Source organism: Thermoanaerobacter thermocopriae JCM 7501, from assembly GCF_001310975.1.
Lineage (GTDB): Bacteria > Bacillota > Thermoanaerobacteria > Thermoanaerobacterales > Thermoanaerobacteraceae > Thermoanaerobacter > Thermoanaerobacter thermocopriae.
Map to the genome: position 1 here is coordinate 1 of NZ_BAZY01000020.1, position 42,469 is coordinate 42,469.

The window sequence follows — 42,469 nt, forward strand, 5'->3', positions numbered from 1 at the left end:
CCGTTTATCCAAGTCAGCTTTTGTACATCGTAAACAGCTGGATTTTTTGATACCCTTTCTAAAGTAAATTCTTTTATGCTTTTTGAAACATCAAAATTTCCTCCCCGTCCTTTGGCATCCATCCTAGTAAGGTTATATAATTTACAATCGCTTCAGGGAGATATCCTTGCTCTTCAAACTCTTGCACGGAAGTAGCTCCATGTCTCTTACTAAGTTTACTCCTATCAGGAGCTAAAACCATAGATACATGGGCAAATTGAGGAGTTTCTAAACCTAAAGCCTCATAAATTAGTATTTGCTTTGGAGTATTTGATAAATGTTCTTCTGCCCGTATAACATGAGTTATCCCCATTTGGTAATCATCTACCACAGTGGCAAAGTTATAAGTAGGCATATTGTCTGATTTCATAATTATAAAGTCATCAATAGTAGAATTATCAAATTCTACGTCTCCTCTTATTATATCGTGCACAATTGTTTTTCCTTCACTAGGCACCTTTAATCTTATAACGGGCCTTTTGCCTTTTTTTAAATACTCTTCAATTTGTTCTCTGGTCAAATTCCTACATTTTCCTGTATACATAAAGGGCCTACCTTCATTTTCTGCCCGTCTTCTCATTTCCTCTAGCTCTTCTTTTGTACAAAAACAGTAGTAAGCCTTGCCCTCATCTAATAATTTATTTGCGAATTTTCTATATTCATCTAACCTTTGGGATTGGTAAATAGGTCCTTCATCCCAATCAATACCTAACCACTTAAGTCCATCAAGTATTCCTTTCATAGATTCTTTTGTAGACCTTTGTAGGTCAGTATCATCCACCCTTAAAATAAATTTTCCTCCATAGTGCCTTGCAAAAAGCCAATTAAAAAGGGCTGTCCTGGCACCGCCTATATGTAAACTCCCTGTAGGACTTGGAGCAAATCTTACTCTTACTTCACCCATCTTTTTCACCTCTTATAAGTTTAAACTATTTTGATTATACTTTAATTGAATTGTTTTTTCAACAAAGAAGTATTTCAACAAAAATTTGTGGTATAATCATACTATAAACTTAAAAAAAGGAGCTGTTAGTGTGAAAGATATTGCTATAAACCTATTAGAAGAAAGAGGAGTTACTTTAGAAGATATGGCAGTATTAGTACTAGACTTGCAAAAAAGGTACTATGATGATTTAACAATAGAGGAATGCATAGAAAATTTACATCATGTGCTTGAGAAAAGAGAAGTTCAAAATGCAATTTTGACAGGTATTGCGTTAGACAAATTAGCAGAAAAAGACATGTTAGAAGAACCTCTTTTGTCTATTATAAAAAGAGATGAACCTTTATACGGCATCGACGAAATTTTAGCCTTAAGCATTACAAATATTTATGGTTCTATAGGTTTTACTAATTTTGGATATCTCGATAAAGTAAAACCTGGTATAATGGGAAACCTTAATAAAGATAAAGATAAAAAGTGTAATACCTTTATTGATGACTTAGTAGCTGCAATAATCGCCGCGGCTTGTGCTAGAATTGCCCATTCTAGAAAAGAAGTTTTATAAATATTACTTTTGTAAAGTAAACTTTACATAGCCCTCTTCGGTCTTAACCTTTTTTAATTTAAATCCTTCAACAGGAATTTTAATGTTTATGGTGGTATCATAGCCATAGAGAATCTTTTGAAGCAACTGGTCGTTAATTTTTATATCTCCTATATTCAGAGAAGTTATTAACAATTTAATCTTGTTATCTTCTATTCCAAAATTTCCTTTTAAAGTGTATGAATCATCATCTTTTATTTCAAAACCTTCTTTGCTAAAAGAAACTGTTATATTTTTTAACTTATTACTGTAAGAACGTATCATCTTTGTTACATCAGCATCAGAAAAAGAAGCAGATATGTCAAAAAAAGAAAACCTCAAATCTTTATACTCCAAAGTATCCCATGGAAGTTGGGAAAGATGGCTTAATAAATAATCTAAAGAAGGAAACATTTTGTCCAAATTATCAGCTAGTGTAAATATTTTTTGATAATTTGCAATTTTGATTTTTATCTCTTCTAACATTTGGCTTTTTGCTAACCTTAATTCATCTATTTTTTTTAACAATTCTATTTGTTCTTTTTGTTTTTCTATAAGCTGTAATCTTTGGGAGGTTAGTCTATTTTCCTCTTCTTTTTTATATTTTACAAGCTTATTTAAATTATCTAGTTTATTGTAGAAATAATTGGTAATAATGTCTATGTAAATAAGCCTATGCAACAACTCACTGGAATTTTGTGCCATAAGTAGAAGTGATAGTATAGCATTTGCCCCATCCATATACAAAAACCTAAACCAAGTCTTTAATACCTCTTTTTCCTTTTCTATCTCTTTACTTACTATTTGTATTTCTTTAGATTTTTCTTGAATGACTACAGCTAAATTTTCAATATCGGCCATTAAATTTTCCAAAAACTTTTGTGTTTTAAGCCTTTCTATCTCAAGATTCAATAGCTCTAGTACAAGTTTTTGTTCTTCCACTTTCGCCCTATTAAGCTCAGAAGAGGTATCAATCTGTGCTGGTACTAGCATAAAATTAAATAAAAAAATACTCACAGTTATAACAGCTATCAGCCTTTTCATAATACCCCTCATTTAATATAGAATTTTTTGTTCTATGTGGAACTATTTAACATACTAATCAACGGTAATTTTATCTTTTATCTGTTCAAACATTTTAGGACCTATTCTAGGGACATTCATTATGTCTTCAATCTTTTTAAAAAAACCTTTGTTTTCTCTAAATTCGATTATCCTCTCAGCCGTTACAGGTCCTATTCCTGGTAAAGTTTCCAATTCTTCTTTGGTTGCAGTATTTATGTTTATTTTTTCGCTTTTTTGTAGTGTCTTTGCAGAAGAAGTATTATATATCTCACCCTTTTTTGGGACTATTATCATTTGTTCGTCCTTGACTCTTTGTGCAAGATTTATATTGGAAAGGTCTGCTTCTTCCAAGGGTCCTCCTGCTTTATTTATAGCATCTATTACTCTTTCTCCTTCCTTCATAGTATAGACCCCCGGATTTTTTACTAATCCTGTAACATACACTTTTATTTCTAAAGGTTCTTCCTTGTTTTCCTCCTTCTCGGCAATTGTTTCTATCGCTATGCTTTCATTACTTTCATTGATGACAAATTCATTTTTTAATTTAAAATTTTGGTAAATTACATATCCTGAAACCGATAATATAAGGCATAATATAACAATAATAGCATATTGCTGTTTTTTTGAAAAACAAGGCATATTAACACCTCTTTTTACAGCGTCCTTTATTTATTTCTACATGAATTAAAAAATTCCTTTTTATTTTTTGCGTTTTTTTGTTATACTTTAAGTATCAGCATGAATTGGAGGCATAAAAATGAAAAAATGGTAGCTTCTTTGCTCATACTATTTATTTTGGTAGTACAAATAACTCCTGTATACGCTAATGTGCCATCACCACCTGAAATTGTAGGCCCAACTGCAGTTTTAATGGATTTTACAACAGGTCAAGTATTGTACGATAAAAACATGCACAAAAGAATGTACCCTGCAAGCACAACTAAGATTTTGACCGCAATTATCGCCATTGAAAAGGGAAACTTAAATGACATCGTAACAGCTAGTGATAATGTTACAAAAATAGATGGAAATTCAATATTTCTTTCTCCTGGTGAACAACTTACGTTAGAACAATTACTTTATGCAATTATGTTAGAATCAGCTAATGATGCTGCCATCGCTATCGCTGAACATATTGGTGGAAGCGTAGAAAATTTCGCTAAAATGATGAATGAAAAAGCCAAAGAAATTGGGGCTTACAATAGCCATTTTGTAAATCCAAATGGTCTTCCTGATGAAAACCATTATTCCACTCCTTATGATATGGCATTAATAGCAAGGTATGCAATGCAAAATCCTGAATTTAGAAAAATAGTAACTACAATACATTACCAAATTCCTCCTACTAATAAGTTTGATAAAGTAAGAGACCTATGGTTAAGCAATCGCTTAATTAAACCTTCAAGTTTTCGCTATGAAGGAGCTGACGGAGTAAAAACGGGATATACGGTTGCAGCTGGTCAAGTTTTAGCAGCTTCTGCAACGAGAGAAGGTCGCAGACTTATCTCCGTCATAATGGGTGACCAAGGAGCAAACATTTGGACAGATACTATAAAACTTTTGGATTACGGGTTCCAAAACTTTAGTTTAGTGAAAAAAACAGAAAAAGGTGAGGTAGTAACCTATATCGATTTAGGAAAGTCTCACTTTAAACTTCCTCTTATTGCAAAAGAAGACTTTTACTATGAAGTCCCTAAAGGGCAAGAAAATTCTATAGAAACTCAAATAATACTTAATAAAAACATAAAAGCGCCAATAAATAAAGGAGACATATTAGGTTACATTAAATACACTTTAAATGGAAAGGAGATAGGTACAAATCATCTAATTGCAGCGGAATCTGTTTATAAAAACTTTTTGGGATACTATTATACAGAAAACCAATCTTTTGAAATAAAAAACAATCCCGTAAAATTTATTGCTGGAGCAACGATTTTAGGAACAGCTTTTCTCCTTTGGAGAAGACGGAAAATTAGAAATAGAAAAAAATATATCTTCTCAAAATATTGATTTAAAAAGAGGGCAGAATGCCCTCTTTTTATGCATATATTTGGTTGTCATTGAGACTTCTACTTCTTCCCATGTCCTTTATAAAAGAATCAACATTAAAAAATCTTTTAAAATTTTAAAATAATACAGCTCTTCCTTTGACTTTATTTCAAAACCGTTAGAAAGGAATCTATTTTTTATATACTCTGCATCACTAATTTCTGATTCAGCTATCTTATTCAATATTTCAGATGTACCACTTCCTATTGCAAATTTTTCTTTTCTTCTCCATACAATTGACTCTGGTAAGTAATTTTCTGCAAGTTTTCTAAGTATCCACTTTTCGGTTTTTTCTCGGCCGTTAATTTTAAATGACGGCGTTATTCTAAACGCGTACCGTAACACTTCTACATCTAAAAACGGTACACGTCCTTCAATGGAATGTGCCATTGTCATTCTGTCAACTCTTTGAAGATTTGTATTATGCAAATTTCGAGTTATATATTTTAATTCGGATTGTAATTTCCAAGGACTGGTATAATTTTTAAGGTAATGGTATCCACTAAACAATTCATCAGCACCTTCTCCCGAAAGAATAACTTTTACGTAATTGCTTGCAAGTTTTGATACAAAATATGTTGCAACAGCACTTCTGACTAAGGCTGGATCACAGGATTCAAGATAATATATAACTTCGGGTAAAATTTTTTTTATGTCCTCCTCTGTATAAATAAATTCATGGTGAATCGTCCCCACATAATCAGCAACAACTCTTGCGTTCTTTAAGTCATTACTTCCTTCGACGCCTACTGCAAATGAATGAAGGGGCTTTTTGTATTTTGCTGCTATTGCTGCGATAAGGCTGCTATCCAATCCGCCACTTAAAAATACTCCAACAGGCACATCAGCAATCAACCTTTTTCTTACTGAATCCTCTAATCTAAGCCTTAATCCATTAATAATATTATTAACATCTGCAAAATGCATCGGATCCTGTGGAATTGTATAATATTTCTCAAATCCGTTTTCAGTTGTATAAATATATCCATTAGGAAATTCATTTATATCATCAGTTACTTCCTGAAGTGCTTTAATCTCCGAAGCAAAGGCAAAATACCCTTCTTTTGTTTTGCCATAATACAATGGCTTTATTCCTAAAGGATCACGAGCAATAAATATGGTCTTTTTTTTAGAGTCATAAATAGCTAAAGCAAACATTCCATCAATATAGTTAACACAATTTTTACCTAGTTCTTCATACAAATGAATTATTACTTCGCTATCAGTATCTGTGGAAAAAGTATGGTTTTTTAACTCTTTACGCAATAATTGGTAATTGTAAATTTCTCCATTATAAATAAGCCAATACCTACCATCTTCGTTTTTTATAGGTTGACGTCCATGATAAAGGTCAATTATCGTCAGCCTATTATGGCCTAATGTAATATTTTCATCTACAAAAATACCTGACTCATCCGGACCACGATGTCGTATTTTATCAAGCATCCTTTTTATTTTACTCTTATCACCAGTTCCTATAATTCCTGCTAATCCGCACATTTAGCTATCACTCCTCCTCTTCAGATATATTCAAAGAAATTCAATAAGGAACGTAAGAAAAGATCTTACGTTCCCAAGTTTTTATACTTCTATAGCTGATTTTTCATATTCACGTAAAATCCTTTCTACCCTTTCTTCTTCAGGTATTATTCTATGCTTCTCATAGTCATAAGCATAGCATGCACCATCTATTACTTTGGTTTGCAATTCTCCTTTTGCATACTTGTTACCCTTGAGATGTGGTGCATCTAATAGACCAATCTTTATCGCCAATGCCAACACATCTGGATCTGCCAGTGGATCAAGACTGTAAGGTGCCAAGCTTTTTATCGCTTCCAATAAAATCCTTGTCTCTTTCTTTAACTGTTCTTTTCTTTGAATTACTTCTTTATCCTGAGTCAAATCAGGCATTCCAAACATAGAATTTTTTATCACGGCTTTTACTATTTTAACGCTTTCAATTATATCTTCTGGCGTTGCAGCATGATGAGCTTCACAATATCCCACTACGTGATATATATGAGGTCTTATAGCCATAGAGAGATAAGCACTAGAAGCTAACTGACCCTTGGCTTCTAAAAGGTCGATTGGAAAACTTGCAAGTCCCGCTCTTGCTTGCCTTATAACTCTGAAATTTTCATCTTGCAATTCTTCTATCAGCTCTATCTTAGCTAACATCTTTGCCAAATCCATTTTTGGTGAAATAGAAGCAGGCACGTTAAACATAAATTGTGCTACATAGTCTTTAACACCCATTTTTTTTGCATTATATGCCGCAAGATATGCCGTTGTTACCCCAATTACATCATGAGCATCCCTCAAGCTCCAATGGTGTGGCTCATTTACCTCTACTGGTACTCCTCTTTCAGCATGCCATTTCATCAATTGTTGATTTTCTCTGATTGAAGTGTTAACATCTCTTGGACCTCTTCCATCGAGAACATTGTACCAGCTAAGTGGTATTGCTGCCCACGCATTGTGGATCGTTCGCAAAAGCATTTCCGCCATCTTAAATACGTCATTTGTACCACTGTAGCACCTTAAAAGAGGGAAATTACCCCTTCTTGAAGCTTCATATATCCGTATCAAGTCTTCTTCCTTTCTTATAGGAACACCGCCTGCTCCGTCCAAAGATTTGTCATATTTCTTATCAAAGAAGTGCTCTTGAGCATTTTGGTCTGGTGCTATAGAAATTACATCTAAAACTTCTGCTTCTGCTATCTTCTTAACTCCTTCTATAGTGTCCTCCAATGAAGGAAGCCCAAAGTGATGCCTTATTATAGGATAAGGATATTTATCTTCTATTCTTCCAATTAATGTATCAGCAAAAACTCTTTGTCTATGGTTTGAACTTCCTCCTCTTAAGAAATTAATTGTAGCTTCATCGCCATTTTTACCATCAAAAACTGCTACAAATATTCCTGATTTACGAGCTACTTCTGCAGTAGGCTCTGTCCCTCCAAATACCCATTTTATATGTTGCAAATTATTTACTTCTATTTCCCTCTTGAGTTCTTCTAAAAGTTTTTCAAGAGCAGAAGGAGTCAGTCTATAGCTTACTCCTACAATTGACGGCTTATGTTTTTTAACGGCTTCTATCAATTTCTTTATAGGAACAGCAGGACCCAAAAATATAGTTTCATAACCTTGCTGTTCCGCAAATTTTAAAAAGTTATATACACCGGCCACATGGACACAATTACCTATCGCTGCCGCTACAATTAACCTTTTCACGCTATAGTTACCTCCTTTCTTTTTCCTTCCACCAACTCTATAATTTCCTCTACTGTTTTCCCTTGGATCCCAAGTTTCTCAGCCGTCCTTCCAATATTCCAATAATCTTTTCCGTGCATAACCGAAGCAAGATGTATAACAGCATCAATAGTGGGAGTCTTAATGCCTATTTCTTTCCCTATAGAAGACATAGGCACCAAGCTCATAGGAACATCTTCAAATATATAACGGCAATCTAATGTTTGAGGAGCTAATAAGCCAACATAAGCTTTTGTATTTTGAATTGCCTCATATAGATTTTCTCCTTCCGCATTATAACTTTCTTTTAGCCATCTTTTAGCTGAAATAGTATTTACACCTAGAGCTTTTGCCACCATCATTCTTTCATTGTCTATTTTTTCCAATATTTTTGCAACAGAAGGAGAAATACCCTCCCGATAAAATTCAAAATTCCCTTTAGTAGTTTCTATTCTTGCTGCATTAAGTAAAGTTGGTGCAGGGTGAAAAACAGCTCCAAAATTGTTAAGGCTTGTTTCCAAAACATTTTGCGCCGGAATAAATTGAGGAAAGGCGGTATTAAGCGCTTCCACTACCATTTCTGTTTTATCGTTAGGTATCGCAGCAACAGCCACAACTTCCTTTACCATAAATATTTTGGATTTTCCCATGGAAGACCTGCATGCATATATTAAAGTATCCGTTTCTGCAATAATTACATCCAAATCTTCTCGTCTTCTTATAATATTATAAAATTCCAAAGCACCACCAGTTCTTCCTGGGGTTAATACAATTATTTGACCATCCTTAAGATATGGCAACATCTCTTCAGCAATTTTATAATGGGCAGAAGCAGGAACTGCCACTAAAATTATATCAACATCTTTAATAGCTTTTTCCATGTCATCAGTTATCACATTTAACTTGCCAAAACCTTTTACTTCTCCTTCTAATTCGATACCACCTTTTTCTATGATAGGAAGTAATTTTTGATAGGTTCTATTGTACAAATTAACTTTAAAACCTTTTAAAGCGAGATGCCCCGCTATCGCTTGACCCCCATTCCCAGCTCCAACTACTGCAAAAGAGAGTTGCTTCATTTTAGTTACCCCCTTTTAAAGAAATGAAAAAGCTATAGAGGAAAATCTATAGCTTCAGCCTTGGGTGTCTGAAAAGACATAAAAAGACACCATTGCTATCATCCTCCTCTTTCAACGCTTACGAGGTTAGCTGACGGGTTCGGGTCGAAAGATAACCCTACCATCTTATCAAAAGATGGATTCACCCCCAAAGTGGTTCCCCCGCTTCTTTACGAATTCAGCGTTTAGCATTTTATTTAATTTTCAAATTTATTTTTATTATATCATAAAGCAAAAAACTTGTAAAGGAAAACATGTTAATATTTACTAAAATCTCCTCCTACTCTTATTTCGTCTAAATAATTGTATATGGTATATCTGGATACACAAAGTATCTTAGCAACGTAATCAACAGCACCTCTTATCAAAAAAGTCCCTTTTTCATCTAACATTTTGACCACTTGTACCTTCTCTTCTTTTGTCATGAAATTTACAGGTTTTCCGTAGTTTTCCAATGTGGTGTTTACTATACTTTCAAGTACATCACTAACACTTCCTGCATAAGCCTCCCGAGCTTCTTCATTGGTATCCGCTACATCGCAAAACTCTGATAAAGTATTTTTTACCATTACAAATTCCGAAATATCGATGTTGATTGTAAGACACCCCACAGGTTTACCATTTTCATCTTTTATAAAAAGAGCAGATGACTTCAAAATCTTACCATCTTTACCTTTACTCTTATAGTTTATTAAATTTTCAACATTTTCAGATTTCAATATTTTCGCAATGTTCTCAGGCAAAGGGTTACCTACATCTCTTCCTGTGACATGTCCGTTTACAATTGCAATAATTGGATTTTGAGGAGAAGAAAAGTCATACAGTGCCACTTCACAATTTTTTCCAAATGTATGTGCTATTCCTTCTATCATAGGGATTATGCTCTTCAAGATAGGATGAGTCTTCATTTGCTCTAAATCCCCCTAATCATACCATATTAAATATATGCAATTAGGTAATGAAAAATTACTGACTAGGCTCAAATTTATTTTTAAAAAGACGGAATGCTAATAAAAAATTTATTAACGTTATTATACATACCTCAAACAAGGTTGTCAAGCACTATTTCCTTTGCATCCGCCCATAATCTCTCTAAATTATAAAATTCCCTTTCTATTTGCTGGAATATGTGAACTATCACATCACCATAATCCATTAAAACCCACTTCCCCCAATTGTAACCTTCGATATGATCCACCAGAATGCCCTCTTCCATGAGTTTCTTTTCAATTTCGTCTGTCAATGCTTTAACATGAGTGTCTGAATTGCCAGTAGCAATAATAAAATAATCTGCGACAACTGTTAAATCACCTATATATAAAATTTTTATATCAGAAGCTTTATTATCTTCTAAAACTTTATAAATTTTAAATACTTTATCTTTTACGTCTATCACTAAATCACCCTCCACCTTATATATTTGTCCCCAAAATTATAGTTACATCAACATTACTGTTTGCATTTGTATCTTCCACTACAATAGCATTTTTTTAAAATTTTTTTCAAATTTTCTACTATTTCTTTATTATCAGTCTATTAATTATCTGAGTCGTGTTATATGTGGTCCCTATCACATTACCTATCTTCACTACATCATACCCTTGTTGTTTTAACAAATCAGCAGTTTTTGCGGCTGCTCCTGGGATGCCGCCACCATTTAAAACCTCTATTTTTATATTTTTGTTAACCGCTACCTCATTGGTTTTATCATCTACATTGCTATCTAAATTTGCAATAAATTCTTGTATTTCTTGCGGATCTGTAATATAATAAGCAATCCCGTTAACGTACTGAGGAGTACCAGGCAAAGTAGCTGTTTTTATATTCTCCTTGTCAAGCTTTAAAATATAATCTGCATATTTTAACATAGTAACAGGTGGTATGTTTGTTTCAACGTATTGATTTATGGTTTTTAATATACGATTAATCTTTAATAAAGTACTGGGATTTTTAGCTTTTTCAAACATTGCTAACAAAAATTCCCTTTGTACTTTTACCCTCTCTAAATCTTGTTCTGCATACCCATGTCTAAATCTCACCAGCTGTAAGGCTTTTTCCCCATCTAAAAGCTGAACACCTTTTTTTAAATGAATGTGTAAATTTCCCGCATAATCATCATAATTCATATCCACCGGTACGTTCATTTCTACTCCGCCTAAATCGTCTACTAATTGTTTAAAGCCTTCATATCCAATCTTTACATAATAATCAACAGGCTCTCCAATAAGCTGTGACACCGTATCCATCGCCAACTGAGGTCCACCTATTGGGTAGGCAGCGTTTATCTTTTGTGTGCCATATTTGTCAAGTTTAATCATTGTATCTCTTGGAATAGACAAAATATAAGCTTTATTAGTTTTAGGATTGTAGGATAATAATATCATAGTATCAGAACGCTTTGGATCTGTTGGCGATGTTTCATCAACTCCTAAAACTAATATATTTATTTTCTGAATCGTTTCTGAATTTGTGTTTTCACTGCTTCTTTGCATCAAAAAGCTATCTGAAGGATTTAGAGACTTTAAAAAAATATACCCTCCTACCCCTGCCGATAACAAACTTAACAATAATATCGCAGATATAACTTTTAATACTTTTCTCATTTATCTCCACTCCCAAGCTTCAGAAGAATATAGTTTCGAGCTTTTACTGTTTTTTCATAAAGAAGTAGTCCCCTCTGTAAGACATAACAAATTGTACTATCAAAAGACTTTAACAAAGCAAGCTCCAAATTTTCTTCTGCTAATTCTCTTAATTGCGTTACCCCTTCAAAATCTCTATTAGGCTCTATATAATCCGCAAGAAATACTATTTCATCCAAAAGACTCATATTAACATCCCCAGTAGTGTGAAGAGAGATTGCCCTTTTTATTTCTTTATCTTTGATTCCAAAAATTTCTTCTACTAAATGCGCACCTATAGGACCGTGTAAAAGAAAGGGTGCATTTTTTAAAACATCGTCTACTTCAATTCCATATCTTTGAGCAAATTTTAAAAGTTCTTCATCAGAATAGCTCTTTGCACAATCGTGCAACAAACCTGCAACTTGGGCTTTTTCTACATCAGCACCATATTTTTTAGCAAGATGTATTGCAGTTTCCATAACACCTATAGAGTGTAAATACCTTTCCTTATCTAGCAAACTTCTTAGTTTGCTTTTTAAAAGTTCTATGTCATACTCCATTTTCATCATCCTTTTTGTACAAACCATATTTTTGAATATATCTTTCCACAGACTCTGGCAGCAAATACTTTATAGGTCGGCCCCCTGCTACTCTTTCCCTTATATCGGTGGAGGATATAGCCAAAGAAGGAACAGTCACTTTGTAAATGACATTCCCATAAAACTTTCTAATTTTGTTTAATTCTTCATCTATTCTATCGCCTTCAACTCCTGCCTAGTTGCGGCAACAAAATTACACATCTTTAAAAGCTCATCTGCACTTTTCCAAGTCAAAATCTCCAAAACAGCATCCGCTCCTGTTATAAAATAAAGTTGAGTTTTATCCCCATAAATTTTTTTAAACTCTTTGATAGTATCAATCGTATAAGTATACCCTTCCCTGTCAATTTCAATCGTCGATACCTCAAAAAAAGGATTAGTTATTGTGGCAAGTATAGTCATTAAATAACGATGTTTTTTATCTGTCACCTTTCGCTTTACTTTATGAGGTGGGTTGCCTGCTGGAACAAAAATCACCTTGTCCAATTTGAATTCAGCCCTTACCGCTTCAGCAGTAACTAAATGACCATAATGAATAGGGTCAAATGTACCACCCATTATCCCAAGTCTAAGCTCTCTTTCCAAAGTGCTATCCCCCAATTTATATTTCTTTTATATTATACATTATACATTAAAAGAGGTAAACTGCACAAGCTTACCCTGGAACCTCATTTAAAGAAAATAAAAAAGTGGAATCAAATTCCACTTTTATTCATAGTATTCAAATTCAAAATCTCTCACATTTATTGTATCACCACTTTTAAAGCCCTTTTCCTTAAGAGCATCTATTACCCCGCTCTTCCTAAGAAGTATTTCAAAGTACCTTAAAGAATGTTCATCTTGTAAATTTACTCTTTTTAAAAGTTTGTCAATTTTTGTACCGCTAAGATAATAGGTATTATCTTTTACTTCTACGTTGAGAGTTTCTTCCTCTTCAGGAGGTGTATAAACAATAACTTCTGGTACGTCTTTTATCTCTTCAACTGGAATAGAAGAAAGAATTTCTATAGCCTTGTCCAAAAGTTTGTCAATTCCCTCTTTTGTCAAAGCAGATATAGGATATACCTCGTAACCTCTTTTTTTTATTTCTTTTTCAAAAGCAGGATAATTTTCTTTACCACTTTGTATATCAATTTTATTTGCTGCAACAATTTGAGGCAAAGTAAGTAATCTTTCACTGTAAAGTTTCAGCTCCTCATTTATCTTCTCAAAATCTTCTATAGGGTCTCGTCCCTCACTGGCAGAAACATCCACTACGTGTATCAACATTTTTGTCCTTTCAATGTGCCGTAAAAAGTCATGACCTAATCCTTCGCCTCTGTGGCTCCTTCAATTAAACCTGGAATATCTGCCATTACAAAGGATTTCCCTTTATATTCTACAACTCCCAAATTAGGTGTCAGTGTTGTAAAAGGATAATTGGCAATTTTAGGTCTTGCTCTCGTGCAACTGGCTAAGAGGGTGGATTTACCTGCATTAGGAAATCCTATTAATCCTACATCAGCGAGAAGTTTTAGCTCTAACCGTACCCACATTTCTTTACCTTTTTCTCCGCTTTCAGCAAAACGAGGAGTCTTCAAAGTAGAAGTAGCAAATTTAGCATTTCCCCTTCCTCCCCTACCTCCCCGTAAAACAATAGCTTTTTGATTAGGTTTTACAAGGTCAGCTATAATTTCTCCCGTTTCATCATTAATTATCAAGGTTCCTACAGGAACTTTTATATACAAATCTTCTCCGTTTTTTCCATACTGATTTTTACCTCTACCGTTTTCTCCGTTTTGCGCAATGTATCTTTTTTTGTATTTAAAATCTAACAAAGTTGACAAATTTGGATCTGCTATAAATATAACATCTCCTCCTTTTCCTCCATCACCACCATCCGGCCCACCGTAAGCAACGTATTTTTCCCTTCTAAAAGATATAACTCCATTTCCACCGTCTCCAGCTTTTATGTATATCCTCGCTGTGTCTATAAACAAAATTCTCTCACCTGCCTTATTTTATAGTATGTATAGTATATACTTCTCGTATTTTTTTACTCTCTTAAGAGTTTCTTTATAATTTCCTGTACATTTTCAGAATTAAATATATCTCTTTCTCTATTAAGGTGGTCAATTGCAATGTGAAGAGATTCAATGACTCTATCTAATTTTCCCAGTTGAGCATAACCTAATACCACTTGTAAATCATTCAAAAACTCATGTCTGCTCCTTTTTATGTAATCTATCAATAACTCTACATCTGACACCATATTTTCACCACTTTCTTTTTTATTTATGAAAAATCCTGGTATAAACCAGGATTTAATTCTGTGCAACTTTCCTTTCTGGGTAAACACTTACTTGTTTTTTGTTACGTCCTTTTCTTTCAAAAGTAACATATCCATCAATTAACGCAAAAAGTGTATCGTCTTTTCCTTTTCCTACATTTACACCTGGATGTATTTTAGTTCCTCTTTGCCTTACAAGGATATTACCAGCTAATACAAATTGGCCATCCGCCCTTTTTACTCCCAAACGCTTAGATTCACTATCACGACCGTTTCTGGAACTTCCAACACCTTTTTTATGAGCAAAAAGCTGAAGTTTCATTTTTTGCACCTCCTATCCATAACCCTTACATATTCAGGATAATCTGTTTCAATATCTTTAAGTCCTAAAACCATAGTCTCCAGAATAGCTTTTAGTCGTAAATCATCTTCTGGCATGCCTTTGTCAACAATTTCAACCTGCAACTTGCCACTTTCTATCTCTTTCTTTATCTTAACAGTTTTTAACGCCTCTATTCCCAGAACCGCTGTCTGAGATATAGCAGAAACAGCTGCACATATGATGTCCTTTCCGTACTCATCAAAACCTGCATGTCCTTTTATATTAAATTTATAAATATCCCCTCTTGAATCTCTCAATATTTCCACTCTAATCATGGCTTACTGAATTATTTTTTCAATCTGTACTTTTGTGTAGGGTTGACGATGCCCTTGTCTTCTTCTATAATTTTTCTTTGGCTTATACTTAAAAACTCTTATTCTTGGTCCTTTGCCATGCTCTATGACCTTAGCACTTACCTTAACATTTTCTAAATAGGGTTTGCCAAACTCTACGTTACCGTCCTCTTTTGACACAGCCAAAACTTTGTCAAAAGAAATAACTTCCCCTTCTGGATAATTTAACTTTTCTACTACAAGAACATCTCCTTCACGAACCATATACTGCTTTCCACCAGTCTCGATTATTGCGTACATTTTTGCACCTCCTCTATCCAGTCTCGCCGGGAAACAAGGTAAAAATTTAGGAACCCGTCCCGAGCGGCCACAAGTGATATTTTAACATAATAAAATACCACTTGTCAATTAAAAATCGACTAAAGAGTTTGTGTTCCTTTTTCTTTCTCCACTTGCTTGCCATCGCTTTGTCCTTTTGTTTCTTCTTCCGCTAATTTATAGTTTTGTAATTCTATAATCTTTTGATTTAATTCTTCCTTTTCTTTTTCTAATTCTTTTATCCTAATGTTGAGCCCTCTTATCGTTACGCTATAGCGAATTTGTCCAAACAAGCCTATTATCCACACAATTATAGCTCCAATAGCTGCTGACAGTAAAATTACTAAAGCTTGAGAAATTGAGTAATGCCAATACAAAAAGCTTATATCTACGGGTCCAGCATTAGAAATAGCAAAAACCGCTACTATAATTGCAAATATCAAAGCTAATATTGTATAATACTGCCCTTCATAGAATACACCACCCCATCTTTAGTAACAAACTCTTTAACAACTTTCTAACTTTATGATAATTTATACAAATTACCATTGTCAATAAAAATTATAAATTTTTTGATAATATAAAAACATCATTCTTAACTTTTATCATTTGATTGGGAGAAAAACTTTTTATGTTGAAACTACTCCAGTAGTTGTGTTAAAATTGATTATAGTGAGCAAAATGCTCACCTGGGTCGCAGTAACCCCAGTTAACAAAACAAGGGAGGTAATTTTGTGTTCAAAAAAAGAATAAAAGATATTACAGAAATTGCCTTGATTGCGACAATTTATTTTGTACTCACAGTTATATTTTCTTCTATTTCATTTTTACCCCTTCAGTTTCGCGTAGGGGAAATTACAAAATCCATTGTAGTATTCAATAAAAAATATGCTATTTCCATGATGATAGGAAATTTTCTTGCAAATTTGTTTAGCCCATTTGCTGGCACAATGGAGCTAATTTTTATGCCTCTTTCAAATTTAATCGGTTGTACAATTGGATACTACATTGGAAGAGCCACTCACAAATTGGTAGGTGCTGTATTTGTAGCTCTTTGGATTGCCGCATCGGTGGGGATCACCCTAAATGTCTCTGCAAATATACCATTTATTCCAACTTTCTTAAGCGTAGGATTTGCTGAGACTGTACTTCTTGTAACAGGATATTTTTTACTTTTTATAATTGAAAAGAAAGGAGCTGTGAAATTTGACAGATAAATATAAAGAAAGAAGATTTGACGCTTACGGTTATGAAAAGATTGACAAAGAAGTTTTAGAATCCATTGAATATGAATACCCTGAAAAAAATACAATTGTAGAATATATAACTAATGAGTTTTCTTCCGTCTGTCCTTGGACAGGATTGCCTGACAATGCAAAACTCACAATAAGATATATACCTTCTAAAAAATTAGTAGAACTTAAATCTTTAAAGTATTATCTCACATCCTATAGAAATGTAGGTATACTGCAAGAACATGCTATAAATAGAATTTTAGACGATTTAGTTGAACTTCTACAGCCAAAATTTATGGAAATAATAGGTGAGTTTCAAGAAAGAGGTGGAATAGCCACCAGAATTGTGGCAAAGTATGAGAAAGAAAAATAGATACAAAGCTGCCCAAAAATTTCCTTGGGCAGCTTTTTTGCGTTGATTCTTTAGTGAAATTCTATCTCAAAATAGCCATATTCTTTATTATTGTCGACAACGAGTTCGAGGTCTACGTTAAATTTCTCTTTGTAAAATTTTATGATTCCTTTCTCTGCCGCGATTTTAACAACTTTATCATTACCTTTTATATAAATTTTTTGTACATTTACATGCCTTAACACTCTTTCTATATTATTTCTTAATCTTTTGTAGATGTACTCTGTAGAGTATACTACGCCTTCTCCTTTACATGTAGGACATTTCTCTTTAAGGTAAGAACCTACTTGCGACCTCACTCTTTTTCTTGTCATCTCAACAAGTCCCAATTGAGTATAGCCCAATACGGTGCATTTTGTTCTATCTTTTTGAAGTTCTTTTTTAAAAAATTCTAACAAATTTCTTTTAAAATTTTCATTTTTCATGTCTATAAAATCAATAATAATTATTCCACCGATATTTCTTAACTTAAGCTGTAAGGCAATTTCTTCAGCTGCTTCAAGATTGGTCTTGTATATTGTCTCCTCTAAAGAAGATTTTCCTACATATTTTCCTGTGTTTACATCAATTACAGTAAGAGCTTCTGTTTGGTCTATTATTACAAAACCTCCACTTTTTAACCACACCTTTTTTTCTAACAATTTCTCAACTTGAAAATCTACTCCATAAATCCCCATTAAGTCTCCTTCTTCATAAGTAACTGAAATATTTTCTTTTGCCACATTTTTTAAATATCTTTTTATGTTCTCATATTCATCTTTGTCATTTACTACAATTTCATCTATCTCTTCAGAAAGCAAATCCTTCAAATACTTAATTACGAAATCCTCTTCTTTGTATATCAAAGAAGGGAGGGAAGCATTTTGAAAATCTTTTTGTATTTTCTCATATAAGCGAATTAACTCTTCTAAATCCTCCCTCATTTGCTGCTCTGTCGCCTCTAATGCAGCTGTCCTGACAATTAGCCCCATACCTTCAGGTTTTAATTTTTTTGCAATATCCTGAAGCTTCTTCCTTTCCTCTTCTTTTTCAATCCTATGAGAAATTCCGAGGTAATCCACGTTAGGCATTAAAACCACATATTTTCCTGGTAAAGAAATATTAGCAGTAACTCTTGGATTTTTCATACCTACTGCTTCTTTTGATACTTGAACCATTATTGGTTGTCCCGGTTTTAAAACTTGTGTAATGCTTTTGGGCAAATTCTCATGTTGAAAAACATCGTCAAAAAATAAAAAAGCGTTCTTGCCAATTCCAATATCTACAAAGGCTGCCTGCATACCTTTTAAAACATTTTGGATTTTACCTTTATAAATATTCCCTAAGATATTTTTTCCATCACTTTTTTCAGGGTGGTACTCTTTTAGCTTCCCATTTTCTAATAAAGCAATTTGACTCAAATTTTCATCAATGTCCAATATAAGTCTTTTCAAAGTTTTCACCCCGTACTTATTCCAAAATCATATTTTTCCTATGGAGTTTATAAGAATCTATATCAAATAAATTCCCTACATATTCGTTTAAGGCCTTTAATAAATGTAGGGGATTGGGAGCTCCCTCTCCTAATTTTAATTTTATATAAAATTTCAAATAATCTTCTGCCTCTTCAATTACCTTTAATTCCAAAACATAAGGTCTTAAGTTTATCATTTTTTTGCCTCTTTTACTCTTTTTTCTATTTCAATTATATCTCTTCTCATAAATTCTTCTATTTTATTTTGAATATCTTTAATACTTTTTTTAACATTGACTTGCAAAATATACTCTGCCGCTTTTATTTTTGTAGAAAGCGCATCATTTAATTCTACTTCACAACTCTCCACAATTTCAATACCAGGTGGCAACACTTTGTTCATCTTTTTTTTAAATTCCTCAGGAGAAATATCTTCTTCTACATCTATATCCATGTAATCCCCCTCTGTCGTCGCACCTACTAATAGGGCGGGTCCAAAAGAAATTTTAGGGCGAGGATTAAATCCTTGTGAAAAAGCCACTTTTATATCGGCTCTCCTCAAAGCCCTTTGAAACACCCTCAAAAGGTCTAAATGGGAAATAAATTTGACTCTTTCATCTTTTGTATACTTGTTTCTGAGGCGCTTCAAAACACACTACCCCCTCATCAAAGCCCTTTATTCCACAACCTGTACAATAGAGTCTGCAGTCAGGTGTAATTCTTCCTTCTTGAGATTTTTTGTATTCTCTCATCAAATACCTCTTGTCTACTCCAACATCTATTACATCCCATGGAAATATTTCTTCTAAATTTCTTTCTCTATTAGCATAAAAGTGAGGATTTACACCTACCTCCTTAAAAGCCTCTTCCCATTTGTCATAATTAAAATATTCTTCCCATCCGTCAAACCTACATCCTTTTTCCCAAGCTTTTATTATAGCTTTTCCTACTTTTCTATCTCCTCTCGAAATAACAGCTTCTAAAAAGCTCATATAAGGATTGTGCCAGTTGTACTTCAGCACTTTACTCTTGAGTTTCTTTTTAAGCAAATCTTGCTTTTCCATTATTTCTTTAATGCTATCTTGAGCCGTCCACTGAAAAGGTGTAAAGGGTTTAGGTACAAAAGTAGAAGTACTTATGGTGACTCTTAAATTCTTTACATTCCCTTTTACTTCTTTGTAATTATCTACTATTTTATATGCCAAATCCACTATACCTTTTACATCTTCCATCGTCTCTGTAGGGAGACCAACCATAAAATAAAGTTTGACATTTGTCCATCCTGCAGAAAAAGCCTCTTTTGTCGCCTCTAGAATATCTTCTTCTGTAATCCCTTTGTTAATTACATCTCTAAGTCTTTGCGTACCAGCTTCTGGTGCTAAAGTAAGACCTGTTTTTCTAACTTTTTGTATTTCTTTTAACAAATTTATAGATACAGCATCTACTCGTGTAGATGGTATAGAAACTCCAACTCCTTTATCCTTATATTTCTCAATCAACCTTTTGACTAATTCTTCAATTTGAGAATAATCACATGTACTTAAGGAAGCTAAAGATATTTCCTCATACCCTGTAGATTTTACAAGCTTGTCCGCCAAATCTAAAATTTTTTCTATTGATTTTTCTCTTACGGGCCTATATATCATGCCAGCTTGACAAAATCTGCATCCCCGTGTACAACCTCTAAAGATTTCTAACATTATTCTATCGTGAACTACGTCCATAAAAGGAACAATTTGCTCTTCAGGATGATACACATTTTCAAAATCTTTAACTATTCTTTTCTTTACCTTTTCGGGCACTCCTTTTTTAATAGTTCTTATCTCTTTTATCGTTCCATCTTGATTGTATACTTCCATATAATACTTAGGAACATATACTCCTTTTATTTGAGAAGCAATTTGTAAAAATTCTTCTCTTCCTCCTTTCCTTTCCTTCCAATCTATATAAGCGTCAATAATTTCATTTATGACCTCTTCTCCTTCTCCCATTACAAAAAAGTCAATAACCTCAGATAAAGGAGCAGGATTATAAGCACAGGGTCCACCTGCAATCACAAAAGGAAACCCTTCCCTCTCTCTTGACAGGATAGGAATATCCGCTAAATTAAGCATATTTATTACATTTGTATAACTTAACTCATACTGAAGAGTAAAACCTATAAAGTCAAATTTATCTAATGGAGTTTTTGTCTCTAAGCTAAAAAGAGGAATGTCATTTTCCTTCATGAGTTTTTCCATATCCAACCATGGCGCAAAAACCCTTTCACAATACACGTCTTCTCTTCTGTTTAAAAGATGGTATAAAATTCTAAGTCCAAGATGAGACATTCCCACTTCATATACATCAGGAAAAGCAAAAGCAAACCTAACTTTGACTTTTTCTGGATTTTTTATAGAAGAGTTCAATTCCCCTCCTGTGTATCTTGTAGGCTTGCTTACTTTCATAAGCAAAGCATCTATTTTATCTTTTAGGTTATTCATTTTCCTTCCTCCATAGTTATTTTATAATTTTGCCAATTGGTAAATGCAGTCCATGCTCTGTCGCATATTCAAAAAGCTGAGTCTCGGTTATTCTATATTTTTCCCTAAATTTATCGTCTAATATTATTATAACATGGTATTTAGCGGGTATAAAACTTTTTATTACATTTCCAATCATCTCATTTTCTAATACGGCTATATGATGTACTCCCATTAAACCTTTTTTATAAAACTCTGCTTTTTTCATAAAAAGATCTCTCATTTGCAAAAAAACTGATGCCTTTTTCTCTTTATTTGCTGCGACTATTAATAATACTGATAAAAAAGCATAAACAACATCTAGCTTCCAATTAAATATGCCTTTTAGAACAAGATATAACATAACAAGAGAAATAGCATAGGAAGAAAAAACAGCAATCGCAATAGCGCTTCTTAGACTAATAAAATACGACAAAACACTTTTCAAAACCCGCCCCCCATCTAATGGAAGTCCTGGCAGCAGATTAAAAAAAGCCATTACAATATTAGTTTTTATAAAATAATCCATTTCTATTTGTAAAACTTGTGAAATAAATTCACCAAAAAACGCAAAAAAAATATTGGACATAGGTCCTGCCAGTGCGACTAACACTTCTAAGTCCGGCCTTATAAAGACTACGCTGTCCAAAAGAGCAATTCCTCCAAAAGGATAGATATTGACTTGTAACACCTCTACCTTTAATTTCTTGGCAATATAAATGTGTCCCCCTTCGTGGACAAAAACTGTAACAAAAATAGCAATTAATTCTTTTACAAACCCCGCCGCAATTAAAAGTAATGCAAATGCAAAAGTAGAGAAATGTATTCTTACTTGGATTCCTCTAAATTTCATTTTGCGTCTTCACTGGCAGCATCCCCTATCACAACTTTTGTCAAGGGTCTACTGGCTTGCCATTTTCCCAAACTTCAAAATGTAAATGAGGAGCAGTAGTTTTGCCAGTATCGCCCGTCTTCCCAATTATATCCCCTTGTTTTACTTGGTCTTCCACATTTACTAAAATTTCTGATAAATGAGCGTAGACGGTTCTTACATCGTTAGCATGCCTTATAACTATGACTTTCCCTAAATATTGGTTTTGCTCATCTACCAACATTACTACCCCATCCAATGCTGCTTTCACTTCTGTTCCAATAGGAGCATCTATATCAATACCAGTGTGATTTGTCAATTGGTTTGTAATAGGGTCTGCCCTCATTCCAAAGCCAGAGGTTATCTTTCCAGTAACAGGGGCAATCATTTTGATAGAAGCCTGGGAAACATCAGAAGAAGTTTCATTCTCTGAAGTTTTTCTTCAGTGGGAGAAAAACTTTTATCACACTTTCTTTAAGCCAAGGAATCTTGCTTTGAACTAATTTTAAACCTTTCTTTGTGTTTTCGTAATTCATATCATAACTTAGCACACTCTTAGTAACATTTATAAAAGAAGTGGCTATAGGAACGTCAACCGCTTTAAAAAGCAAAATCATTCCTAACAAAACTAATGAAATAATTAATTGATTTTCAAATAGCTCTGCATACTTTTTGTAAGTGCTAAATTTTTTGGGAAAATAATAAGGAATTCGTTGGTATTTCATGATATATGCCTCCTTCTATGTTACATTTTATTTTGAAGGAGGCATTATTATGATAAATTATTTTTATTCTACTATTTCTCTCCACTCTAAAAGTCCTTGCTCCATTCCCTTCAATAAAACTTCTGCAGTAGCAATATTAGTCGCCAATGGAATAGAATGCACATCACAAACTCTAAGCAAAGCTAAAATATCTGGTTCATGGGGCTGAGCCGTAAGTGGATCTCTTAAAAAAATCACCATATCAATTTTATTTTCAGCTATCATTGCACCAATTTGTTGATCTCCACCAAGAGGGCCAGGTAAAAGACAATTTACCTTTAGGCCTGTGGCTTCTTTGATAAGTTGTCCTGTATGGCCTGTTGCGTATATATTACACTTTTCAAAGATATGCTTATAAGCAATTGCAAAATTCACCATAAGTTCTTTTTTTTGGTCGTGGGCTATCAAAGCTATATTCATGGAAATTCCCCCTAAAAGTTTATCTTTTGCCTTCTCATGCTTATATTTTCCAAAAGCCCTATAGCCATTAAATCTGCCACCATTGCACTTCCACCATAGCTCATAAAAGGAAGAGGAATACCTGTGATTGGCATTATCCCAATAGTCATCCCTATATTTTCAAAAATGTGAAATGTAAACATAGCAATAATTCCTACTGCCACTAGCATTCCATATTTGTCCTTAGCATTATAAGCAATCTTCCAAGCCTTATACAGCATAATAGCATAGAGAACTATCAGTATAGATGCTCCGATAAAACCTAATTCTTCCCCTACGACAGAAAAAATAAAGTCTGTCCATGCTTCGGAAGATAATAGAGCTGAGTTTGGCTTCCATGAAAAAGCCCCTTTCCCCAAAACATTCCAGAACCGATGGCAATTTTAGATTGTATCAAATGATAACCTGTTCCCATTGGGTCCAGTTCTGGATTTAAAAAGGATAAAAGTCTATTTCTTTGGTATGGTTTTAAAAGTTTGTAGCCAATAGGTAGCAGGGCCATTCCTAAAGCAAAAAGCTGTGCCAATACCTTTGTCCTTATCCCAGAGATATATACTATTGCTAAAAAAATTGCAATAAATACAAGGGCTGTCCCTAAATCTGGCTGCAGCATCACCGCAACAAAAGGAATACCTAAATAAGCCATTGGCCACAAAAGTTCTTTAAAAGTCTTTATTTCTTCCATCTTGCTAAACATATTTGCTAAAGTTAGCACTAATGCTAACTTAGAAAATTCAGAAGGCTGAATATCTACAGGTCCTAAACTTATCCAGCTTTGTGCACCCTTACTTACTTTTCCTATGGTTAAAACTAATACAAGGCCTAAAAGGTTTAGAATATATATAAAAGTAGAAAATTTAGCAAAAGTATTATAATCAAAAAGACATATTAGGAGGATAGAAATAAGTCCCATTAAAATTGCCAGCGCTTGGACAATAACTTTTCTGTAAGAGCCTGTTTGAAGTGTGTGAGAAGCACTTGTCACAACAATAATACTATATACACATATTAAAAGTACAACAATCAAAAGCCCCCAGTCAAAGTTTTTTAAAAGCTTTTTATCAAACATTTTAATCCCCTCTTTTCAGCAATTCAACTTGTATTATACCATACAAATGAAATTTTCACTATACAAAAAAACTGGCTCAAGGCCAGTTATCTTATCACCTGTTTCATTTTCTTTATAGGAATATTCGCATGAAGAGCAGGTATATAGGTATTATCACTTCTTTTTTCTTTTGTAATTTCTACATTTAATCCTGTTTCATCAATATCTACGTAATTAGAAATGACATTTAATATGTCTTCTTTCATCATTTCTAAAAATTTAGGAGAAACATCCGCCCTATCATGCACTAATAGAAGTTGTAACCTTTCTTTTGCTATATTTTTACTGTTGTTTTTTCCTCCAAAAGATTTAAATAAATCCACCAATCACACCTCCCAAAAGCACTAAGCCAGCTTAAAAAGCTTTTTAAGTCTATCCATAAACCCATTTCCTATATCAAGGTTGATTAAAGGCACATTATTTCCTAAAAGTCTTTCCACCAAATTTCTATAGGCTTGTCCTGCTAATGACCTCTCATCCATAACAATCGGTTCACCTCTATTAGAAGAAATAATTATATTTTCATCATCAGGAATAACACCTAAAAGGTCAATAGCTAAAATATCTATAATATCTTCAATATCCATCATATCTCCTCTTTTTACCATATCCATCTTAATCCTGTTTATAACTAACATAGGATTATGAAGTTCCGCTGCCTCCAAAAGTCCTATAATTCTATCAGCATCTCTAACCGCCGAAACTTCTGGAGTAGTTATGACAATAGCTCTATCAGCACCGGCAATTGCATTTTTAAATCCCTGTTCAATACCTGCAGGACAATCTACTAGTATATAATCAAATTCCTCTTTTAAATCTCCGATTAATTTTTGCATTTGTTCCGGAGTAACAGCCGATTTATCCCTTGTTTGGGCAGCAGGTAAAAGATATAGCCCATCAAACCTTTTATCCTTTATCAAAGCTTGCTTTAACCTACACTGTCCCTCTACTACATCAACAATATCATACACAATTCTATTTTCTAACCCCATCACCACATCAAGATTTCTCAAGCCTATATCAGTATCGACTAAAACAACTTTATAACCTTTCATAGCAAGGTATGTACCAATATTTGCAGTAGAAGTAGTCTTTCCAACTCCACCTTTTCCAGAAGTTATAACTATTGCTTCGCTCATCGTACCACTCCATTCCATTAATATTATTTTTTAGAATATTTTACCATAAATCATAGAGATGGTAAAGAGGCTTTACAATAATTTTGCCTTTTTTAACAACTGCAATTTCAGGATAATCACTGCCATCATCTTTATCTGGAGCCCTAGAAATAACATTAGCTATTCTAAGCTGCATTGCTTTTAAGGAAGAAGCTACGATTATTGCCTCCTTATTGCCAGTAAATCCCGCGTGAGCTATTCCTCTCAACGTCCCCATAACAATAATATTGCCAGCTGCTTGTACCAATCCTCCAGGATTTACATCCCCAATTATAACAAGATTACCATGGTATTTCACAACTTGCCCAGATCTGACAGTACCTTTATAAAATTTTGTTATCCCCTCTTCTAACCCATTAAATATTTCGTCATCTGTCACATTTTTTATATATTTTTCTTGAAAATTTTTTATTCTCACCTCAATACCGTATTTATCAAAAATAAAGTCTTTTAATTTTTGTAATTTTTTCTTCTTTGACTTTTAAACTTTTTACTCTTACAGTAAGAGTTGCACCCTCAAAAAACCTGAGAGATTTCTCAATTCGATTCACTATTTTCTCTTTTAGGATTTCAATATCTACATCCTCTTCTAAAACAATTACCAGTCCTTCTTTTGTCCCTTGAATTTTTATTGGTTCTTTTATCATAATCTACCTCCGTAAAACCCTCATTACTATCTATATTCGCCACAAATCGCAATTTTCCTTCTTAATTATAAGAAAAAAGAGGATAAAATATCCCCACCCAAAATCATCTTATAGGCAAATTTATCACATTGAAGGTTTCACCTGTATTATCTTTGCTCAATCCAAAATAAACATTAAAAATATCTCTCGCTACATAACCAGCGTAAGAACCATGTCCTCCTTGATATATAACCACAACCACAACTATTTGTGGGTCATCATAAGGAGCAAAACCAACAAACCAAGCATAATTAGCCTTTCCAATTGCCTCTGCAGTACCTGTCTTGCCTCCTACAGGAATAGGAAAATTACGAAAAGCACTGCTTGCAGTACCCCCTAATTCTGTTACTTCTTTCATACCTAACTTTATAGCATCGAGATATTCTTTCGGAATATCAATTCTCTCTAAAACTTCTGGCTTTGTTTCTTCCACAATTTTCCCATCGGGAGACACAATTTTATCAACTAAATGAAGTCTATATCTAATTCCCCCATTTATTAATGTAGACACATAACTGGCAATTTGTAAAGGAGTAAATTGATTATCTCCTTGTCCTATCGCCGCACTACAAGTTTCTGCCAAGCTCCAATGTTTTGCATAATACATTATTTCCCATAATTTTCTTTGAAGCTTTGTATCTTTTATCCCCATCTTTTCTAACTGTAAAAAAGTATTATAGTCACCTAAATTTTCTTTTTCAATGATTTCTATAATTTTTTGATATTGTTCCTCTGTTATAACTCCATCTGGATTTTTATCTGATTTCACCATTGATTTTATCAAACCAAGATAATATTCTTTTTTATATTGTGGACTTGCAATAACACCTTTTGTTTCATACAGTTCTATTCCTGTTTTTTGGTCTAATCCAAATTTTTTTGCATATTCAACTATTTTATCTATTCCCATTCGTCTTCCCATTTCAAAAAAATAGGTATTAGTAGAATATTTAATTGCATCAGATACATTCACCCAACCTTGTGTCCTGGGCCATGCCCAGTTACGTTGTCCTGTATAAGGATATATTCCTGGATCTAAATATTTCTCATCAACTGTTGTAACACCAGTATCTAAAGCTGCAAATGCAACAACCATTTTGAAAATAGATCCTGGAGGTACGGCACCTTGAGCTGCATAATTAAAAATAGGACTCGGATCAATAGTAGTATCCCTTGATTTAAAAAGCTCATTTATTACATCTTTCGGAGGATTGCCCGTAGCAAAAATGTTTGGATCATAACCAGGGATATTGGCTAATGCTAAAACTTTTCCTGTGTGTACATCTACAACAACTGCTGCTCCAATATTAGCAGGAAAAGATTCACCATATTTCCCTTCTTTTATATTTTGCATAGTTGTAATAAGAGATTGTTCTGCCGCCTCTTGAATATTTTTGTCAATAGTTAAAAATATTGTACTACCTGGTACAGGCTGCTCTGTCCCTAAATTTTCTATTAATCTCCCATAATTATCTACTACAACTTGCTGACCACCATCTTTTCCTCTTAAATACTTTTCATACAATGCCTCAAGTCCAGAATGTCCAACCAAATCTGTAAGCTTATACTTGGTCATATCCAAATTTTTTAAATCTTCGTGAGTAATTCGACCAATATAGCCTAAAGTTTGGGATAATAGTGTTTTATAAGGATAATACCTAACAGGTTTTACATTTATCATAATTCCCGGCAATTCTAAATGTCTTTCCTCAATCTCAGCAATCGTTTTTTGGTCAACATCCACAGCTATTTCTACTGGCTGATATTGATTATATCCTTGTTCTTCCATTAATTGGCGTACAACCATTATTTTTCTAGCTTTTATTGGATCCATATCCTTAGATATTTTAAATTTTTTTGTTAAAATATCCCATGCCTCTTGAGCAGTAGCATTTTCAGGTATGTTATTAGCTTTTTTCCAGGCTTTTTCTCTAGCTTTCAAAGTTTCTTCTTTTACTGATACTTCATCTGAATTTTTAAAATTGAAATAAGGCCTCCCATTTTCATCTAAATAGATAGGCAAATCGTCTTTATATTTTACATTGTTTTTCGTCAAAATATCCATTAATTTTAGTATAGTCTCGTTAAGGTGACTATCTACCACTTCTCCTTTTATAATATTTACAGAAAAACTTGGCCTGTTTGTAGCTAACTTTACTCCATACCTATCAACAATTTCACCACGTGGAGCATCAATAGGTATGAGTCTAATTGCTTGCCGAATTGACATTTCTCTATAATAGTCGCCTTTTATCAGCTGCAAATAAACTAAGCGGAAAACTAAAACGACAAACAGGGCAATGATAATGGCTCCAAAGGTATAAAATTTTCTTTTAAGGCTCTCATTCAAAGATATCACCTTCAAAATTTGTTTTTTTTAAAAAAATTTCACTTTATTTTTAGTAACATAGATGTTAAAAGAAACTAGATATCTATAAACAAAAACAGTAATTATAGAATTATAAAGCGCCTGTATCATCGCAATATTCACAAAATCTAATAAGAAATTAAACTGATATTTCATCAAAACCATTGAAAACATGGTGATAAGATTATAAAGAAGAGTTCCTAAAAATACAAACACAAAAGCTACAAAAGAACTTTCTTTAAAAACACTTTTACTTAAAAGTCCTGTGAGGTAACTTACAATTAATAAAGAAAAAGTAGTAACCCCTAAAGCATTATTAAAAAGAATATCCTGAATAATCCCAGCAAAAAGACTTAAATAAACGGCTTCCCAAGGACCATTTAAAAGTGAAAAACTTAAAACTACCATAAAAACTGCATCTGGTTTGACGCCAAAGATATCTATAAATCTAAATAAAGTTGATTGTAAAACAATTAACAAAGCAAGCAATAAATATTTATATATTTTCCTCATAATAACCTACATCCCTGTCATATTAGTAACTACAAAAACATATTCCAGTCTTTCAAAATCAGCAGCAGGTTCTATGACAGCTTGTTTTAACAAAGAACCTGGGTCTCGAGTAACTTTTGATACTTTTCCTATTATCAACCCTTTGGGAAATCTACTCATACTAGAAGTAGTTACTACATCACCTTCTATTAATTCAGCATCCAAGGGAAGATAAATCATGATAAGTCCACCGTTTGAATCTCCTCTTACAACACCATTATCACGAGTTCGTACAGCTACAGCGCTTACAGAACTATTTCTATCTATAATGCTAAAACCTTTGCCCATTTGTCTCCTACCTCTGTAATCTGTCCTATCATATTTCCTTTTTCGTCTAAAACTGCCATACCGGGTTTAATACCCTCATTTTTCCCTTTATCAATAGTAAAAGTATTAAACCAATTTCCTGGATTTTTTCCTGTTATAGTAGCGAGTTTTAAATCTAATTCAACATTTTCTGTTTTAAAATTTAAAGCTTCTTTAAGCCTTTTATTTTCGTTCATTAATTCCTGTAACTGAATATTTTCTTTTCTTAGTTTTTCTACTTCTCTTTTAAGTTTTTCATTTGTTGCCCTTAAAGTACCTATCTCACCAATTGAAGAAAAAAAATTAGAAATTCCTTCTCCCACTTGATAGAAAACCTTTTGAAAAGGAGTAAAAACAGTTCCAACTATAGATTCTGCTTTAGTAGCATATCTTTGGGCATCATAAGTATAAGCCATGGCGGCAATCAGCGCCACGGCTATAAAAAAAACCAAAATAAATTGCTTATTCCTAAAAAAACGTGGCACGCCAATAACACCTCTCAAGCTCTACTTGCCGGGCTTAAAACCCTTCTAAAGAGGGAACTTTCTTCTAAAATTTTTCCTGCTCCAAGTGCCACACAATCTGTCGGCTGATCAGCTATTTGCACAGGCATTCCTGTTTCCTCTCTTATGAGCTTATCTATTCCGCTTAAAAGAGCACCTCCGCCTGTTAACATAATTCCCCTGTCCATGATATCTGCTGCAAGCTCTGGTGGAGTCTTTTCCAGTGTCATCTTTATAGCTTCAATGATGCTGGATATCGGATCTTTTAATGCTTCTAAAATCTCTGTTGAAGAAATCTTTAATGTTTTAGGAAGGCCAGACACTAAATCTCTTCCTCTTATGTCCATAGTCTCCTCTTTTGGTTTTGGAAAAGCTGAACCAATTTGTATTTTTATCTCTTCTGCAGTCCTTTCTCCTATCATGAGGTTATACTCTCTTTTTATATAATTTATTATAGCTTCGTCCATCTCGTCTCCGCCGACTCTTAAAGACTTGTTGGTAACAATTCCCCCAAGGGAAATTACAGCCACATCTGTCGTACCACCGCCTATGTCCACCACCATGCTACCAGTCGGTTCTTCAACAGGAAGGCCTGCTCCAATTGCTGCAGCCATAGGCTCTTCTACTGTATGAGCTTCTTTCGCCCCTGCTTGTAAAGCTGCTTCAATTACTGCTCTTTTCTCTACTTCTGTAACTCCAGAAGGTATACCAACTATAACTCTAGGCCTAAATAACCCCTTTCTTGGATTAACTTTACTTATAAAGTGATCCAACATAGCTTTAGTTATATCAAAATCGGCTATTACACCATCTCTCATAGGCCTTATAGCGATTATATTTCCAGGAGTTCTCCCTACCATCTTTTTTGCTTCTTCTCCAACTGCAAGAATTGCATTGGAATCAGTTCTTATAGCTACTACTGAAGGTTCTCTTAAAACAATTCCTTTACCTTGTACATACACCAAGGTTGTAGCAGTACCCAAATCAATTCCAATATCTCTGGAAAATCCTCTCATCTGCGTATACTCCTTCCTATTTTATTCAAACTCATAATACCCTTTTTCTTTAAGGCTTATACCTCTTCCGTCTCCAATTATAACATGATCTAACACCTTTATACCCAATATATTTCCTCCTTCTACTAACCTTTTTGTCACTTCTATGTCTTCTCTGCTAGGAGTAGGGTCTCCACTTGGATGATTGTGAACTAAAATTATAGAGGAACAAGACCTTTCAATTGCTGCCTTAAATACTTCTCTCGGATGTACAATGGAAGTATTTAGACTTCCTATAGAAATAGTCTCTATCGCAATAACTTTATTCTTTACATTAAGCATTATCACTTTAAAATATTCTTTTGTCAAATACCTCATTTCATCCATCATTAAACTTATGACATCTTCTGGCGATGTTATTGTAAAACTATCGCTTCCTGTAGATAACATCATTCGACGTCCTAATTCTACTGCAGCTTTTAGCTTTACTGCCTTAGCTATACCAATTCCCTTTATCTTAGCAAGTTTTTCTACACTTGAATCTACAATGAATTTAAGCCCTCTATCCTCCATTATAAGCCTTTGTGCTAAAGTAATAGCACTTTCTCTTTTACTTCCTGTCCCTATTATTATAGCTATCAACTCGGCATTTGACAATACCTGAGCACCATGTTTTATAAGTCTTTCTCTAGGTCTTTCTTCATAAGGCAAGTCTTTTATCATGATTTTTGCATCCTTGCCCAACCCCTTCACCCTTTCAAAGTAACCTCACATCAAACTCTCTTTTTAAAATATCAAAAAAGTTTTGAAATTGGAAGACCTACCACATTAAAATAATCTCCTTCAATTTTCTCAACAATAAGAGCACCCACTCCTTGTATAGCATATGCCCCAGCTTTATCATAAACTTCGCCAGTATCGATATAATTAAAAATTTCCTCATCTTGTAATTTTCTAATCCAAACTTTTGTCTTTTCAAAATCGCTTACATATTTAAAATCGTAAGTTCTGACGATAGTAATTCCTGTATATACTGTATGAGCTTTTCCCTGTAACTTTTTAAGCATAACATAAGCTTCATTTCTATCCTTTGGCTTTCCTAAAATTTTATCTCCAATTACTACAACGGTATCAGCACCTATCACTATAGCTTCTTCACTTAATTTTTTAGCAACCGACATAGCTTTATTAAAAGATAAATCCATGACATATCTTGAAGGCTGCTTTTCTCTTGAAAACTCTTTTGCATTACTTTCTACCACTTCAAAGTCAAGTCCTAAATTTGAAAGTAACTCTCTTCTCCTTGGCGATTTAGAAGCAAGGACAATTTTCATCTTATCACCTACATTTTGTAATAAGCGTAAATTGCAAGAACTAATCCTACAACTGTTCCTATATTTATTTTAAGAGATAGCTGAAAAGAAAACCTAATAAAACTCAAGTTCAAAGTAAGTGGATTGTCCATACCTATTATTTGATAATAAGCTAATTCTTTAAAAAAATGTGCAAGCAGATCTCCTAAGAATCCTCCTAAAATTAGGCCGACAATGAGTAAAAACACCAATGTATATGGACTCTTACCTCTTCTCAATTTCTTTCACTCCTTAAGTTCTAATAGCATCATAAATTACTATTCTTTTTTATTATATCATAAATTATATACATTTCTATAACTAACTTTAAAAATAAAAAATGGTAAAGCTCCCAATAATATATTGGAAGCTTTACTTTTGATTAAGCTTATCTCACCAAAGGATACAATTCCTTCTTGGAATAGTGAGTGTGAAGTAAATGATGAGACTTCTCACTTAAAGGACTTCCCAAAAATTCTTCATAAAGTTTTTGTATTGCAGGATTTTTGTGAGATTTTCTTATGGGTAAGCTTTTATCAGCTTCATAAATGGCTTTTGCTCTTAATTCTTTTACTTTTCCCATTTCATTTGGATTGTGAATCGGCTGACCGCCTCCCATTATGCATCCTCCTGGGCAACCCATTACCTCTATGAAGTGGTACTCAACTTCACCAGCCTTTATTTTGTCAAGAAGTTTTTTAGCATTTCCTGTACCATTTGCTATGGCAACTTTTATGTCCATACCATCTATTTTTATGGTAGCTTCTCTTACCCCTTCTAAGCCTCTCACTTCTTCAAAGTCAACCTTGTCTAATTCCCTTCCTTCTACAATATCTGCAACTGTCCTTAAAGCTGCCTCCATAACTCCACCTGTAGCTCCGAATATCACTCCAGCGCCAGTGGACATTCCAAGAGGTTCATCATATTCTTCATCAGGAAGATTTACAAAGTCAATGCCCATTTCTTTTATCATTCTCGCCAATTCTCTTGTGGTAAGGACAGCATCTACATCTTTTATTCCATTATGCTGCATTTCTGGTCTTTCAATCTCTAGTTTTTTAGCAGTACATGGCATAATTGATACCACATATATATCCTCAGGATTAAGCCCTTCCTTTTCTGCATAATAACTCTTTACTAATGCCCCCATCATCATGTGAGGAGACTTACAAGTTGAAAGATTATCTATAAATTCTGGATAATATTTTTCACAGAAAGCTATCCAACCAGGACTACAGGAAGTTATCATAGGAAGTTTTCCACCATTTTTAAGCCTTTCAAGAAGTTCCGAGCCTTCTTCCATTATAGTCAAGTCCGCCGCAAAATCCGTATCAAATACCGCGTCAAAACCCATCCTCTTCAAAGCTGCTACCATTTTTCCAGTAACGATACTTCCTATAGGCATACCAAACTCTTCACCTAATGCTACTCTTACTGCTGGAGCTGTTTGAGCTACTACATATTTTTTCTCATCAGCTAAAGCTTCATAAACTCTTTTTGTATGGTCTTTTTCATATATAGCTCCAACAGGACATACCTCAATACACTGTCCACAACTTATACAAGGGGAATCTTTTAAACTTCTCCCAAAAGAAGGTGCTACCATTGTTTTAAATCCTCTATTTACCATTCCAATGGCAAATACGTTTTGCACTTCTGAACATACTGCTACGCATCTTCTACAAAGTACACACTTATTTGGATCTCGAACTATAGCAGGAGAAGCATTATCTATAGAATACTTTATATTTTCCCCTTCAAACCTTATTTCATTTACTCCTAATTTTTTAGACAATGATTGAAGCTCACAGTTAGTATTTCTAATACAAGTCAAACAACTTCTATCATGATTTGAAAGTATAAGCTCAAGATTTAATTTCCGCGCTTCTCTTATTTTAGCTGTATTTGTATACACTTTCATACCATCAAATACCGGATAAGTGCAGGAGGTTTGTAAATTTCTAACTCCCTCTATTTCAACTACACATATACGGCAAGCGCCAATTTGGTTGATTTCCTTGAGGTAACACAGTGTGGGGATATCTATTCCTGCTTCTTTTGCTGCTTCCAATACGGTATAATGGGAGGGAACTTCCACAGTGATGCCATCTATCGTAACACGAACTTTGTCCATCTTTTACACTCCTTCCTTCAATTATTTTTTGTAGATTGCGCCAAATGGACATTTTTCAATGCATGTGCCGCACTTTATACATTTGTCTTGGTCAATCACATAAGGCTGCCTTGGTTTTCCAGAAATAGCATTGACAGGACAATTTTTAGCACAAATTCCACAGCCTTTACACTTATCGGGGTCAATGTAAAATCTTAAGAGGGCTTGGCATACGCCAGCTGGGCATTTTTTCTCTTTTATATGCGCCTCATATTCATCTCTGAAATATCTAATTGTAGATAAAACCGGATTTGGGGCTGTTTGTCCAAGGCCGCACAAAGCTGTCGCTTTAATGGTTTTCGCAAGTTCCTCCAACTTTTCAATGTCTCCTTCTTCACCTTTACCAGAAGTTATCTTTTCTAAAAGCTCCAGCATTCTTTTTGTGCCAATCCTACAAGGCGCACATTTACCGCAGGACTCATCAACTGTAAACTCAAGGAAGAATTTTGCAACATTGACCATACAAGTGTCTTCATCCATTACAACAAGTCCACCTGAACCCATCATAGAACCTACATTTATTAAGGAATCGTAATCTATTGGTGTATCTAAATGCTCTGCAGGAATGCAGCCACCTGAAGGTCCTCCAGTTTGAGCAGCTTTAAATTTCTTTCCGTTAGGTATTCCTCCACCTATTTCGTATATAATTTCTCTTAAAGTGGTCCCCATTGGAACTTCAATAAGACCTGTATTGTTTACCTTACCGGTCAGGGCAAAAACCTTTGTTCCTTTCGATTTTTCAGTACCTATGCTTGAAAACCACTCCGCACCATTTAGTATAATTGGCGGAATATTAGCGAATGTCTCTACGTTATTAATAATTGTAGGTTTGCTCCATACACCCTTTACAGCAGGAAATGGTGGTCTTGGCCTTGGTTCGCCTCTTCTTCCCATTACTGAATTTAAAAGCGCAGTCTCTTCTCCACAGACAAAAGCGCCTGCTCCTAACCTTATTTCAATGTCAAAATCAAAACCTGTACCAAATATGTCTTTTCCTAAAAGGCCATATTCTCTAGCCTGTTCAATAGCAATCTTAAGCCTTTTTACTGCCAAAGGATACTCTGCCCTTACGTAGATGTAGCCATAGTTTGCTCCAATTGCGTATCCTGCTATTGCCATAGCCTCTATAACACTGTGGGGGTCTCCTTCTAATATGCTTCTATCCATAAAAGCACCAGGGTCCCCTTCATCAGCGTTGCAAACTACATACTTTGGAGTTTCTTTTTGGTTATAAGCAAATTCCCATTTCACACCTGTCGGGAATCCACCGCCGCCTCTACCCCTTAAGCCAGATTTTTTGACTTCTTCGATAACCTCTTTTGGTGTCATTTGAGTAAGAACCTTTGCCAACGCTTTATATCCGTCAAAAGCAATTGCTTCTCTTATATCTTCAGGATTAATGATACCGCAATTTCTAAGAGCAATTCTCTTTTGCTTTCTAAAGAAAGGAGTCTCTTCCAATGGCTTTATCTCTCTTTCTGTCACGCTTTCTCCATAGAGATATTTCTTAACAGGTCTTCCTTTTAGCAAGTGCTCTTCCACAATTTCCGGAACATAGTCAGGTTTAACTCTGCTATAAAAAACTCCTTCAGGATACACTACAACAACTGGTCCCAATTCGCAAAGGCCAAAGCATCCAGTTCTTACAACTAATACTTCTTTATCTAGACCAGCCTTTTTTATTTCCTCTGTAAAACGCTCTGCTACTTTATCAGAATCTGAAGATGTACATCCGGTACCACCACATACCATTACGTGTGACCTATAAAGCATACTATTTCCCCTCCTCTATTCGTAATTTTCAATAGTCCATTCTCTGATTGGATGGCCATTTATAACATGTTCAGCAACTATTTGCCTTGCCTTTTTCTCATCAACCTTTACGTAAGTCACTTTCTCTTGGCCGGGAACATAAACATCTACAATTGGTTCTAATTTACACATACCTATACACCCTGTCTCTGTAACAATTACATCCGTGACATTTCTCTTGCTAAGTTCATCCAATATCGCCATCATGACAGGTCTCGCTCCTGCTGCAATACCGCAAGTAGCCATACCAACAGCAATTCTTACACCTGACCTATCCTTCTCAAATTGATTCTTTCTAATGTTTCTTTTCTGATTTTTTCCAATTCCTCTATAGATTTCATTATTCCACCTCCATATCACCTTTCATATTCTCATTTATATATTCATTTATCCAGTTCAACACCTTGATGTCATTTATATTGACACCCTTTAGTATTTTTTTGAGTTCTTTAGTGTCAAACAAAAATTCATGGTTATCTTTGTTGTATTTGTATACAATATCCACTTCTGGAGCAGATAATATCAACGAAACAATTGTTGACGCTATATCTCCTAGTGGAACAAGGTCTACACTGGAAAGTTTAAAAGTACCCATTATTTTTGTTCCTTTTCCTTCTTCAGAAAAAATCTCAAAATTCCCTTCACACTGCTGGACAAGCTCCTTAAAGAGCGGAATCCCAAGCCCCACTTTTCTTTCCTTCCTTGTAGTTACAAAAGGGTCTGTGACCTTTTTTAATAATTCCTCCTTCATTCCACATCCATCATCTTCTATAGACACTTTAAGCATATCTTTTGAAGTATCTATATTTATTTCAATACAAATATTTTTAGCTCTTGCTCTTATGCTATTTTGTGCCAAATCTAATATATAAAGGGCTAATTCTTTCATAATAATCAAACTCTTACTCAAATTTACTTAATATTTCATCCACATCATCAGGAGTTAATCTTCCAAAGACTTCACCATTTATCATCATAACAGGAGCCAATCCGCAAGCTCCAAGACACCTAGTAGGTTCTAAAGAAAATTTTCCGTCTTCAGTGGTTTCACCTACTTCTATTCCCAATTTCTCCTTTATTTTCTCCAGTACCATTGCAGCTCCTCTTACATAACAAGCTGTTCCCATACACAAATTGATCTTGTATTTACCCGAAGGCTTTAAAGTAAACCTTGAATAAAAAGTAGCTATTCCAAATATTTCTGATAAAGGCACATTCATTTCTTTTGAAATATAAAGTTGAACCTCAATAGGAAGATATCCAAAAATTTCTTGAGCCTCATTCATAATTGCAATCAACGAACCAGGAATATTTTTTAATTCCTCCAAAGCCTTTTTAAACCTCTCTACTTTCTCTTCACCGAATTTTTGGTACAAAGCATCCATTTATTTCCCTCCTTGTGAATTAAAATTTCATATAGCTTATCTCATATAAATTTTTTGTTTATTCTTTGTTAATATTATATCATAACTTTATTAAAACTTTAACAACTTTTTATAAAAAATTTTTATTTTCTAATAAGTCCAACTAATTTAGTAGGATTATAGGAAAAATTAATAACCTCTTAGCCAGTCTACAATACTTTTTAATTCAGACCCGCACAGTAAGAATTCTTCTTTTTCAGAAATATCTCCTAAATAATGAGCATCTGAAGACCTTATAATTTTATATTTTTTATGTTCGGGATATGAGTGTAAAAAATTTTCTTTTCTGATGGCTTTCGATACCTCGATTGTAATTAAATTTTTAATATTCGGAATAAAACCAAGATTTGATATAATACTATAGGAATGTCGATCCACATGGGCAGGGACCGCTACCCCCCTGCCCTCCATATAGTCGAAAATTTCATTAACACTTAAATTAGAAGAAACTAACAATGAGTAATCTATTTCCTCTGCTATGTTATCTTCTTCATCCATTACAAATTGATTCCCAAAGATTGTTTTTTTGTTTTTAATTTTTATCAAATTTTTGTTAATAATTTCACTAAATTTTATACATTCATCTACTGAATAAAAATAACAAAGTATGTGAACCTCTTCTCTTGTCTGTACCTCTATACCAGGAACTACTATTAAGCCTTTTTTTAATCCAAGATTATACACAGCTTTTACATTTTTTGCACTGTTATGATCTGTTATAGCTATTACATCAAGTCCTTTTATAGAAGCCATATTGACAATATTGTTAGGAGTCATGTCATCAGAAGCACAAGGAGATAGCGCTGTATGAATGTGCAAATCATAGTAAAGCATCACTTCATCATCTCGTACAAAGTTATTGCTGCTTCATAAGAAGTTCCTGAAAAACTTAATATAGGGATGCCCTCCTCATCGGCTTTCCTCTTGGCTTCCTCATCTAATTTCGCATTTTCGGGAATTATTATGCAACTTATTTCTGCCAGCAAAGCCACTGCTACAATATTTATATGAGTTTGAATTGTTATCCAAGCGCTTTTTGCTTTTGCATGAGCCATAACCCAACTTAAAAGGTCGCATATATACACCCCCTCAATTTCTTTGCTGATTCCGTTGTCCCCTGCAATTAATTTAAATCCGCTATTGACAAGATCTTCTACTTTTATCCTCATAAATTTCACTCCTTTTCGTCACTTAAAACTGGAGGAATTTTACCCGCAAGGTCATTTAATTCTTGAGACAAATTTTTTATTTTGTCTTTTAATATAAAAATGCAATCATATTCCGTAGCATACCCTTTCACTATATCTTCTGCCAATGCCCTGCAAGTAGGAGAGCCACAAGAACCACAGTCAAGTCCTGGTAAGGCTTTGTATTGAGTGTCTATTTGTTTCATCATTTCAAGCGCTTTTGAAATGTCTTTGTCCAACTTCATAACTTCACTTTTTTCTATTTTCTTTTTCCATTTCACCTCTTCAAAATCAATCTCTTCCTCATCAAACAAAGCCTCTTCTTTTTTAGGAAGTTTTTCTGTCAGTTTTCTTATTCTATTTTTGGCTACAAAATTATTTTCAACAGTCAACGGTCCACCAATACACCCACCGATACATGCAAGCCCTTCAAAAAAGTCTAAATCGTTCAATTTTCCTAATTCAATCTCTTCTAAAACATCCACAACATTGTGTATCCCGTCTACATAAATACTATTTTCTGTAAAAGTACCAAAAGCTTCTCCCCCAGAGTTTGCCCAGCCAACACCTATCATAGAAGCCTTGCTTAAATCTCTAACAACAGTAGTCTTAGCTTTTTGAATTATTAGTCCATATATTTCTTTCATAGAAAAAACCCCATCAATTTTGGATTTTTCTATACCAATAGGATTTTTCACACTTGTCACTTTTGCAGCACAGGGAGAAATGAAAAAAACTCCTATTTCCTCTTCCTTCAGTCCCGTCTTTTTAATTGCTTCCTTTTTTGCTAATATCGCCGCAGTATCCATAGGAGAACATATATCCAATAAATTATCAATCAAAGAGGGAAATCTGATTTGTACGAGTCGCACAACAGCAGGACAAGCAGAAGATATAACTGGTTTTTTTAAATTCCCTTTTGTTAATGCTTCCCGCGTAAATTTAGAAACAATTTCAGCGGCATATGCTACTTCAAAAACCTCATCAAATCCTACATCCAGTAAAGCACTCAATATTTGATTAATAGTTAAATCCCTAAATTGTCCATATAAAGAAGGAGCAGGAAGTGCAATCTTGTACTTGAAATCTTTCATCATATCCAAACTATCAGTTACCGCCAATTTAGCATGATATGGACACACACGTATACACTCACCACAATCTATGCACCTTTCATTTATAATCCTTGCTTTTCCATCTCTTACCCTTATTGCCTCTGTAGGACATCTTTTTATGCAATTAGTACACCCTCTACATCTATCCTTATCTAATGTTACAGAGTGAAAATATAACATTTTATCACCTACTTAAATAAAATTTCCATCACCACAGTTGTTCCCTCTTTACTGCTTTTTATATCCATGAAATCCGAATTCTCCTTCATATTAGGAAGCCCCATGCCGGCTCCAAATCCCATTTCTCTTATCTCTTCAGGAGCAGTAGAATATCCTTCTTTCATGGCAAGCTCAATGTCTTCTATTCCAGGACCTGTGTCTTCTGCAGTTATGCGTATTTTATCGCCAAAAATCTCTATTTTCATGTGACCTCCATAAGAATGAATTATTATATTCATCTCTGCTTCATAGCAAGCTATGCAACTTCTCCTTACAACATCTGGATTTAAGGAAAGCTGTTTTAATACTGACCGTAAATTGCTGGAAACCTCTCCTGCAGAATCAAAATCTCTTGCTTTTACATCAAAATCTAAACTATAAAGTACCATTTCCTTCACCACTTTTACAAGTAAGCCCATTGGAGTACAAAAGGCCACAAGCAATGTAAAGAGGATATTTCGTTTTCATTATCACTAGCCCTGCCTTTTTAGCAAGTTCCAATATGTCCTCTCCCGGATTCTTACCTCTTACAAATACTATACATTTAATATCTCCAACTACTTCTGCAGTCCTTATAACCTGCACATTAGTAAGCCCTGTCAAAAGCACAGCCTTTTCGTCACGTGATGCCAAAACATCACTCATCAAGTCCGCTCCACAAGCAGTGAACACTTCTTCTTCCAATTTTTCTTCTCCTATCATAACTTCTGCATTTAAAATTTCTTTTACCTCTTTTAATCTCATACCCTAACACCCCATCATTGATTTTGCACAGCAATTGTTTTCAAAAAAGCGTTGTATTCTTCACAAGACTCCCATAAACTTTTTTGCAACAAACTAAATGTATTTCCATCTTCTAAAGCAGCTGATATTTCAATTTTTTCAATATCAGTTGTTATTTTATCGACAATATCTGTCGTCTTTTGTACTAGTGCAGTCATTTCTTTTTTTCCAAAATCCTCATTTCCGCTTTTAAAACTATCTATTTTCCTTTTCAATTCTTCCAATTCTTGTCGTTTTAACTTGCCATCATAAGCCTTATAAGAAAGAGTAGCTATATAATCAAGAATTTGTTTAAAATCTTGTAATTTACTTGTAAAATCATCCATATTTGATGTTAATTTCTTATCATATTCAATTCTGAGAGAAGGTCCCCTTTTTAAATATACTTCACTGGAAATTCCTTGAGACTTTAAAGAGGAAGAAAATAAAGCAGCCTGTTCTTTATCTAAAAATATGCCACCTATCAACAAATACTTATCAGAATATTTACTAACGAAAGAGTAAACTCTTTTCATCCTCATTAAATCTTCTTGATATTTTGCAGTCTCAAAATCTGAATAGCTACCTAAAATAATTTCAAACAAGTCTACGCCTTTAACAACCATCTCTTTAAAATTATTGCTGTCATTTGTTTTTGAAATGTTAGGCACTATAATATCTTTTGAAACAAAATAACCTGCTAAAAGAGACACCAGAGGAATTATTAATACAACAATTAACACTTCCAGTATTCTTTCGTTTTTCATTGCTTTATCAACCCTTACCATAAACCTTTACTTATATTATACTATACTCCTTTAAAAAATCCTTTAAAAATTTTAATAGGACTTTTTTACTAATTTGCACTTTTAAAAGAGGTTTTAGAGGAATTTTGTCGAATTATATATGATAGGAGGGGTAGAATTGATAAATATTGTAAATCAAATAATTGAAAATAAATTTAGAGAAATTCAAAGTAGACTCCCTGCTAATGTAAAAATATTTAACACTGATAAACCTTTTGCTGAAGTTTTAAAGAATGCTATAGAAAATCAACAATACAATTCAGGAAATGTAAGTAACAATGCGCCATCAACAAATACAAATTTACAACAAATTGAAGATTTAATACAACGGGCCAGTCAAAAATATAATATAGATGCAAACCTTATTAGAGCAGTTATCAAAGCAGAGTCTAATTTTAATCCTTTCGCAGTTTCTCCTGCAGGAGCAATGGGACTTATGCAGCTTATGCCTTCGACTGCAAAGGAATTAAATGTATCCAATCCTTTTGACCCTTCTCAAAATATAGATGGAGGAGTAAGATACCTAAAAAATTTGTTAGACACTTACCATGACATAAGATTAGCATTAGCTGCATATAATGCTGGTCCTCAATCAGTAGAAAAATATCAAGGTATTCCCCCTTACCAAGAAACTATAAATTATATAAGCAAAATTTTAAATGAATTATATAAATAGAAGGAGCCATAAAGCTCC

The 42,469-nt window shown here is 33.9% G+C and carries 39 protein-coding genes, 11 pseudogenes and 1 riboswitch; of the genes and pseudogenes, 5 read left to right on the forward strand and 45 right to left on the reverse strand.

Annotated features, from left to right (window positions below):
- Positions 1–943: pseudogene (gltX, locus tag JCM7501_RS08215) on the reverse strand (glutamate--tRNA ligase); the annotation flags it as partial.
- A gap of 130 nt (positions 944–1,073) precedes the next feature.
- Between gltX and JCM7501_RS08220 the strand changes: the two are divergent.
- On the forward strand, positions 1,074–1,547 hold the full coding sequence (locus tag JCM7501_RS08220) for a phosphatidylglycerophosphatase A family protein (RefSeq protein ID WP_012994950.1): 474 nt from the start codon (positions 1,074–1,076) through the stop codon (positions 1,545–1,547).
- 3 nt (positions 1,548–1,550) lie between these two features.
- Here the strand turns inward: JCM7501_RS08220 and JCM7501_RS08225 are convergent, their stop codons facing one another.
- Entirely contained in the window at positions 1,551–2,609 is a 1,059-nt protein-coding gene (locus JCM7501_RS08225; protein ID WP_028991473.1) for a coiled-coil domain-containing protein, read from the reverse strand.
- 54 nt (positions 2,610–2,663) lie between these two features.
- Entirely contained in the window at positions 2,664–3,269 is a 606-nt protein-coding gene (locus tag JCM7501_RS08230; protein ID WP_013150138.1) for a helix-hairpin-helix domain-containing protein, read from the reverse strand.
- 126 nt (positions 3,270–3,395) lie between these two features.
- Between JCM7501_RS08230 and JCM7501_RS08235 the strand changes: the two genes are divergently transcribed.
- On the forward strand, positions 3,396–4,640 hold the full coding sequence (locus JCM7501_RS08235; protein WP_256201309.1) for a D-alanyl-D-alanine carboxypeptidase family protein: 1,245 nt from the start codon (positions 3,396–3,398) through the stop codon (positions 4,638–4,640).
- Positions 4,641–4,668: 28 nt separating this feature from the next.
- On the opposite strand, the pseudogene asnB reads toward JCM7501_RS08235, so the two are convergent.
- The 14 genes and pseudogenes from asnB to JCM7501_RS08305 form a co-directional block, all read right to left on the reverse strand.
- Positions 4,669–6,179, reverse strand: a pseudogene (asnB, locus tag JCM7501_RS08240) (asparagine synthase B).
- Between the two features lie 81 nt (positions 6,180–6,260).
- Positions 6,261–7,913 carry a cobalamin-dependent protein gene (locus JCM7501_RS08245; RefSeq protein WP_028991476.1) on the reverse strand — a complete coding sequence of 551 codons (1,653 nt, stop codon included), beginning with the start codon at positions 7,911–7,913 and terminating at the stop codon, positions 6,261–6,263.
- Entirely contained in the window at positions 7,910–9,010 is a 1,101-nt protein-coding gene (locus JCM7501_RS08250) for an NAD/NADP-dependent octopine/nopaline dehydrogenase family protein (RefSeq protein WP_028991477.1), read from the reverse strand. Before JCM7501_RS08250 ends, JCM7501_RS08245 begins: the two co-directional genes overlap by 4 nt.
- A 101-nt stretch (positions 9,011–9,111) precedes the next feature.
- Positions 9,112–9,243, reverse strand: a riboswitch (cyclic di-AMP (ydaO/yuaA leader).
- 63 nt (positions 9,244–9,306) lie between these two features.
- Positions 9,307–9,957 (reverse strand): helix-turn-helix transcriptional regulator, encoded by a 651-nt coding sequence (locus JCM7501_RS08255; RefSeq protein ID WP_012994943.1) that lies wholly within the window; start codon positions 9,955–9,957, stop codon positions 9,307–9,309.
- Between the two features lie 134 nt (positions 9,958–10,091).
- Positions 10,092–10,445: a ribosome silencing factor gene (gene rsfS, locus JCM7501_RS08260; protein ID WP_012994942.1), complete on the reverse strand. Its 354-nt coding sequence runs from the start codon at positions 10,443–10,445 to the stop codon at positions 10,092–10,094.
- Between the two features lie 118 nt (positions 10,446–10,563).
- On the reverse strand, positions 10,564–11,652 hold the full coding sequence (locus tag JCM7501_RS08265) for an LCP family protein (RefSeq protein ID WP_256201310.1): 1,089 nt from the start codon (positions 11,650–11,652) through the stop codon (positions 10,564–10,566).
- Positions 11,649–12,233, reverse strand: coding sequence for a bis(5'-nucleosyl)-tetraphosphatase (symmetrical) YqeK (yqeK, locus tag JCM7501_RS08270; protein WP_012994940.1), 585 nt, complete (start codon positions 12,231–12,233; stop codon positions 11,649–11,651). The genes JCM7501_RS08265 and yqeK overlap by 4 nt, the downstream gene beginning before the upstream one ends.
- A pseudogene (nadD, locus tag JCM7501_RS08275) lies at positions 12,223–12,857 on the reverse strand (nicotinate-nucleotide adenylyltransferase). The gene yqeK and the pseudogene nadD overlap by 11 nt, the downstream one beginning before the upstream one ends.
- A gap of 123 nt (positions 12,858–12,980) precedes the next feature.
- Positions 12,981–14,251, reverse strand: a pseudogene (gene obgE, locus JCM7501_RS08280) (GTPase ObgE).
- Between the two features lie 56 nt (positions 14,252–14,307).
- Positions 14,308–14,523 (reverse strand): Spo0B domain-containing protein, encoded by a 216-nt coding sequence (locus JCM7501_RS08285; protein ID WP_012994937.1) that lies wholly within the window; start codon positions 14,521–14,523, stop codon positions 14,308–14,310.
- Between the two features lie 52 nt (positions 14,524–14,575).
- Positions 14,576–14,863, reverse strand: a complete 288-nt coding sequence (gene rpmA / locus JCM7501_RS08290) for a 50S ribosomal protein L27 (protein ID WP_012994936.1) — start codon at positions 14,861–14,863, stop codon at positions 14,576–14,578.
- Positions 14,860–15,198 carry a ribosomal-processing cysteine protease Prp gene (locus tag JCM7501_RS08295; protein WP_012994935.1) on the reverse strand — a complete coding sequence of 113 codons (339 nt, stop codon included), beginning with the start codon at positions 15,196–15,198 and terminating at the stop codon, positions 14,860–14,862. The genes rpmA and JCM7501_RS08295 overlap by 4 nt, the downstream gene beginning before the upstream one ends.
- 3 nt (positions 15,199–15,201) lie before the next feature.
- Complete coding sequence (rplU, locus tag JCM7501_RS08300; RefSeq protein ID WP_028991480.1) at positions 15,202–15,516, reverse strand: 50S ribosomal protein L21; 315 nt, start codon at positions 15,514–15,516, stop codon at positions 15,202–15,204.
- 119 nt (positions 15,517–15,635) lie between these two features.
- Positions 15,636–15,977, reverse strand: a complete 342-nt coding sequence (locus tag JCM7501_RS08305; RefSeq protein ID WP_256201311.1) for a LapA family protein — start codon at positions 15,975–15,977, stop codon at positions 15,636–15,638.
- Positions 15,978–16,268: 291 nt separating this feature from the next.
- Between JCM7501_RS08305 and JCM7501_RS08310 the strand changes: the two genes are divergently transcribed.
- Positions 16,269–16,751, forward strand: coding sequence for a QueT transporter family protein (locus tag JCM7501_RS08310; protein WP_028991482.1), 483 nt, complete (start codon positions 16,269–16,271; stop codon positions 16,749–16,751).
- Positions 16,741–17,142, forward strand: coding sequence for a preQ(1) synthase (queF, locus tag JCM7501_RS08315; RefSeq protein WP_012994931.1), 402 nt, complete (start codon positions 16,741–16,743; stop codon positions 17,140–17,142). Before JCM7501_RS08310 ends, queF begins: the two co-directional genes overlap by 11 nt.
- 50 nt (positions 17,143–17,192) lie before the next feature.
- Here the strand turns inward: queF and JCM7501_RS08320 are convergent, their stop codons facing one another.
- The 28 genes and pseudogenes from JCM7501_RS08320 to JCM7501_RS08455 all read right to left on the reverse strand — a co-directional run bounded on the left by JCM7501_RS08320 (position 17,193) and on the right by JCM7501_RS08455 (position 41,757).
- Complete coding sequence (locus tag JCM7501_RS08320) at positions 17,193–18,623, reverse strand: Rne/Rng family ribonuclease (protein WP_028991483.1); 1,431 nt, start codon at positions 18,621–18,623, stop codon at positions 17,193–17,195.
- A 7-nt stretch (positions 18,624–18,630) separates the two neighbouring features.
- A pseudogene (locus tag JCM7501_RS08325) lies at positions 18,631–19,283 on the reverse strand (TIGR03936 family radical SAM-associated protein).
- Positions 19,249–21,117 (reverse strand): TIGR03960 family B12-binding radical SAM protein, encoded by a 1,869-nt coding sequence (locus JCM7501_RS08330; RefSeq protein WP_028991485.1) that lies wholly within the window; start codon positions 21,115–21,117, stop codon positions 19,249–19,251. The pseudogene JCM7501_RS08325 and the gene JCM7501_RS08330 overlap by 35 nt, the downstream one beginning before the upstream one ends.
- A gap of 16 nt (positions 21,118–21,133) precedes the next feature.
- Positions 21,134–21,988: a M50 family metallopeptidase gene (locus JCM7501_RS08335; RefSeq protein WP_012994927.1), complete on the reverse strand. Its 855-nt coding sequence runs from the start codon at positions 21,986–21,988 to the stop codon at positions 21,134–21,136.
- A pseudogene (locus JCM7501_RS15915) lies at positions 21,985–22,731 on the reverse strand (M23 family metallopeptidase). The gene JCM7501_RS08335 and the pseudogene JCM7501_RS15915 overlap by 4 nt, the downstream one beginning before the upstream one ends.
- Before the next feature lie 63 nt (positions 22,732–22,794).
- Positions 22,795–23,190 (reverse strand): methylglyoxal synthase, encoded by a 396-nt coding sequence (gene mgsA / locus JCM7501_RS08345; protein ID WP_028991486.1) that lies wholly within the window; start codon positions 23,188–23,190, stop codon positions 22,795–22,797.
- Between the two features lie 11 nt (positions 23,191–23,201).
- Positions 23,202–24,298, reverse strand: a pseudogene (gene rodA, locus JCM7501_RS08350) (rod shape-determining protein RodA).
- An 86-nt stretch (positions 24,299–24,384) separates the two neighbouring features.
- On the reverse strand, positions 24,385–24,660 hold the full coding sequence (gene minE / locus JCM7501_RS08355) for a cell division topological specificity factor MinE (RefSeq protein WP_012994923.1): 276 nt from the start codon (positions 24,658–24,660) through the stop codon (positions 24,385–24,387).
- Positions 24,661–24,681: 21 nt separating this feature from the next.
- Positions 24,682–25,476, reverse strand: a complete 795-nt coding sequence (gene minD / locus JCM7501_RS08360; RefSeq protein ID WP_012994922.1) for a septum site-determining protein MinD — start codon at positions 25,474–25,476, stop codon at positions 24,682–24,684.
- A gap of 40 nt (positions 25,477–25,516) precedes the next feature.
- Positions 25,517–26,162 (reverse strand): annotated as a pseudogene (gene minC / locus JCM7501_RS16240) (septum site-determining protein MinC).
- Positions 26,163–26,265: 103 nt separating this feature from the next.
- Positions 26,266–28,566 (reverse strand): penicillin-binding protein 2, encoded by a 2,301-nt coding sequence (locus JCM7501_RS08370; protein WP_012994920.1) that lies wholly within the window; start codon positions 28,564–28,566, stop codon positions 26,266–26,268.
- 12 nt (positions 28,567–28,578) lie between these two features.
- Positions 28,579–29,082 carry a rod shape-determining protein MreD gene (gene mreD, locus JCM7501_RS08375; protein ID WP_054644848.1) on the reverse strand — a complete coding sequence of 168 codons (504 nt, stop codon included), beginning with the start codon at positions 29,080–29,082 and terminating at the stop codon, positions 28,579–28,581.
- A gap of 6 nt (positions 29,083–29,088) precedes the next feature.
- A pseudogene (gene mreC / locus JCM7501_RS08380) lies at positions 29,089–29,912 on the reverse strand (rod shape-determining protein MreC).
- Between the two features lie 14 nt (positions 29,913–29,926).
- Entirely contained in the window at positions 29,927–30,946 is a 1,020-nt protein-coding gene (locus JCM7501_RS08385; protein ID WP_012994917.1) for a rod shape-determining protein, read from the reverse strand.
- 21 nt (positions 30,947–30,967) lie between these two features.
- Positions 30,968–31,648, reverse strand: coding sequence for a RadC family protein (radC, locus tag JCM7501_RS08390; protein WP_028991491.1), 681 nt, complete (start codon positions 31,646–31,648; stop codon positions 30,968–30,970).
- Between the two features lie 34 nt (positions 31,649–31,682).
- A pseudogene (locus tag JCM7501_RS08395) lies at positions 31,683–32,259 on the reverse strand (nucleoside triphosphate pyrophosphatase).
- Positions 32,260–32,267: 8 nt separating this feature from the next.
- Positions 32,268–32,516, reverse strand: coding sequence for a DUF4321 domain-containing protein (locus JCM7501_RS08400; protein WP_012994914.1), 249 nt, complete (start codon positions 32,514–32,516; stop codon positions 32,268–32,270).
- Positions 32,517–32,665: 149 nt separating this feature from the next.
- Positions 32,666–34,411 (reverse strand): NADH-dependent [FeFe] hydrogenase, group A6, encoded by a 1,746-nt coding sequence (locus JCM7501_RS08405; protein WP_013150117.1) that lies wholly within the window; start codon positions 34,409–34,411, stop codon positions 32,666–32,668.
- A gap of 21 nt (positions 34,412–34,432) precedes the next feature.
- Positions 34,433–36,223, reverse strand: a complete 1,791-nt coding sequence (gene nuoF / locus JCM7501_RS08410; protein ID WP_028991492.1) for an NADH-quinone oxidoreductase subunit NuoF — start codon at positions 36,221–36,223, stop codon at positions 34,433–34,435.
- Between the two features lie 15 nt (positions 36,224–36,238).
- Positions 36,239–36,603, reverse strand: a pseudogene (locus tag JCM7501_RS08415) ((2Fe-2S) ferredoxin domain-containing protein).
- Positions 36,603–37,151, reverse strand: coding sequence for an ATP-binding protein (locus JCM7501_RS08420; RefSeq protein ID WP_028991493.1), 549 nt, complete (start codon positions 37,149–37,151; stop codon positions 36,603–36,605). Before JCM7501_RS08420 ends, JCM7501_RS08415 begins: the two are co-directional and overlap by 1 nt.
- Before the next feature lie 13 nt (positions 37,152–37,164).
- On the reverse strand, positions 37,165–37,647 hold the full coding sequence (locus tag JCM7501_RS08425; RefSeq protein WP_012994909.1) for an NADH-quinone oxidoreductase subunit NuoE family protein: 483 nt from the start codon (positions 37,645–37,647) through the stop codon (positions 37,165–37,167).
- A 168-nt stretch (positions 37,648–37,815) separates the two neighbouring features.
- Positions 37,816–38,523 (reverse strand): PHP domain-containing protein, encoded by a 708-nt coding sequence (locus tag JCM7501_RS08430; protein ID WP_028991494.1) that lies wholly within the window; start codon positions 38,521–38,523, stop codon positions 37,816–37,818.
- Positions 38,520–38,855 carry a DRTGG domain-containing protein gene (locus JCM7501_RS08435; protein WP_012994907.1) on the reverse strand — a complete coding sequence of 112 codons (336 nt, stop codon included), beginning with the start codon at positions 38,853–38,855 and terminating at the stop codon, positions 38,520–38,522. The genes JCM7501_RS08430 and JCM7501_RS08435 overlap by 4 nt, the downstream gene beginning before the upstream one ends.
- Before the next feature lie 5 nt (positions 38,856–38,860).
- Complete coding sequence (locus JCM7501_RS08440; protein ID WP_028991495.1) at positions 38,861–40,168, reverse strand: [Fe-Fe] hydrogenase large subunit C-terminal domain-containing protein; 1,308 nt, start codon at positions 40,166–40,168, stop codon at positions 38,861–38,863.
- Between the two features lie 8 nt (positions 40,169–40,176).
- On the reverse strand, positions 40,177–40,626 hold the full coding sequence (locus JCM7501_RS08445; RefSeq protein ID WP_013150112.1) for an ATP-binding protein: 450 nt from the start codon (positions 40,624–40,626) through the stop codon (positions 40,177–40,179).
- On the reverse strand, positions 40,583–40,951 hold the full coding sequence (locus tag JCM7501_RS08450) for a DRTGG domain-containing protein (protein WP_012994904.1): 369 nt from the start codon (positions 40,949–40,951) through the stop codon (positions 40,583–40,585). Before JCM7501_RS08450 ends, JCM7501_RS08445 begins: the two co-directional genes overlap by 44 nt.
- Positions 40,952–40,965: 14 nt before the next feature.
- The gene (locus JCM7501_RS08455; RefSeq protein ID WP_012994903.1) at positions 40,966–41,757 is read right to left on the reverse strand and encodes a hypothetical protein; all 792 of its coding nucleotides are present in this window, start codon (positions 41,755–41,757) and stop codon (positions 40,966–40,968) included.
- A gap of 136 nt (positions 41,758–41,893) precedes the next feature.
- Between JCM7501_RS08455 and JCM7501_RS08460 the strand changes: the two genes are divergently transcribed.
- Positions 41,894–42,451 (forward strand): lytic transglycosylase domain-containing protein, encoded by a 558-nt coding sequence (locus JCM7501_RS08460; protein WP_012994902.1) that lies wholly within the window; start codon positions 41,894–41,896, stop codon positions 42,449–42,451.
- Positions 42,452–42,469: the final 18 nt, after the last annotated feature.

Excerpts from the sequence above, each read along its gene's own strand:
- JCM7501_RS08225 (WP_028991473.1), bottom strand. The coding sequence starts at position 2,609 with ATGAAAAGGCTGATAGCTGTTATAACTGTGAGTATTTTTTTATTTAAT.
- JCM7501_RS08230 (WP_013150138.1), bottom strand. The coding sequence starts at position 3,269 with ATGCCTTGTTTTTCAAAAAAACAGCAATATGCTATTATTGTTATATTA.
- JCM7501_RS08235 (WP_256201309.1), top strand. The coding sequence starts at position 3,396 with ATGGTAGCTTCTTTGCTCATACTATTTATTTTGGTAGTACAAATAACT.
- JCM7501_RS08250 (WP_028991477.1), bottom strand. The coding sequence starts at position 9,010 with ATGAAGCAACTCTCTTTTGCAGTAGTTGGAGCTGGGAATGGGGGTCAA.
- JCM7501_RS08255 (WP_012994943.1), bottom strand. The coding sequence starts at position 9,957 with ATGAAGACTCATCCTATCTTGAAGAGCATAATCCCTATGATAGAAGGA.
- JCM7501_RS08265 (WP_256201310.1), bottom strand. The coding sequence starts at position 11,652 with ATGAGAAAAGTATTAAAAGTTATATCTGCGATATTATTGTTAAGTTTG.
- yqeK (WP_012994940.1), bottom strand. The coding sequence starts at position 12,233 with ATGGAGTATGACATAGAACTTTTAAAAAGCAAACTAAGAAGTTTGCTA.
- JCM7501_RS08285 (WP_012994937.1), bottom strand. The coding sequence starts at position 14,523 with ATGGTGTCAGATGTAGAGTTATTGATAGATTACATAAAAAGGAGCAGA.
- rpmA (WP_012994936.1), bottom strand. The coding sequence starts at position 14,863 with ATGAAACTTCAGCTTTTTGCTCATAAAAAAGGTGTTGGAAGTTCCAGA.
- JCM7501_RS08295 (WP_012994935.1), bottom strand. The coding sequence starts at position 15,198 with ATGATTAGAGTGGAAATATTGAGAGATTCAAGAGGGGATATTTATAAA.
- rplU (WP_028991480.1), bottom strand. The coding sequence starts at position 15,516 with ATGTACGCAATAATCGAGACTGGTGGAAAGCAGTATATGGTTCGTGAA.
- JCM7501_RS08330 (WP_028991485.1), bottom strand. The coding sequence starts at position 21,117 with ATGAATAACCTAAAAGATAAAATAGATGCTTTGCTTATGAAAGTAAGC.
- JCM7501_RS08335 (WP_012994927.1), bottom strand. The coding sequence starts at position 21,988 with ATGAAATTTAGAGGAATCCAAGTAAGAATACATTTCTCTACTTTTGCA.
- mgsA (WP_028991486.1), bottom strand. The coding sequence starts at position 23,190 with ATGAATATAGCTTTGATAGCCCACGACCAAAAAAAAGAACTTATGGTG.
- minD (WP_012994922.1), bottom strand. The coding sequence starts at position 25,476 with ATGAGCGAAGCAATAGTTATAACTTCTGGAAAAGGTGGAGTTGGAAAG.
- mreD (WP_054644848.1), bottom strand. The coding sequence starts at position 29,082 with ATGAGGAAAATATATAAATATTTATTGCTTGCTTTGTTAATTGTTTTA.
- JCM7501_RS08385 (WP_012994917.1), bottom strand. The coding sequence starts at position 30,946 with ATGAGAGGATTTTCCAGAGATATTGGAATTGATTTGGGTACTGCTACA.
- radC (WP_028991491.1), bottom strand. The coding sequence starts at position 31,648 with ATGATAAAAGACTTGCCTTATGAAGAAAGACCTAGAGAAAGACTTATA.
- JCM7501_RS08405 (WP_013150117.1), bottom strand. The coding sequence starts at position 34,411 with ATGGACAAAGTTCGTGTTACGATAGATGGCATCACTGTGGAAGTTCCC.
- nuoF (WP_028991492.1), bottom strand. The coding sequence starts at position 36,223 with ATGCTTTATAGGTCACACGTAATGGTATGTGGTGGTACCGGATGTACA.
- JCM7501_RS08420 (WP_028991493.1), bottom strand. The coding sequence starts at position 37,151 with ATGAAAGAATTAGCCCTTTATATATTAGATTTGGCACAAAATAGCATA.
- JCM7501_RS08425 (WP_012994909.1), bottom strand. The coding sequence starts at position 37,647 with ATGGATGCTTTGTACCAAAAATTCGGTGAAGAGAAAGTAGAGAGGTTT.
- JCM7501_RS08435 (WP_012994907.1), bottom strand. The coding sequence starts at position 38,855 with ATGAGGATAAAAGTAGAAGATCTTGTCAATAGCGGATTTAAATTAATT.
- JCM7501_RS08440 (WP_028991495.1), bottom strand. The coding sequence starts at position 40,168 with ATGTTATATTTTCACTCTGTAACATTAGATAAGGATAGATGTAGAGGG.
- JCM7501_RS08445 (WP_013150112.1), bottom strand. The coding sequence starts at position 40,626 with ATGGGCTTACTTGTAAAAGTGGTGAAGGAAATGGTACTTTATAGTTTA.
- JCM7501_RS08450 (WP_012994904.1), bottom strand. The coding sequence starts at position 40,951 with ATGAGATTAAAAGAGGTAAAAGAAATTTTAAATGCAGAAGTTATGATA.
- JCM7501_RS08455 (WP_012994903.1), bottom strand. The coding sequence starts at position 41,757 with ATGGTAAGGGTTGATAAAGCAATGAAAAACGAAAGAATACTGGAAGTG.